This window comes from Streptomyces shenzhenensis (assembly GCF_003688995.1).
In the GTDB taxonomy this organism is placed as follows: Bacteria; Actinomycetota; Actinomycetes; order Streptomycetales; family Streptomycetaceae; genus Streptomyces; species Streptomyces shenzhenensis_A.
This window is the reverse complement of the sequence record NZ_PENI01000032.1, coordinates 1-54,364: the sequence shown is the minus strand read 5'-3', so window position 1 is coordinate 54,364 and position 54,364 is coordinate 1. Positions and strand designations below refer to the sequence as shown.

Annotated in this window: 65 protein-coding genes, 3 tRNA genes and 1 pseudogene (1 of these 69 cut by a window edge); 56 read left to right on the top strand and 13 right to left on the bottom strand. The window is 70.1% G+C overall.

Translation table 11 applies throughout. The features are described 5' to 3' along the window. Positions 1–221, top strand: the 3' end of a protein-coding gene (locus tag CTZ28_RS35705; protein ID WP_121893889.1) for a glycine-rich domain-containing protein. Its footprint begins 283 nt before the window's first position; the window shows 221 of its 504 coding nt (coding positions 284–504); its start codon lies beyond the left edge, outside the window; its stop codon occupies positions 219–221. A gap of 80 nt (positions 222–301) precedes the next feature. Further along, positions 302–955: a class I SAM-dependent methyltransferase gene (locus CTZ28_RS35700; protein ID WP_121893888.1), complete on the top strand. Its 654-nt coding sequence runs from the start codon at positions 302–304 to the stop codon at positions 953–955. Positions 956–1,412: 457 nt separating this feature from the next. On the opposite strand, the gene CTZ28_RS35695 is transcribed toward CTZ28_RS35700, so the two are convergent. Beyond that, positions 1,413–3,092 (bottom strand): site-specific integrase, encoded by a 1,680-nt coding sequence (locus tag CTZ28_RS35695; protein ID WP_121893887.1) that lies wholly within the window; start codon positions 3,090–3,092, stop codon positions 1,413–1,415. A gap of 1,112 nt (positions 3,093–4,204) precedes the next feature. On the opposite strand from CTZ28_RS35695, the gene CTZ28_RS35690 reads away from it, so the two are divergent. From CTZ28_RS35690 to CTZ28_RS35475, 46 genes are all read left to right on the top strand, one after another. After that, complete coding sequence (locus CTZ28_RS35690; protein ID WP_183154759.1) at positions 4,205–4,495, top strand: helix-turn-helix domain-containing protein; 291 nt, start codon at positions 4,205–4,207, stop codon at positions 4,493–4,495. Beyond that, a complete protein-coding gene (locus CTZ28_RS47420) occupies positions 4,492–4,818 on the top strand; it encodes a helix-turn-helix transcriptional regulator (RefSeq protein WP_183154758.1) in 327 nt (108 codons plus the stop codon). Before CTZ28_RS35690 ends, CTZ28_RS47420 begins: the two co-directional genes overlap by 4 nt. Positions 4,819–4,834: 16 nt before the next feature. After that, positions 4,835–5,332 (top strand): hypothetical protein, encoded by a 498-nt coding sequence (locus CTZ28_RS35680; protein ID WP_121893885.1) that lies wholly within the window; start codon positions 4,835–4,837, stop codon positions 5,330–5,332. Continuing rightward, on the top strand, positions 5,296–5,559 hold the full coding sequence (locus tag CTZ28_RS35675) for a hypothetical protein (protein WP_121893884.1): 264 nt from the start codon (positions 5,296–5,298) through the stop codon (positions 5,557–5,559). The genes CTZ28_RS35680 and CTZ28_RS35675 overlap by 37 nt, the downstream gene beginning before the upstream one ends. Then, on the top strand, positions 5,556–8,198 hold the full coding sequence (locus tag CTZ28_RS35670; protein WP_121893883.1) for a bifunctional DNA primase/polymerase: 2,643 nt from the start codon (positions 5,556–5,558) through the stop codon (positions 8,196–8,198). The genes CTZ28_RS35675 and CTZ28_RS35670 overlap by 4 nt, the downstream gene beginning before the upstream one ends. A 360-nt stretch (positions 8,199–8,558) precedes the next feature. After that, complete coding sequence (locus tag CTZ28_RS35665; protein ID WP_121893882.1) at positions 8,559–10,172, top strand: DEAD/DEAH box helicase; 1,614 nt, start codon at positions 8,559–8,561, stop codon at positions 10,170–10,172. A 59-nt stretch (positions 10,173–10,231) separates the two neighbouring features. After that, the gene (locus tag CTZ28_RS47415) at positions 10,232–10,408 is read left to right on the top strand and encodes a hypothetical protein (RefSeq protein ID WP_183154757.1); all 177 of its coding nucleotides are present in this window, start codon (positions 10,232–10,234) and stop codon (positions 10,406–10,408) included. After that, positions 10,405–10,815 (top strand): DUF4326 domain-containing protein, encoded by a 411-nt coding sequence (locus CTZ28_RS35660; RefSeq protein WP_259471967.1) that lies wholly within the window; start codon positions 10,405–10,407, stop codon positions 10,813–10,815. Before CTZ28_RS47415 ends, CTZ28_RS35660 begins: the two co-directional genes overlap by 4 nt. 22 nt (positions 10,816–10,837) lie before the next feature. Next, positions 10,838–11,080 (top strand): hypothetical protein, encoded by a 243-nt coding sequence (locus CTZ28_RS35655; protein ID WP_121893881.1) that lies wholly within the window; start codon positions 10,838–10,840, stop codon positions 11,078–11,080. Continuing rightward, on the top strand, positions 11,077–11,697 hold the full coding sequence (locus CTZ28_RS35650) for a hypothetical protein (protein ID WP_121893880.1): 621 nt from the start codon (positions 11,077–11,079) through the stop codon (positions 11,695–11,697). The genes CTZ28_RS35655 and CTZ28_RS35650 overlap by 4 nt, the downstream gene beginning before the upstream one ends. A gap of 41 nt (positions 11,698–11,738) precedes the next feature. Then, positions 11,739–11,975, top strand: a complete 237-nt coding sequence (locus tag CTZ28_RS35645) for a hypothetical protein (protein WP_121893944.1) — start codon at positions 11,739–11,741, stop codon at positions 11,973–11,975. 95 nt (positions 11,976–12,070) lie between these two features. Beyond that, a complete protein-coding gene (locus CTZ28_RS35640; protein WP_121893879.1) occupies positions 12,071–12,343 on the top strand; it encodes a hypothetical protein in 273 nt (90 codons plus the stop codon). Then, entirely contained in the window at positions 12,340–12,594 is a 255-nt protein-coding gene (locus CTZ28_RS35635) for a hypothetical protein (protein WP_121893878.1), read from the top strand. The genes CTZ28_RS35640 and CTZ28_RS35635 overlap by 4 nt, the downstream gene beginning before the upstream one ends. After that, positions 12,591–12,989 carry a hypothetical protein gene (locus CTZ28_RS35630; protein ID WP_121893877.1) on the top strand — a complete coding sequence of 133 codons (399 nt, stop codon included), beginning with the start codon at positions 12,591–12,593 and terminating at the stop codon, positions 12,987–12,989. Before CTZ28_RS35635 ends, CTZ28_RS35630 begins: the two co-directional genes overlap by 4 nt. After that, positions 12,986–13,132, top strand: coding sequence for a hypothetical protein (locus CTZ28_RS47410; protein WP_183154756.1), 147 nt, complete (start codon positions 12,986–12,988; stop codon positions 13,130–13,132). Before CTZ28_RS35630 ends, CTZ28_RS47410 begins: the two co-directional genes overlap by 4 nt. Before the next feature lie 9 nt (positions 13,133–13,141). Then, complete coding sequence (locus CTZ28_RS35625; protein ID WP_121893876.1) at positions 13,142–13,648, top strand: hypothetical protein; 507 nt, start codon at positions 13,142–13,144, stop codon at positions 13,646–13,648. Continuing rightward, positions 13,648–14,007 (top strand): hypothetical protein, encoded by a 360-nt coding sequence (locus CTZ28_RS35620; RefSeq protein ID WP_121893875.1) that lies wholly within the window; start codon positions 13,648–13,650, stop codon positions 14,005–14,007. The genes CTZ28_RS35625 and CTZ28_RS35620 overlap by 1 nt, the downstream gene beginning before the upstream one ends. 150 nt (positions 14,008–14,157) lie before the next feature. Continuing rightward, entirely contained in the window at positions 14,158–14,343 is a 186-nt protein-coding gene (locus CTZ28_RS35615; protein ID WP_121893874.1) for a hypothetical protein, read from the top strand. A gap of 35 nt (positions 14,344–14,378) precedes the next feature. Next, on the top strand, positions 14,379–14,579 hold the full coding sequence (locus tag CTZ28_RS35610) for a hypothetical protein (RefSeq protein WP_121893873.1): 201 nt from the start codon (positions 14,379–14,381) through the stop codon (positions 14,577–14,579). Between the two features lie 345 nt (positions 14,580–14,924). Beyond that, complete coding sequence (locus tag CTZ28_RS35605) at positions 14,925–15,365, top strand: hypothetical protein (protein WP_147481246.1); 441 nt, start codon at positions 14,925–14,927, stop codon at positions 15,363–15,365. 66 nt (positions 15,366–15,431) lie between these two features. Further along, complete coding sequence (locus tag CTZ28_RS35600; protein WP_121893871.1) at positions 15,432–15,644, top strand: hypothetical protein; 213 nt, start codon at positions 15,432–15,434, stop codon at positions 15,642–15,644. 9 nt (positions 15,645–15,653) lie between these two features. Continuing rightward, the gene (locus CTZ28_RS35595; RefSeq protein ID WP_121893870.1) at positions 15,654–16,196 is read left to right on the top strand and encodes a hypothetical protein; all 543 of its coding nucleotides are present in this window, start codon (positions 15,654–15,656) and stop codon (positions 16,194–16,196) included. Positions 16,197–16,714: 518 nt separating this feature from the next. Then, on the top strand, positions 16,715–17,197 hold the full coding sequence (locus tag CTZ28_RS35585) for a hypothetical protein (protein WP_259471966.1): 483 nt from the start codon (positions 16,715–16,717) through the stop codon (positions 17,195–17,197). Next, complete coding sequence (locus tag CTZ28_RS35580) at positions 17,181–18,815, top strand: hypothetical protein (protein ID WP_121893869.1); 1,635 nt, start codon at positions 17,181–17,183, stop codon at positions 18,813–18,815. The genes CTZ28_RS35585 and CTZ28_RS35580 overlap by 17 nt, the downstream gene beginning before the upstream one ends. Before the next feature lie 11 nt (positions 18,816–18,826). Next, positions 18,827–20,323 carry a phage portal protein gene (locus CTZ28_RS35575; protein ID WP_121893868.1) on the top strand — a complete coding sequence of 499 codons (1,497 nt, stop codon included), beginning with the start codon at positions 18,827–18,829 and terminating at the stop codon, positions 20,321–20,323. Further along, a complete protein-coding gene (locus CTZ28_RS35570; RefSeq protein ID WP_259471964.1) occupies positions 20,320–21,288 on the top strand; it encodes a VG15 protein in 969 nt (322 codons plus the stop codon). Before CTZ28_RS35575 ends, CTZ28_RS35570 begins: the two co-directional genes overlap by 4 nt. Positions 21,289–21,336: 48 nt before the next feature. Continuing rightward, on the top strand, positions 21,337–22,086 hold the full coding sequence (locus CTZ28_RS35565) for a hypothetical protein (protein ID WP_121893867.1): 750 nt from the start codon (positions 21,337–21,339) through the stop codon (positions 22,084–22,086). A gap of 21 nt (positions 22,087–22,107) precedes the next feature. Then, the gene (locus CTZ28_RS35560; RefSeq protein ID WP_121893866.1) at positions 22,108–22,971 is read left to right on the top strand and encodes a coat protein; all 864 of its coding nucleotides are present in this window, start codon (positions 22,108–22,110) and stop codon (positions 22,969–22,971) included. Continuing rightward, complete coding sequence (locus CTZ28_RS35555) at positions 22,971–23,174, top strand: hypothetical protein (RefSeq protein WP_121893865.1); 204 nt, start codon at positions 22,971–22,973, stop codon at positions 23,172–23,174. The genes CTZ28_RS35560 and CTZ28_RS35555 overlap by 1 nt, the downstream gene beginning before the upstream one ends. After that, positions 23,174–23,542 (top strand): hypothetical protein, encoded by a 369-nt coding sequence (locus tag CTZ28_RS35550; RefSeq protein ID WP_121893864.1) that lies wholly within the window; start codon positions 23,174–23,176, stop codon positions 23,540–23,542. Before CTZ28_RS35555 ends, CTZ28_RS35550 begins: the two co-directional genes overlap by 1 nt. Before the next feature lie 16 nt (positions 23,543–23,558). After that, positions 23,559–24,152, top strand: a complete 594-nt coding sequence (locus CTZ28_RS35545) for a hypothetical protein (RefSeq protein WP_121893863.1) — start codon at positions 23,559–23,561, stop codon at positions 24,150–24,152. Next, positions 24,149–24,499 carry a phage head completion protein gene (locus tag CTZ28_RS35540; protein WP_121893862.1) on the top strand — a complete coding sequence of 117 codons (351 nt, stop codon included), beginning with the start codon at positions 24,149–24,151 and terminating at the stop codon, positions 24,497–24,499. Before CTZ28_RS35545 ends, CTZ28_RS35540 begins: the two co-directional genes overlap by 4 nt. A gap of 2 nt (positions 24,500–24,501) precedes the next feature. Then, positions 24,502–24,654: a hypothetical protein gene (locus CTZ28_RS47405; protein WP_183154755.1), complete on the top strand. Its 153-nt coding sequence runs from the start codon at positions 24,502–24,504 to the stop codon at positions 24,652–24,654. 9 nt (positions 24,655–24,663) lie between these two features. Further along, complete coding sequence (locus CTZ28_RS35535; RefSeq protein WP_121893861.1) at positions 24,664–25,086, top strand: HK97-gp10 family putative phage morphogenesis protein; 423 nt, start codon at positions 24,664–24,666, stop codon at positions 25,084–25,086. After that, on the top strand, positions 25,083–25,496 hold the full coding sequence (locus tag CTZ28_RS35530; protein ID WP_259471963.1) for a DUF3168 domain-containing protein: 414 nt from the start codon (positions 25,083–25,085) through the stop codon (positions 25,494–25,496). The genes CTZ28_RS35535 and CTZ28_RS35530 overlap by 4 nt, the downstream gene beginning before the upstream one ends. A 70-nt stretch (positions 25,497–25,566) precedes the next feature. Beyond that, positions 25,567–25,989 carry a phage tail tube protein gene (locus tag CTZ28_RS35525; protein ID WP_121893860.1) on the top strand — a complete coding sequence of 141 codons (423 nt, stop codon included), beginning with the start codon at positions 25,567–25,569 and terminating at the stop codon, positions 25,987–25,989. A gap of 5 nt (positions 25,990–25,994) precedes the next feature. Continuing rightward, entirely contained in the window at positions 25,995–26,396 is a 402-nt protein-coding gene (locus tag CTZ28_RS35520; RefSeq protein ID WP_121893859.1) for a hypothetical protein, read from the top strand. A gap of 8 nt (positions 26,397–26,404) precedes the next feature. After that, entirely contained in the window at positions 26,405–26,722 is a 318-nt protein-coding gene (locus CTZ28_RS35515) for a phage tail assembly protein T (protein WP_472926677.1), read from the top strand. Next, a complete protein-coding gene (locus CTZ28_RS47400) occupies positions 26,709–28,592 on the top strand; it encodes a phage tail tape measure protein (RefSeq protein WP_183154754.1) in 1,884 nt (627 codons plus the stop codon). Before CTZ28_RS35515 ends, CTZ28_RS47400 begins: the two co-directional genes overlap by 14 nt. Before the next feature lie 11 nt (positions 28,593–28,603). Next, positions 28,604–32,479 carry a carbohydrate binding domain-containing protein gene (locus tag CTZ28_RS35505; protein WP_121893857.1) on the top strand — a complete coding sequence of 1,292 codons (3,876 nt, stop codon included), beginning with the start codon at positions 28,604–28,606 and terminating at the stop codon, positions 32,477–32,479. A 15-nt stretch (positions 32,480–32,494) separates the two neighbouring features. Beyond that, positions 32,495–33,007, top strand: a complete 513-nt coding sequence (locus CTZ28_RS35500; protein WP_121893856.1) for a hypothetical protein — start codon at positions 32,495–32,497, stop codon at positions 33,005–33,007. A gap of 120 nt (positions 33,008–33,127) precedes the next feature. Beyond that, complete coding sequence (locus tag CTZ28_RS35495; RefSeq protein ID WP_121893855.1) at positions 33,128–33,367, top strand: hypothetical protein; 240 nt, start codon at positions 33,128–33,130, stop codon at positions 33,365–33,367. Further along, positions 33,360–34,289 carry an N-acetylmuramoyl-L-alanine amidase gene (locus tag CTZ28_RS35490; protein WP_121893854.1) on the top strand — a complete coding sequence of 310 codons (930 nt, stop codon included), beginning with the start codon at positions 33,360–33,362 and terminating at the stop codon, positions 34,287–34,289. Before CTZ28_RS35495 ends, CTZ28_RS35490 begins: the two co-directional genes overlap by 8 nt. A 21-nt stretch (positions 34,290–34,310) precedes the next feature. Beyond that, complete coding sequence (locus tag CTZ28_RS35485; RefSeq protein WP_121893853.1) at positions 34,311–34,541, top strand: hypothetical protein; 231 nt, start codon at positions 34,311–34,313, stop codon at positions 34,539–34,541. Next, positions 34,538–34,795 carry a hemolysin XhlA family protein gene (locus CTZ28_RS35480; protein ID WP_259471961.1) on the top strand — a complete coding sequence of 86 codons (258 nt, stop codon included), beginning with the start codon at positions 34,538–34,540 and terminating at the stop codon, positions 34,793–34,795. The genes CTZ28_RS35485 and CTZ28_RS35480 overlap by 4 nt, the downstream gene beginning before the upstream one ends. A gap of 290 nt (positions 34,796–35,085) precedes the next feature. Next, positions 35,086–35,838, top strand: coding sequence for a phage antirepressor KilAC domain-containing protein (locus tag CTZ28_RS35475; RefSeq protein ID WP_121893852.1), 753 nt, complete (start codon positions 35,086–35,088; stop codon positions 35,836–35,838). Between the two features lie 61 nt (positions 35,839–35,899). On the opposite strand, the gene CTZ28_RS35470 is transcribed toward CTZ28_RS35475, so the two are convergent. The 3 genes from CTZ28_RS35470 to CTZ28_RS35460 are packed head-to-tail and all read right to left on the bottom strand — an operon-like array spanning position 35,900 to position 37,535. Beyond that, entirely contained in the window at positions 35,900–36,751 is an 852-nt protein-coding gene (locus CTZ28_RS35470; protein ID WP_121893851.1) for a helix-turn-helix domain-containing protein, read from the bottom strand. Positions 36,752–36,775: 24 nt separating this feature from the next. Next, positions 36,776–37,303, bottom strand: coding sequence for a DUF6879 family protein (locus tag CTZ28_RS35465; RefSeq protein ID WP_121893850.1), 528 nt, complete (start codon positions 37,301–37,303; stop codon positions 36,776–36,778). Further along, positions 37,275–37,535 (bottom strand): hypothetical protein, encoded by a 261-nt coding sequence (locus CTZ28_RS35460; RefSeq protein WP_121893849.1) that lies wholly within the window; start codon positions 37,533–37,535, stop codon positions 37,275–37,277. Before CTZ28_RS35460 ends, CTZ28_RS35465 begins: the two co-directional genes overlap by 29 nt. A 536-nt stretch (positions 37,536–38,071) precedes the next feature. On the opposite strand from CTZ28_RS35460, the gene CTZ28_RS35450 reads away from it, so the two are divergent. From CTZ28_RS35450 to CTZ28_RS47395, 3 genes are read left to right on the top strand one after another with little or no spacing between them, the layout of a single operon-like run. Then, complete coding sequence (locus CTZ28_RS35450) at positions 38,072–38,272, top strand: hypothetical protein (protein WP_121893848.1); 201 nt, start codon at positions 38,072–38,074, stop codon at positions 38,270–38,272. Beyond that, positions 38,269–38,487, top strand: coding sequence for a hypothetical protein (locus CTZ28_RS35445; protein WP_121893847.1), 219 nt, complete (start codon positions 38,269–38,271; stop codon positions 38,485–38,487). The genes CTZ28_RS35450 and CTZ28_RS35445 overlap by 4 nt, the downstream gene beginning before the upstream one ends. Further along, positions 38,484–38,642: a hypothetical protein gene (locus CTZ28_RS47395; protein ID WP_183154753.1), complete on the top strand. Its 159-nt coding sequence runs from the start codon at positions 38,484–38,486 to the stop codon at positions 38,640–38,642. Before CTZ28_RS35445 ends, CTZ28_RS47395 begins: the two co-directional genes overlap by 4 nt. 283 nt (positions 38,643–38,925) lie before the next feature. Here the strand turns inward: CTZ28_RS47395 and CTZ28_RS35440 are convergent. The 3 genes from CTZ28_RS35440 to CTZ28_RS35430 form a co-directional block, all read right to left on the bottom strand. Continuing rightward, positions 38,926–38,999: transfer RNA gene (locus CTZ28_RS35440), tRNA-Ile, on the bottom strand. Between the two features lie 177 nt (positions 39,000–39,176). Beyond that, positions 39,177–39,249: transfer RNA gene (locus CTZ28_RS35435), tRNA-Asn, on the bottom strand. Between the two features lie 5 nt (positions 39,250–39,254). Then, positions 39,255–39,327: transfer RNA gene (locus CTZ28_RS35430), tRNA-Asn, on the bottom strand. Between the two features lie 159 nt (positions 39,328–39,486). Here CTZ28_RS35430 and CTZ28_RS35425 point away from each other — a divergent pair. From CTZ28_RS35425 to CTZ28_RS35410, 4 genes are all read left to right on the top strand, one after another. Then, positions 39,487–39,792, top strand: a complete 306-nt coding sequence (locus CTZ28_RS35425) for a YtxH domain-containing protein (protein WP_121893846.1) — start codon at positions 39,487–39,489, stop codon at positions 39,790–39,792. 91 nt (positions 39,793–39,883) lie between these two features. After that, complete coding sequence (locus tag CTZ28_RS35420) at positions 39,884–41,335, top strand: FGGY family carbohydrate kinase (RefSeq protein WP_121893845.1); 1,452 nt, start codon at positions 39,884–39,886, stop codon at positions 41,333–41,335. 655 nt (positions 41,336–41,990) lie between these two features. Next, on the top strand, positions 41,991–43,724 hold the full coding sequence (locus tag CTZ28_RS35415; RefSeq protein WP_121893844.1) for an ABC transporter ATP-binding protein: 1,734 nt from the start codon (positions 41,991–41,993) through the stop codon (positions 43,722–43,724). Beyond that, entirely contained in the window at positions 43,724–45,652 is a 1,929-nt protein-coding gene (locus CTZ28_RS35410) for an ABC transporter ATP-binding protein (protein WP_121893843.1), read from the top strand. Before CTZ28_RS35415 ends, CTZ28_RS35410 begins: the two co-directional genes overlap by 1 nt. Before the next feature lie 49 nt (positions 45,653–45,701). Here CTZ28_RS35410 and CTZ28_RS35405 read toward each other — a convergent pair whose 3' ends face one another. From CTZ28_RS35405 to CTZ28_RS35385, 5 genes are all read right to left on the bottom strand, one after another. After that, positions 45,702–46,991 carry an RNA polymerase sigma factor gene (locus tag CTZ28_RS35405; RefSeq protein ID WP_121893842.1) on the bottom strand — a complete coding sequence of 430 codons (1,290 nt, stop codon included), beginning with the start codon at positions 46,989–46,991 and terminating at the stop codon, positions 45,702–45,704. Between the two features lie 91 nt (positions 46,992–47,082). Further along, positions 47,083–48,993: a DNA primase gene (gene dnaG, locus CTZ28_RS35400; protein ID WP_121893841.1), complete on the bottom strand. Its 1,911-nt coding sequence runs from the start codon at positions 48,991–48,993 to the stop codon at positions 47,083–47,085. 88 nt (positions 48,994–49,081) lie between these two features. Beyond that, complete coding sequence (locus tag CTZ28_RS35395; RefSeq protein WP_121893840.1) at positions 49,082–50,344, bottom strand: NAD(P)/FAD-dependent oxidoreductase; 1,263 nt, start codon at positions 50,342–50,344, stop codon at positions 49,082–49,084. Between the two features lie 135 nt (positions 50,345–50,479). After that, positions 50,480–51,751 carry a deoxyguanosinetriphosphate triphosphohydrolase gene (locus tag CTZ28_RS35390; RefSeq protein WP_121893839.1) on the bottom strand — a complete coding sequence of 424 codons (1,272 nt, stop codon included), beginning with the start codon at positions 51,749–51,751 and terminating at the stop codon, positions 50,480–50,482. A 472-nt stretch (positions 51,752–52,223) separates the two neighbouring features. Then, entirely contained in the window at positions 52,224–53,048 is an 825-nt protein-coding gene (locus CTZ28_RS35385; protein WP_121893838.1) for a sirohydrochlorin chelatase, read from the bottom strand. Between the two features lie 190 nt (positions 53,049–53,238). Here CTZ28_RS35385 and CTZ28_RS35380 point away from each other — a divergent pair, with 190 nt between their 5' ends. Next, positions 53,239–53,916 (top strand): SanA/YdcF family protein, encoded by a 678-nt coding sequence (locus tag CTZ28_RS35380; RefSeq protein WP_121893837.1) that lies wholly within the window; start codon positions 53,239–53,241, stop codon positions 53,914–53,916. 114 nt (positions 53,917–54,030) lie between these two features. Here the strand turns inward: CTZ28_RS35380 and CTZ28_RS47390 are convergent. After that, positions 54,031–54,364: pseudogene (locus CTZ28_RS47390) on the bottom strand (DUF11 domain-containing protein); the annotation flags it as partial.

Genomic DNA, 54,364 nt, shown 5'->3' with positions numbered 1-54,364 from the left:
AGCTCATCCTCGACACACCCGTCTGGTGGGGCATCTGCCGCCTCTACAACGGCGGCCGGTTCAAGCACCACGCCCCGTTCATCGAGCGCCGCCGCGACGGCCTGTGCCTGCGTACCGGCGACTTCCTGAAGAGCCAGGGCTGGCCGATCGACGAGGAACTGTGGGCCATCGACGGCGCGGACTGCTCCCCGTGCGACGACAAGGTCCCCGACAGCCACTGACCCCGCTACAGTCGCCCCCGCCCGCACAGCTCCCCGAGGGCGGGGGCTCCCGCATCCTGACGACCCGAAGGAAACGCGCTGTGCCCGTACCGCACGACATCGCCGCCGAGACCGAACTGTGGGACGCCTACGCCGAGTCGGCGTTCAAGGACGACGCCGAGCCGTCGTTCTGCTGGACCCAGTACGCCGGACACGGCCCCGGCCCGGAACTCCTGGGCGCCCCGGAGTCCGTGCTGGAGGTCGGCTGCGGCACCGGACGCGCGCTGGCCCACCTCGCGCAGCAGGGCGTGAAGGCGACCGGCGTGGACCTGTCGCCGCGCATGGTGCAGCGCGCGGGTGAGAAGTGGGCGCCGCTCGGCGTGCGGATCGAGCAGGGCGAAGTCCTCGACTGGCTCGCCGCCGACGAGGGGCGGTACGACGCCGTGTACTCCATCTTCGGCGCGGCCTGGTTCACCGACCCGTCCCGTCTCTTCCCGCTCGTGCGCGAGCGCCTGACCCCGGGCGGCGTCTTCGTCTTCTCCCAGCCGCCGGCCATCCCCGGCGCCTACGGCCCCCAGGGCATGTACAAGGGCGGCTTCGCCGGGAAGGCGATGTTCACCTACCGGTACAGCTACCGGCCCGCGGTGTGGGAGCGGCTTCTGCTCAGAGCCGGATTCGCCACCGCCGAGGCGACCGAGGTAGGCGCCCCGAAGGCCGGGCACATCGGCACCCTCATCGTCCAGGCCCGAGCCTGAACCGCTCGGCTGTTGAGGCGTTGCTCCGTCGACGTCTCGGCGTGTTGTTTGGTGAGCCCTCGGTGCCATGATCGCCTGGCTTTCGGGCGAGCAGCGGCCCAGCAAAAGATCTTCAGAGACGAGGAAAGCCCCTCCAGAAGGGAGGGGCTGGCGCTTCGGTGCAGGTAAGAACGTTCCTGCACGGAGGGCGCCTGGGTGGGGCGGGTGGGACTCGAACCCACGGCCGACGGATTATGAGTCTCCGGGTGTCAAGTACGGTCCCGTCCGGTCAAGTTGTACCCAATCGGATTCGTCTGCTGGAGTACAGGTCACCACCACTTTGCACGTCGCCAGCAACCCCTCTCAGTGGGTCTCGTCTGCTTTGATACGAGCCCGTTGGGTGGCGTTCGGTTGAGCACCGGCTGAGCAGAAAGGCCCCGCCACCTGCGGTGACGAGGCCCATTCGTTCCCCTCGACTCTACGCCGCGCCCTCCCGGATGGCCATGGGTACCGTGGAGCCGTCCATATCAGCATCGCTCGACTGCGACGCTCCAGGCCCCCGCTCCGGTACAGCGCCCGGCGCGGGGGCTTCGTCGCGCGGCTTCCGCGCCCGCGGCACCAGCGCCGCTGCGCGCTCCGCAATCTCCAGGTCGACTTCCTTCAGCAAGGAGGTGTAGGTGTCCGACGCCAGCTTGATCGTCGAGTGCCGCAGCGTCTCCTTGATCGCATGCAGGTCTCCCCCGCCCGCATGGATCAGGGTCGCCGCGCAGTGCCGCAGATCCCGGAGATTGATCGGGGGCAGGCCGGCCGCCTTGCAGATCCGGCGGAACTCGTCCGACACGCTCTCCGGATGCAGCCACGTCCCGTCGACGTCGGTGAAGACCTTCCCGGTGTCCACCCAGTCCGCGACATCCTTGCCCTTCTCCCGCTCAGAAGCAGCGTGCCGGTTCCACGCCTGGCGCTCCTCCAGCTGCCGCTCATGGTGGGCGCGCAGGACGGCCACGTTGACGCTGTCGAGGCCGATCGTGGCCGCCGACCCGTCCGTCTTCGGGTCGTCCTCGATCGGCGTCCAGCCGTCCACGACGATCTCCTTGGCGATGGTGATCGCCTGCCCGTCAAGGTCGACGTTCACCCAGTCCTGGCCGACGCCTTCGCCACGGCGCAGGCCCCGGAACGCGATCAGGTGGAAGAACGCGTACAGCCGAGACGACTCGGCCTCGTCGAGGAACTGGCCGATCTGCGGCGGCGTCCACACCATGACCGCGGACGGCTTCTCGCCCGTCTTCCGCCAGTGCTCGACGTGCTGCTCGGCCCACAGCACCGCCTTCGGGCGCTTGCCCGAGGCCAGCTCGACGTGCGCGGCCGGGTTGAACGTGATGAGCTGCCGCTTGATCGCCGCGTTCAGTGCGGCCCGCAAGGTCGCCCGGATCCGCTGCTTCGTCGCCGGGCCAGTGATCTCCCGGTAGGCCGGCATCGCGGCCAGCTTCTCCCGCTCGACTGCGAGGCGCGTGGACTCGACGACCGGCGGCCGGGAGTTCTTCCCCCACTTGCAGCGGGCCTCTTGCTCGCGCCGCGCCTGGTTCTCCGCGCGCACTACTTCGTTGCGTTCGTCGATCCCGTCGAAGAACTCCTGTGCGTGGCCGACGGTGAAGCGGTCGAGCCGGTAGTGACCGACGCCCGGCTTCAGGTGCACCCGGATGTGCGACTGGTAGCCGTTCGCTGTCGTCTTCTTCGTCTTCTTCGCCCGGGCCTCGGCGAAGACGTCGAGCCACTCCCCCACGGTCATTGCCCCGTCGAGGGGGACGCCGACGCCGAGCTTCCGGGACACCTCGGTCGGGTCGGGGATGGAGCCGCGGGTCTTCTGGAGGTCGGCAAGCAGGTCGCCAACGCGTCGCTCTGCGTCTTCGTCGTCGCCGGCCAGGTCGAGGATGGCGCGTATGCGGTCGAGGTCGGTCTGTGCGTCGGTGAGCTTGGTGTAGCCGGTGCGCTGGAAGCGACGGCGCTGGCCGTCGGCGTCCTCGGGGAGTTCCTGGCTGACGCGGTGCTTGCCGTGGTTGCGCTTGGCCAGCTGCGGGCACTTCGTGCCGAGCCGTTTGCCGTCCGGACCGCGGCACTCACACCGCTTGCTGATGCCGCCGGCGCGGCGGGATACGGCCATCGTCTCTCCTCCCGACTGAGCTACTCGTTCAAGGGTGACTTGCCAGGAAGAGATATGTGACCAAGGCCCACTTGAAGAACAAACTTTGCAGTTCTGTTCAGAGCGTCGAGCATCTCCGGTGTCATATGCCCAGGTCGGATGCCGAACGCCAGGCCATGGCGCGTCTTGAATGGAATGATCACCTCCCCGTCTGGCAGGTCGTCGCTGAAGAAGTACCAAGCCTGCGCTTGCGGTGACTCCACGCAGCCTCCCCCATCTCCCGCTCAAGTGTTCGATTTGCGGCTTAGACCAGCACCCTTGTGGTCAGTGGGTGTGCCGCAATGATCGCACCATGTGTACGAAATCTCTACAGGCTACCGGGATTGGTCACCCAGAGTGACGCTAAGGGGAGTGCGTGATTCAGCGATCTTCACCCGATTGGGGTGGAACCAGGGAATCGATCAGGTGAAGCAGGCGCTCACGCTGCTCCGGTGGCAGCCTGTCGAGCTTTCGAACATAAGCGACCGCTTCCCCCGTTCCGACACGAAGGGGCTCCACTCCATGGAACTGGGCACCAGCGGCATCCTGGAGTCGCTCAATGGGCAGCCTGTACCCCTCAGCGAGCGCGCGCAGTTCCCAGAAGTCAGGGGGAGTAATCCCCCCCCTTTCCCCACCCTCCAGTCGGTAGATGCGACCGCGCTTCACGCCCTTCCCAGTGACAGGGTCAACCGAACGGCCTTCAACTTTGGCCAAGCCCTCACCAAGCTCCGCGCGGCGACTCCTCAGCAGATCGGTGAACTGGGTCCGCGGTTCACTCTGTTCAGGGGTTGTCGACGAAATCTCATTGGGTGCCATAGGGCTCATCCTGCCATTCCTCCTGGCCAGGTAGCTGGGCGCACGTTCAGGCTCTACACGAATCCTTGAAACGCACGTGCAGGTCACCCCTGCCGTTCATCCATCTCACTGAACAGATTGTTCAGCACGCGGGCCAGCCTCGCCAGGTAGCACGGAGCCTTTGACCGGTTGCATCCGTGCGCCCCCTCGTCCATCTTGCTGGACAAACTGTTCATCCATATGGAAAGCTCACGGGCATCGCTTCCATCTAGATGGACACATCGTCCAGTGGAGAGAACGTGAGCAACGAGAACACCTCGCCCACCATGTACGCGGTCGCCAGCGGCGACCGGCTCAAGGTCCTCATGGAACGCACCGGCACCGGTCGCTCGATCAGCAGCCGCAGGCTCGCCGAGGCCACGGGCATTGCACACGGCACCATCGGCGCCCTGATGGCCGGCACCCAGCGCACCATCCCCGAGGACAAGGCCAAGGCCATCGCGAGCGTCTTGGGCGTCGACCTGCTGGTGCTGTTCGTACCGATGGAGCGCGCGGGACGCGCCTGCATCCCCCTGCAGGTCGCCGTATGAGCGCCTCGGCCACCGCTCTCACCTCGAAGCAGGTCCTGCAACTCCCGGCGATGCCCACTGCTCAGGACGCCTTTGCCGCCCTCGGCATCTCCCGCGACCTGGGATACCAGCTCATCAAAGACGGTGAGTTCCCCGTCGAGGTCATCAAGTTCGGTGCGCGGGCACTCCGTGTCCGCCGCAGCGACCTCCTGAACTTCCTCGGCCTCTCCGAAACCGCTGCTGCCGAGGTCCAGTCGGCAGCAGCCACCAGTGACGACGGCGCCCCCGGGGTCCAGCCGAAGGCGCCGTCCGAGCAGCCCGCCCCCACCAGCGCCAGCAAGTAGAGAACGGGGTCCGCTCGTGACTGAGCTTCCCACGACGGCCGAGCCGTCGACCACCGACAACCACCGCGTGCAGCGGGCCCTCGCCGAGATCGAGGCCGCCAAGCAGGACTGCACCCCCGACGTCGTCAAGTGCCTCGACGATGTCGCCGACCTCGTCCGGCAGACCGGCGACCCTGACGCCGTGTTCGCCAGCGTGCTGGACGGCTTCGCCCGCGAGGAAATCCGGGTCCTGGCCGCCACGCACCAGGTGCGGCTCATCCCGTCCACCCCGGACGCAGTCTCCTCCGGCGTCCTCACGGAGACGGTCGTGTTCTGGCAGTACGACGGCAGTTCGCTCGCAGCCGTCCCGCACGGCCAGCGTTCCGTCGACACCCTCGCGCAGCTGCGCGCCGCGATCGCCGAACGGGCCGAGGAACAGGAGCTGGCCGACGACTTTCAGGCCTCCGTCGCCGCCGGACACGTCGAGGACATCGAGTCGTGGCACGCCCGCACGTCCACCCGGGCGTCGCGTTGACCACCGCCCCGGCGCAGGCCCGGGACACCCCGGGCCGCGCCCCCGGCCGCCAGCACGTCGTCGGCGTGCTGGTCGTCGACGCCGAGAACGTCCGTGCTCGCTACGAGTGCTACCGCCCGGGGTGCCCCAAGCCCCGCGAAGAGCCGATCCGGCCCTCCGCCATCAAGGCGTTCATCGACGGGATCAAGGCCCGACACCTCAGCCAGTACCACGAGGAGCAGCGTTGACCGACCCACAGTCCATCGATCTCCGGGCAGCCGCCCGCGAGTTGCACGACGCTGGCCTGTGCGTCCTCCCCGTCAAGGCGGACGGCAGCAAAAAGCCGGCCGTGTCCTGGCTTCAGTACAAGGTGAACCGCACCACTCCCGCCGACCACGACAAGTGGTTCGGCGGGGGCCGCCCTGCCGGTATCGCCGTCGTCTACGGCGCGGTGTCCGGCAACGTTGAGATGATCGAGTTCGAGGGCCGCGCCATCGGCCTCTTGGACGAGGTCACCGAGGTCATGGAGGCGTACGGTCTCGGCGAGCCCTGGGCCGCGATCCTGAATGGCTGGGTCACCGAATCGCCCTCTGGCGGCCGGCACTTCCGGGTCCGCGTCGAGGGCGGCGACGTCCCGGGCAACCGCAAACTGGCCTCACGGCTGGCCGAAGAGCACGAGTACACCGACGAGGAACGACAGCGGCTCCGGGAGAAGCCGAACAGCCGCATCATCCGCGTCGAAATCGAGACCCGCGGCGAAGGCGGATATGGCCTGGTCGAACCGTCCGGCGGTTCCGTCCACGCCTCGGGCAGGCCGTACACCCGGATCGCCGGGTGCCCGGCCACCATCCCGACCGTGGGCGCGGACGTCATGGACGCGATCCGGACCGTCTGCCGGATGTTCGACACGCTGCCCGTGCCCGAGGCTCCGAAGACCGCGCCCAAGCCGCAGGCGCCTCTGCCCGGCGGCGGCCTGCGACCTGGCGAGGACTTCGAAGCCCGGGCGGACTGGTCCGACATCCTGCGTGGAACGTTCAGGCCGCTCGTCACGCGTGGGCACACCACCTACTGGGGCTGGGCCGACGGCGTCGGCAGCGTAAAGGCCACCACTGGCCGCGACCCCGAGCACGACAGGCTGTGGGTGTTCGCGACCGGCAGCGAGTTCACGGCAGATGTGCCCTACTCCAAGTTCGGCGCCTACACGCTGCTGGAGCACGGCGGCAACTTCAAGGCCTCGGCCGCCGGGCTGCGCCGCCAGGGGTATGGCACCGAGCCGCCCCGCCGGCGCCTGTCCTCCGTGCCCGCGCAGCACTTCGCCGACGGGTCCTCGGCGCTCGACCCCGATCACGCCCCGGACTCGCAGGAGGGGTTCGAGGGCGGCCCCCAGCTGCGCTCTGTGCCGTCCCGTCCCGAGCTGGACATCACCAACGAGGCCGACGGCATCGACGGGGTCCTGGCGCTCATGGCCGACGGTCGTCTGCCTGACCTCTACAAGCGGTCCGGCGGGCCGTGCTGGGTGTACCGGGACGACAACGACGACCCGGTGGTGCAGCAACTGGGCACGGACAACCTGCGCGCCTACCTCGCCGACCACGTCACCAGCTACACCGTGAAGCGGAACCCGGTCACCGAGCAGTTGGAGGAAGAACGCGAGCTGCTCATGCCCAAGAGCTGCTCCACGATCCTCGGCCGGAAGGACTGGCCCCTGCCCGTCCTCCGGGGCGTCGTCACCTCGCCGGTCATCCGCCCAGACGGCACGCTGCTCGACTCCCTCGGCTACGACCGGGCGACCGGCCTGTACCTGGAGCCCAGGGTGCCGCTGCGCCGCCTCGTCCCCCAGGTGACGCGGGACAGTCTCGACAGGGCCAAGAGCATCGTCCTCGACCAGGTGCTGAAGGACTTCCCCTGGGTCGCGGCCAGCGACCGCGCACACTTCCTGGGCGCACTGCTGACGCCGATCCTGCGGCCGTACTTCCACGGGCCAACGCCGATGTTCGTGCTCACCGCGACAGCCGCCGGGTCCGGCAAGAGCCTGCTGAAGGACATCTTCCGGCATTGCTACGGCATCGCGGACACAGCCTGGCCCGAGAACGACACCGAGCTGCGGAAGAGCATCACGACGCAGCTGTACGGCACCGGACAGCCCGTCGTCGTCCTCGACAACCTCCCGAACGGCTGCATCATCAAGTCGCCCGTCCTGTCCGCCCTGCTGACCTCCGAGGTCTGGGGTGACCGCGTCCTGGGCGCCACGTCCAAGGTGACCATGCCGAACGATCGCCTCTGGATCGTCACCGGCAACGCCCTCCGCACCGGCGGGGACAACGGCCGCCGCGTCCTCTGGGTCCGTTTGGACCCCGACTGCCCCGACCCCGACCAGCGCGACAACTTCACCGTGGGCGACCTCCGGCCCTGGCTGCGCAACAACGCGTCCACTCTGGTCGCCGCCCTCGTCACCCTCGTCCGCGCCTGGGTCGCCGCGGGGACGCCACAGGTCCACGTCCGCAAAGGCGACTACAGCGAGTGGGCCAGCCTCATGGCCGGCCTGCTCGACTTCCTCGGGGTCGAGGGCTGGATGGCCGACCGCAGCGAGGCGCGGGACCAGGACGACGAACTCCAAGAGTGGGCGCTCTTCCTGGAGATGTGGCGGGAGACCTACGGCGGCGAGCCCCTGACCACGGGGGCCGTCATCAAGGGCCTGCCCAACCACGTGCCGCGCAAGGGCGACGAGCCGCCGAGCGCGAACCAGCTGGGCATCTGGCTGAAGGCCCGCGCCGGCCGCTACTTCGGCACCCACAAGGTCGTGATGGTCGTCGACAGCCACAGAAAGCAGAACCTGTGGCGGGTCGAGGTCCACGCGGACCGCGGTACCGGCGGGCACGAGTCATGACCGGCTGTCCTGCGGGGAGTGCGGGGACTTCGCGGGGACCTCTGCGGGGACTCCACCGGGCCCCTGCATCTGGGGCGACCTGCACGGATGCGGGGATGCGGGGACTTGCAGGGGCCCGCCCCGCTCCCCCATATAGCGCGCACGTCCCGCATGCATCGCGCATCACATGTGCCGCACGTCGTCGCACGGCAGTTCTGAAGGCCTCCGGCATCAAGGGTTTTTTCAACTCCCCGCGAGTCCCCGCATCCCCGCAAAACCGCTGATCAATGCCACTGCGGCACTTGGCGGGAGTCCCCGCAGGACTCCCGCCAACTCCCCGCACTCCCCGCAAACCACCAGCACCCGAATCGAGGTGACCCCTTGTCCGCGACCTTCACCCCGCGCCCGTACCAGCGCGACGCCATCACGGCGCTGCGCGACGGATGGAAAGGGCAGCACAACCGACTCGCCGTCGTCCTGCCGACCGGCGCCGGAAAGACCGTCGTGTTCTCCAACCTCATCAGCGAGTGCCTGCCCCAACTGCGAGGACAGCGCGCGCTCGTGATCGCACACCGGGAAGAACTCATCGAGCAGGCCGCCGCCAAGGTCCGCGCCGTCCGCCCGGACCTCCGGGTCGGCATCGTCAAGGCCGAGCGCGACGAGCACCAGGACGTGGACGTGATCGTGGCCAGCGTCCAGACCCTGGCAGTGCCCAAGCGTCGAGAAGCCATCCGGGACATCGGCCTGCTCATCGTGGACGAGTGCCACCACGCCGCCGCCCGCACCTACATGGAGGTCCTGGAGCACTTCGGCGCCTGGCGCGGCGTCCCGACCGCCGGCTTCACCGCCACGATGACGCGCACCGATGGAGGCCTCGCCGAAATCTGGGAAGACGTCGTCTTCACCCTCGACATCCTCGACATGATCAGCGACGGCTACCTGTGCGACGTCCGCGGCAAGCGCATCACCGTCGACACCCTCGACCTGGACAAGGTCCGCACCCGAGGCGGCGACCTGGTCGACGGCCAGCTGGGCAAGGCACTGGAGGACTCCGGCGCCCTGGACGCCATCGCCAAGGCCTACGTCGACCACGCCGCCGACCGGCCCGGCGTCGTCTTCACGCCGACCGTGGCGACCGCCCAGGGCGCCGCCGACTCGCTGCGCGCGGCCGGCATCACCGCGGCCCCGGTGTGGGGCGAGATGAGCCGGGACGACCGGCGCGCAACGCTCGCCCGGTACGAGGCAGGCGACGTCCAGGTGCTCACCAACTGCATGGTGCTCACCGAGGGGTTCGACGCCCCGCACACCAGCTGCGCCGTCATCGCCCGCCCGACCAAGTCGGCCGGCTTGTACGTGCAGATGGCCGGCCGCGCCTTCCGCCCGGCCCCGGGCAAGACGGACGCCCTGCTGCTCGACGTCATGGGCGCGTCGACCCGGCACAAGCTGGCGTCGATGATCGACCTGACGGCCCGCGAGATCGGCCAGGCCGAGGAGAACAAGACGCTGCGGCAGATCGCCGAGGAGCACGCGGCGGCTGAGCAGCGGCGCGCACTGGCCGCGCGGATCGACGCCGAGGAGATCAACCTGTTCGGGTCGTCGGCCATCCGCTGGCTGCGCACGGATCGGGGCACGTGGTTCATCCGGCTGACCGGCGCCATGTTCCTGTTCCTGGTCCGGGACCCCGGGACCCGGCTGTACCGGATGCGCCGCTGGACGCAGGCAGACGGCGTCCACGCGCCGAAGGACGACGTGGCCCGGCCACTGCCAGAGGCCCTGGCGTGGCTGGAGCAGCAGGCCAAGGTGCTCGCCCCGGGGGCATTCGTCGCCCGCCAGGCCCGGTGGCGCAGGGAGCAGCCCAGCGCGAAGCAGCTCGGCCTGTGCCGGCGCCTGGGCCTCGCGGTGCCGCGCGGCAGCACCGCCGGGGACGTCGCCGACCTGATCGACCAGGACCGCGTCGGCCGTGTCCTCGGCCAGCTCATCCTTCCCGCCGCTTGACGGTCCGGGCCTGTCGCTATCAGGCCCGGACCTCCACCCATCACACCACGGAGGACCCCATGGCACTGCAACTGTCCGGCCTCAGCGCCGACGACCTCGCCGAAGTCGTCGACTGTCTGCTACTGGGAGCGGAGCAGACCGCGAACTCCGAGATCGCCGAGCGCCGCCGCAGCATCGCGCACGGGATCGGCGACGCCCTGGACGCGCTGCCGACCCCCGAGGGGAGCGCCCAGTGAGCGCCCGGCAGATCGCCTTCGGCGGGCCGCGGCGTATCCAGCGTCGCCGCACGAAGGGCTGGCGTGCACCGCACGGAGCCGTCTACGTGGGGCGCGGCAGCAAGTGGGGCAACCCTTTCGTGCTGGCCCCGGCCGCATCCCTACGAGGTGGCGTGCTGGACATGTGGGCCGTCGAGTACCAAGGCCGCAGGCTCGCCCGCTGGGACGACAGCGCCGCAGCACGCGCTGACGCCGCCGATCGCTACGCCCGATGGATCCGCGAAGCCAAGCAGGCCGGGCTCGCCAAGGCGGCGCGTGCCGAGTTGATCGACCGGGACCTCATGTGCTGGTGCTCGCTCCCCGAACCCGGCCAGCCCGACCACTGCCACGCCACCGTCCTGCTCGAACTCGCCAACCAGCCTGCTTGACCACCCACCAGAAAGGCCCGACATGACCACCGCGCGCTACACCGCCGACAGCATCACCGACGACTCCCTGGACGAGCTATACGAGAACGCCAACCGAGGCTGGCGCCGGGGGGACGAGTGGAAGGAGCGGGCCCTGAAGGCAGAAGCCGCCGTCAAGCGGGCCGAGCGGCTCGCTCGGAGGTGGGCCATCCTTCGCGCCCATGGTGGCGCCGCTGTCGAGCTTCGCGCCACCCTCGCCGAACCCAAGGAGAACGCCACCCCGTGACCTGCGAACTGTGCGGAAACGTGACCAGCGGCTACCTGTGCACCCGGCACAGGGAGCGGCTGGCCGCCGGGCTGCAAGAGCTGCCGGCCCTGTACGACGAGGTCGGCGAGTGCCTGGTGCCCCGCCGCTCCGGCTGGGGCGAGATCGTGGCGACGAAGAGCGCGGCCGGCCCCCGCTCGCCGATCAACGAGGACGTGCTGGACACAGTCACCTGGGGCCGCGCCGCCGAGGTCATGCGGCTGTGGCGGACCGACGTGCGGCACGTCCGCTGGCCCCACCGGGGAGCACCGCCCCCCGGTGGGCTGGCAGAGGACTGCCGCTGGCTGGCACAGCAGCTCGACTGGATCGTGGCCGCCTACCCGGCAGCCGGTGAGATCGCCCGCGAGGTGCAGGAGTTGGAGCTCCAGGCCCGGAGTGTCGTCGGCGACCCGCTGCCGCGGGCGCAGCGGCTCGGGACGTGCGTCGCGGTGACCGACGACCAGGGCACCGTGTGCGGAGCCGTGATCTCCCGCATGCCGGGGCAGACCCGACTGGCCTGCCGGTGGTGCGGCTACGTGTACGCGACCGCGCAGGACTGGGCGCGGCTGCAGCACTTCCAGCCCGCCGAGTCAGCATGAACTGCTTGCACCCAACACCCCTGTTGGATAAGATCGTTGTGATGGACCCGAAGCCCTGGCGAGACCGAGTTCGCGACGAGGAAGAGCTGTTGGCGCAGCTCAACCAAGCCGCATCCGATGCCGCCTCCCGACGAGCCCAAGCCCTTCGCGACGGCGTGAAGGAACTGGGCACCGTGGCTGACGTCGCCCGCGATCTCGGCCGCAGCTGGCAGGCGGTCGACCAGGCGCTCAAGCGAGACGACCGCAAGAAGGCGGCCAAGCCGCCCACAACCGAATAGACAGCGAGGGCCGGGCAGCAGCTCCCAGGTGTTGGCGCACCCGGGGCGATCGCACCGCCCGACCCTCCAGCCCACGAACGAGATCGGACCTCGTCATGGACCAGCAGCACCTTAACGCGCCCACATGCGCGAACACCTCCCCCGGCCGCCGCGTAGTCGCCGCCGGCTACGTGCGCCGCGCACCCCAGCCGCAGCCCGACCCCAGCGACCTCACCGTCGCCATCCGCGTCGGCCAGAAGATGCTCGCCACCTACGGCGACCCCACCGGGTTCGACGTCTTCGCCTACGCCCAGGCACACGGCGGACTCGCCGAAGCGTTGCGCATCCTCCTTCGCGCCCTCAACGCCGAGACGGGTGACGCGCGATGACGAAGACGCCCACCCCCTCCACCGAGGCCCGCGACCTCCGCGCACTCCTCGAAACCGTCGTCCAGGCCCTCACACTCCCCTACGACCTCGACGACTACGACGCCCGGATCCTCCGCCGCGCCGGCCTCGTCCGCGTCCTGGTCCGTGAAGCCCTCGCCGAGCAGCCCGGCAACCTCGGCTGGAACCTCGACTACCTCCGCAACCAGCTGAACGCCGAGCAGGCCAAGGCCGAGCGGGGTGAGCGCCTGTGAGCACGCCTCCCCCCATCGGCAAGGCCGCCTCCGTCAAGGTCGACGCGCAGCTGTATGACGACCTGGAGACCATGCTCCGCACCGGTATGACGGTGTCCGACGCCGTGCGTACCGCGGTCGCGATCGTGGCCGGCACCTACCGGGCCGCATGGGCGACCGGACGCTGCCCGGACGGGGTCCGTCCGACGATCACCCGCTACTGGGTTGACCGGTATGACGCAGGCCAGGAGCCCGCACCCGGCACCGTGCAGACGACCGTCCCCACGCCGTATACCGAGCGTCCGACGCCGCGTCCGACCGTCACACCACCGCGCCAGACGGTCCGACCGGCGCGTCCGACACGACACCCGACCGGTCCGTCATCGGTACGACAGCAGCCGCGAGACGGCTCGTGATCCTCGCCGCCGTGTTCGCGCTCGCCGCCCTCGCGGCCCTGCTCGGCCTCGCCCTGGTCGACCTCCGCACCGTCCCCCCGATCACCGGGACGTGCGCCTTTGTACTCACCTGCGCCGCGCTCGCGGTCGCTGTACTCCGCTGAGGACCCCCTGTGACCTTCGTGACCATCGGCGGTTGCACCGTCGGAATCTGCATCCTCATCTACCACCTGGTCGAGTGGTGGCCCGGCCACAAGAGCCTGCGCGGCAACCCCCTCCACTACGCCGCCGACCTCGGCCCGTTCCTGATCGCGTGGGCCTACGGCTGCCTGACGATCCTCGGCGTCGGCGGACTGATCGGCTGGGCAGCCCGCACAGCCCTGTGGATCAGCAACTGGCTCGGCGACGTCGCCCTCGTGTGGGGCATCGGCGGGCAGGCCGGCACCCGCGCGAGCGGGACCGGCTACCTGCCGCTCACCCAGCCCGGCGGCGCCATCGTCCTCATCCTCACGGCCGCGCTCGTGGCCGCGGTGAAGAAGTCCCGGTACGGCGCCGACATCAAGCGCGGCGCCTGGTGCGGTGTGTGCCTCGGCACCTCGGCGGGGATCGCCGGGTTCGCCGCGGCGCCGCTCGCGCTGGCCGTGAACTGGCTCGGCGACCGCGTGTTCGGGGTTCTGTGATGGCGGCCGTGGAAGAGCCCGAGGCGCGGTCGGGGGCGGCCGGGGCGTGCGTCCTGGTCGTCCTCGGCGGGGCCGTCGTCGGGGTCGCGTTCGCGGTCGACGAGGCCGCAGGCGTCCTCCTGGTCGTCGTCGCCGGGGGCGTGGCGCTGTGGCGGTCCGCCCGCCGCCGCATGTCCGATTCGTCCGCCACTCCCCCACCGGGGGAGGAGCGTCCCTCCTGCCGCGAATGCGCAGGTCACGAGCTTGTGAGCGTAACCCCTCTCGAAGGCCAGAAGGGGATGTTGATCTACGTCACGGCCGACCCCGATCGCCCTAACTACAGCCACACACACCTCAGTCCGGGGGTGAACGACCGATGATCCGACGCATCCTCGCCGTCCTCGGCTACGAGTACTGCGCCGAGTGCGGCTGGTGGACCCGGCCCCACTGCGGCCACTGACCAACCCCGGCCTAGGACAATCCGCTTGAGTCACTTCCGCTGACCGAAGGCCGCCAGGGATGATGTCGGTATGAGTGACCTCATCAGCGCCCTGATCTCGGCCTTCGGTGTCCTGGTCTGCACCGTGGTGCTCGCCATGTCCATCGGCTCCGGAATGTCGGCCCTCTGGATCGCATTCTGGAGTGTGACCTTCCTCGTTGCCCTGTACGCACTCGTGCGTGACGTCAGGCACCTTTGCGCAGGCCAGATGAACTGACAGAAGACCCGGCGCCACAGGCGCATCATGGGGGCATGGAGCAGCACATCCGCCCCGGCCACCTCACCGCCGCCCAGACCCGCCAAGTCCTCGGCGACATCAGCGCCGGCGCCCTCCGCAACCTCGTCTGGCGCGGCAAGCTCACACGGTCCGGCGGCACCGAACGGTACCCCTACTACGCCGTCGCCGACGTGACCACGCTCGCCGCCGAACGGCAACAGCGCGGCGCCGCTTGACCGCAGGTCAGACACTGTGTGACGATCGCTGTGCACAACTGTGCCCACACGAGGCACCACAGACGCACGACAGAGCCCCGGACCGGACCACCGGCCGGGGCTTCGTCGTGCCTGTCCGCCGCCCGGCGCAACGGGCTGGAGGCGGCCCTGCGGGAGGCGGCAGCGCCCAGCGGCGGACCCCAACGTCACAACACAGCCACACCACCCACACGAGGCCTCTACACGGCGCATGATGCCCCCGCAGACCAACCATCCCAGGGGGGAACCGTGAGCCAACCGAACTACCAGCCGCAGCAGCCCGGTTGGGGCGGCACGCCGCCGCCACAGGCACCGAAGAAGACCAACGTGGGCAAGGTCATCGGCCTCGGGTGCGGCGGCTTACTCGGCCTGTTCGTCGTCGTCCTCATCATCGGTGCCGTCGTAGGCGGAGGAGACGACGGGAAGCCGGAGAGCAAGCCGACGAGCGTCAGCGCCGAAGACAAAGCCAAGGCCCGCGAAGCCGCCGGCCTCCCGGCCGAGCCGAGCGCCGAAGCCCGCAAGGCTTTCCTCGACGCACTGAACGCCATCGATGCCCGCATCATCAAGCCCGGCAAGGACGACCAGGCTGTGAGCCGCGGCCTCAACCAGTGCAGCTCGGTCAAGTCGTCGCCGGACGACACGGAGGGCCTGGCGAAGTCGGCCCTCGGCAGGTTCACCATCGACACACGCTTCCCTGAGATCAACACCCAGGAGACCGGCAAGAAGATCGTGGACGCCGTGCGAAAGCACCTCTGCCCCGACTTCTGACACACCCAGCTCCGAGCCCGGTACGCGCACCAGCGCGGCCGGGCTCACGCACGCCAGGAGGACACCGTGATCGAGCTGCCCGACCTCCCCGAGAGCATCACGCACGAGCAGGCTCGCGCAGCCCTGGCTGTGCTCGGCCTGCTCGGCTCCGTGAGAAGCATCGAGCTGGACTGCATGGACGGTCTCACGGTGGGCCTGCTGGCCCAAGACGCTGAGGGACGCAAGGTCAAGGTCGGCAACGGACCGGCGCTCATCACCGTGCAGATCCCGTTCGCATAGGAGAGCACCATGCTGCACCGCCTGCTCATCGTCGCTGAACTCCAGGAGAAGGAGCCCGACGACGGTTGGGCCCAGTACCAGACCACCGGCCGCGCATGCGTCGTCTGCCCCTGCGGATTCAACACCGGCTTCATCCCCAAGGCCGAGGCAGCCTCGCAGTACCGCGCGCACGCCGACGTCGCCCAGGCCCTCGCACGCCAGGAGGGCACCGTGACCGAGGCTACGCGCAGCACCTTCCGGCTCCACGACGATCCCCTCATCCGGCAGGCTGCCGTGTACGGGCCCGAATTCGTCAACCAGGTGCTGGCCCTCAGGAACACCATGCAGCAGGTCAAGGAGACTCTCGCCGCCGAGGCCAGCACGACGGGCCACTCAGACCACCGTCTTCGAGCGCATGCTGCCGAAGAACTCAGGACCGCGCAGACCCTCGTGTACGCGCGGCAGGCCGACGTCGCCCAGGCCCGCGCCATCCTCGCCCAGGAGGAAGTAGCGCTGAGCGAGGCCATGACCAACCTGAACAAGGTGATCGACTACCTGATCAAGTCGAGCTGAGCATGCCTGCGCGTAAGGCCATGCAGGTCTGTCCAACCCCTGGATGCCCCACCCTCACCCCCGGGGGCAGATGTCCCCCCTGCCAGACCAAGGCCAGGGCAGCCAGACCACACCCCAACACGAGGGGCTACAACACACGCTGGCGCAACGCCAGCGCCGAGTACCTGCAGACGCACCCCTACTGCGAGTGCGACGAGTGCAGTACCAAGCCCCAGCTACAGCGCGACCTCGCAACCGAGGTCGACCACATCGACGGACTCGGCCCCCTCGGCCCCCGAGGCTTCGACCCAACCAACTGGCAAGCCATGAGCAAACGGCATCACTCGCGCAAGACAGCGCGCGAGACATGGGGAACGTGACGCACGGTCACCGGACCCAGGGGGGTGACCCCCAACCGGCCAGGGGGTGAACAGCGCGGGGGAGGGCGCTCGGAGGTGCGACGGGTTCAGAGGGTCCACCGCCATCACGCAAGGTGACGGCATTCGGGCTGCGCAACGCAGCGTGGAGGAGTGATCAACATGCCTCGTGGAGGAGCGCGCGCGGTCTCCGGACCGGCGCCGGACCCGCGGTCCCTGCGCAGCTCGAAGGCGGCCGACAAGGGAGGCTGGCGGACGCTGCCCGCCGAGGGCCGCGGCAGGCCGGCGCCTGAGTGGCCGCTGACGACAGCCTCGGAGCGTGAGCTGGATCTGTGGGATGGCCAGTGGGCGAAGCCTCAGGCCGTGGCGTGGGAGGACATGGGCCAGGAGCTGGAGGTGGCGCTGTTCGTCCGGACGCTGGCCGAGGCCGAGCGCGCTGACGGCCGCGTCGACGTGAAGAAGATGGTGCGGTCCTACCTGGACAGCCTGGGGCTGAGCGTGGCGGGCATGAACCGCAACCGCTGGAAGGTCGCCCCAGCCTCCGAGGCCGAGGAGGAGACGGTCACCGCAGGCACGGAGCCGGCGCCGCGCCGGCCGAGCGCCCGTGACCGGCTGAAGGTCGTGCCCAATGGCGAAGGGGCCTGACGCCGGGCCCGAGTTCGTCGTCGACTTCCCCACCATGTGGATCGTCCCCGACTGGATCGAACACCACTGCCCTATCCCGGACGGCTTCCGTGCGGGCGAGGACATGGAGCTGTACCCGTGGCAGCTGTGGTGCACGGCCAACCACTACCGCGTCCGGCCCGGGGCGGAAGCGGGCCAGCTGGCGCCGGCGTTCCACTACCGGCGCTCGCAGGTGGTGGCGCCGCAGAAGACGGGCAAGGGTCCGTGGTCGGCGACGATCGTGCTTGCCGAGGCGGCCGGCCCGGTCGTGTTCGACGGGTGGGCGCGCGGAGGTGAACGGTACCGGTGTTCGGACCACGGCTGCGGGTGCGGCTGGTGGTACGAGTACGAGCCGGGCGACCCCATGGGTACGCCGTGGCCCACCCCGTTGATCCAGCTGACCGCGACGTCCGAGGACCAGGTCGCCAACGTCTACCGGCCGTTGCAGTCGATGGTGAAGCGCGGCCCGCTGTCCGGGATCATGACGGTGGGCGAGGAGTTCACCCGGGTCGGGGACGACGGCCGTATCGACGTGGTCACGTCGTCGGCTCAGTCCCGGCTGGGTAACCCGATCATCTTCGCGATGCAGGACGAGACGGGCCTGTACACCACGGCGAACAAGCTGCGGCGGACGGCGGAGACACAGCGCCGGGGCGCGGCCGGCATGGGCGGCCGGTCGATGGAGACGACGAACGCGTGGGACCCGTCCGAGAACTCGGTCGCACAGACCACGCACGAGGCCAAGGCCCGGGACATCTTCAAGTACCACCCCGAGGCGCCCAAGTCGCTGTCGTACAGCAACAAGCGGGACCGTCGGAAGATCCATGCCGTCGTCTACGCGGGGTCGTCGCACGTGGACCTGGACGCGATCGAGGCCGAGACGGCGGAGATCATGGAGAAGGACCCGGCGCAGGCCGAGCGGTTCTTCGGGAACCGGTGCGTGGCGGGCACGGCGGCCTGGCTGGACCCGGCGAAGTGGGCGGGCAAGACCGACCCGCGCAGGGTGCGGCCGATGACGCGGATCGTCCTCGGTTTCGACGGCAGTGACGTCGACGACTGGACGGCGATCCGTGCCGAGACGATGGACGGCTACCAGTTCACCCCGGTCTACGGGGAGAACGACGAGCCGACGATCTGGAACCCGGCGGACTTCGGCGGGCAGGTCCCGCGCGCAGAAGTGCGGGCAGCCATGTCGCAGCTGATGCACCGGTACGACGTGGTCCGGCTGTACGCCGATCCGCCGTACTGGGAGACGGAGATCGACGAGTGGGTGGATCTGTACGGCGAGGAGCGCGTGATCCGCTGGCACACCCGCCGCATCATCCAGATGCACTCCGCATGCGAGCGGCTGAAGACGGATGTGGTCAAGCGCAACAGCGAGGGCGCTGCGTTCTCGCACGACGGCTGCCCGATCACCGCGGACCACATCGCCAATACGCGTGCGGCCGCGCGCCCGATGGACCGGTACGTGCTCCGCAAGGCGAGCCCCTCGCAGAAGATCGACGCCACTATCCCCAGCGTGCTGGCGCATGAGGCGCTCGGCGACGTCATCGCGGCCGGCCTGGCCGAGCGGCAGCAGTCCTTCTACTACGGCAGTTGAGAGGAGGGCGGATGGCTACCGAGGCGCAGGCCCTCCAGCTTGTGGCACTGCTGGAGGCCGAGTTGATGATGCGCAGTGGCGACATCACCCGGCACAACGACTACTACCGGGGCGATCACCCGCTGAAGTTCGCGTCGAAGGAGTTCGCGAAGTTCCACGGCGGGCGGTACACGGAGTTCTCGGACAACTGGACCCAGGTCGTTGCCGACTCCCCGGTGGAGCGGATGACGGTGACCGGGTTCCAGGCCGCCGGGGAGATGGAGGCCGACAAGGACCTGTGGAAGGTGTGGCAGGTCAACGGCCTGGACGCGGACAGCCAGCTCGGCTTCCTCGGCTCGGTGATCAACGCCCGCTGTTTCGTGCTGGTGTGGGGCGACCCCGACGAGCCGGACATGCCGGTCGTGACCTTCGAGGACGCCTCGCAGTGCATCATCGCCTACGAGCCGGGCTCGCGCAGGAAGCGGCGGGCCGCGCTGAAGCGGTGGCAGGACGGTGGCCAGGACTACGCCACTCTGTACCTGCCCGGCGAGGTGTGGAAGTTCTGTCGGCCGCACATGACCACCGGGGAGAACAAGTCCCCGCAGATGGTCGACGTGGACGAGGAGCTGAAGAGGTGGCGGCCGCGGGAGTTCGCCGACGAGCCGAACCCGCAGCCCAACCCCATGGGCGTCGTGCCGATGGTGGAGCTGCCGAACAAGCCGATGCTGGCGGCCGACCCGATCAGCGACATCCGCGGCGTGATCGCCATGCAGGACGCGATCAACCTGCTGTGGGCGCAGCTGTTCACGGCCTCCGACTACGCCTCGTTCCCGCAGCGGGTCATCATGGGCGCCGAGCGCCCGGTGATCCCAAAGCTGAACGAGAAGGGCGAGGTCGTCGGCACCATCCCGGTCGACATCGAGAAGTTCGCCGTCGACCGCGTGATGATGTTCAACGGCAAGGACGTCCGGATCGGCGAGTGGCAGGCCGCGAACCTGGCCATGTACACCGGCCTGATCGAAGTCGCCGTCGGACACGTCGCTGCGCAGACCCGCACCCCGCAGCACTACCTCGTCGGGAAGATGGCCAACCTTGCCGAGGGCGCTCTCCTCGCCGCCGAGACCGGCCTGGTCAAGCGCACTGAGGAGAAGGAGATCTGGTCCGGGCAGGGCCTGCGGGAGATGGCCCGGCTGATCGCTCTGGCCACGGGGCAGGACGCCAAGGCCGAGGCGATGCGGGCCGGCCGGGTGCTGTGGGCGGACACCGAGTCCCGCTCCCACGCGCAGATGGCCGACGCACTGCTGAAGCTGAAGCAACTCGGCTTCCCCTTCAAGTGGCTGGCCCTGCGGTACGGGCTCACCCCGACCGAGGTCGCCGACGTCATCGCCATGCGCGCCGAGGAACTGGACATGGACCCGGTCGCGGAGCTGACGCGGCAGATGGCCGGCGCCGTGCCGCAGGCCGGAAACGTACCGCCCGACGGCGGCGAGGAGCCCGAGCCGGACGAGGCCGAGGTGACGGCGGCGTGACCGCGTCTCCGGAGGCGGTCGCGCACATGGAGGCGCGGCGGCGCCTGGCCCTGGCCACGGCCCTCGCCACCCACCGCATGTGGAGGCAGGTGGACCGGGACAACCTGTACACGTCCTGGATGGGGCTGGTCGGCAACGTCCTCGCCCTGGTCGTGGCCAGCCAGATGAGAGCCGCGGAGATGACCAGTCCGTGGCTGAACAAGCTGCTGGGGCCGGCGAACGAGGACCGGCCGGACGCGAACCGGATCGTGCCCGCCGCGTTCACCGGCGTCGACGGGGCGGGTCGCCCGCTCGCCGACGTGCTCAGGGCGCCGATCTGGACGGCGCTGCGCCTGGTCACCGAAGGGCGCCCGATCGTCCAGGCGATGCTCGCGGGTCAGTCGCTGCTGGACGCCATCGTGCAGACCGCCGTCGCCGACGTCGGCCGGGCCGCGGACTCCGTCGGCATGACCGCCCGCCCCGCCGTCACCGGATACATCCGCGTGGTGGAGGCCGGCGCCTGCTCGCGGTGCATCATCCTCGCCGGGAACGAGTACCAGACCGACAAGGCGTTCCTGCGGCACCCGCGCTGCAAGTGCGGCATGGAGCCCGTCACCCGCGACCACACCCCCGACGTGCCCTCCCCCAAGCAGATCGTGGCGGACATGTCCGAGGAGCAGAAACGGAAGACGTTCGGCGAGGCCGGCGCGAAGGCCCTCGCTGAGGGCGCCGACCTCGGGCAGCTGGTCAACGCCCGCCGCGGCATGCAGTCCGCCACGGTCTACGGACGCAAGCTGCAGATCACCACCGAGGGCGTCACCCGCCGCGGTTTCGCCGGCATCCGCCTGCGTGACTTCCAGAAGGTCCAGGGCCAGCGCTACCGGGTGTCCCGCAAGCCGCGCCTGATGCCCGAGGAAATCTTCCGGATCGCCGACGACCGCGAGCATGCCGTCCGGCTGCTGCACCAGTACGGCTTCATCGCCTGATCCGCCTGGGGCGCAACGCCCGGGCACCGACCCGCAACGGGAGAGCACATGAACCGCCGCACCCTGCCCCGCCGCGCCCGCGCGCACGCACCCGGCTGGGCCCACCCCTACGGAACCGGCCCGTGGTCGCCGGTCTTCTACGCCGACGGCGACGACGGCGACGACGACCAGGACGGTGACGGCGCCGACGACGGCAGCGGAGACGGCCAGGACGACGACACCGGCAGCGCAGACGACAGCGCCGGGGACGACGACCAGGACGACTCCGAACCGGACGGCGCCGACGACCTCGGCGACAAGGGCAAGCGCGCCCTGGACTCCATGAAGGGCAAGTGGCGCGCCGAGCGGGACAAGCGCCGCGAGCTCGAGCAGCGCCTGGCCCAGCAGGGCGACGCCGACGACAGCGACAAGGTCCGCCGCCAGGCAGAAGCCCAGGCGCTGGCGAAGGCGAACACCCGCATCGTGCGGGCCGAGGTGAAGGCCGCGGCCGCCGGGAAGCTGGCCGATCCCGCCGACGCCTACAAGTTCCTCGACCTCGGCCAGTTCGAGGTCGACGACGACGGCAACGTCGACTCCGACGAGGTCGCCGAGGCGATCGACGACCTGATCAAGTCAAAGCCCTACCTCGCTGCCGCAACGGCCAAGCGGTTCCAGGGCACCGGCGACGGCGGGGCCGCGCGCAAGGCGCCCCGGCCCAAGCAGCTGTCCAGGGCTGACCTCAAGACGATGACCCCAGAGCAGATCGTGAAGGCCAAGGCCGACGGCCGCCTGAGCAACCTGCTCGGAGACGCCGGATAACCGGCGAGCGAGGAGAACACCATGGCCATCAGCGCCTTCATCCCCGAAGTGTGGGCCGCCGAGCTGCTCGTCGCGCTCGAAAAGTCCCACGTCTACGCCGCCCCTGGCGTCGTGAACCGCGACTACGAGGGCGACATCAGCTCCTTCGGCGACACCGTGCACATCGTGTCGCTGGCCGAGCCGACCGTCGGCACCTACACCAAGCACACCGACATCACGATCGAGGACGTCGACGACAGCGACCAGACGCTGCTCATCAACCAGTCGAAGTACTTCGCGTTCGAGGTCGACGACGTCGAGAAGCGGCAGGCCAAGTCCGGCGGAAAGATCCTGTCCGAGCAGGCCCGCAAGGCCGCGTACAAGCTGCGCGACGTCGCCGACCAGTACGTGGCCGGCCTCATGGCGGCCGGTGTCGACGCGGGCAACCTGATCGCGGAGGCAGACGCCACGCTCACCACCCCGGCCGCCGCCTACGACCTGCTCGTCGACCTCGGCGTCCTCCTGGACGACAGCGACGTGCCCGAGGAGAGCCGCTGGGTCGCGGTCACGCCCGCCTTCTACGGGATGCTGAAGAAGGACGACCGGTTCGTCGCCACCGGCGACGCCCAGGCGGCCATGACCCGCGTCAACGGCATCGTCGGCGAGGCGGCCGGCTTCTCCATCCGCAAGACCAACAACGCCCCCGACGGCCCCGGCGCGGGCGCGGGCAAGCTGATCATCGCCGGGTACAGCGGCGCGGTCACCTACGCCGAGCAGATCAACAAGACCGAGGCGACCCGCAAGGAGAAGGGCTTCGCGGACATCGTGAAGGGCCTGCACCTGTACGGGTCCAAGGTCGTCCGCCCGACCGGCCTTGCGGCCGCCGACGTGGTCATCAACCCCTGATGTGGGTTTCCGCCGTCGGAGACGGCCATCTGGTGAACATGCAGTTGGTTGCGCGACTCAGCGTCGCCCTCATCTCGGGAAACCTGTGGGTCGTTAAGGCCCACACGGCCGAGGGGGACATAACCCTCGACCTCGGCCCGTACCCGGTCAAGGACGACGCCATCGCCGCGCTCCAGGACCTCGTCATTCGAGGAGGCATCTGATGAAGACCGGCGACAAGATCCGCCTGCGGGGACCCAACGGTGCGCCCTTCGTGGTCACCGTGGGCCCCGCCTTCGAGGCGGACTACATCGAGACGATGCTGCGCACCGGCGAGTGGTCGCGCATCGAGGACGCCGACCGGCCCCCGGCCGAGACGACCCCGCCGGCCGGGCCGCAGGGCAACGCCGGCCAGGCGCCTGCGGAGACGACCGCGCCCGCCGCGCCGCCGGCGAAGGCGCCGGACCCGGACCGGCCCGCGGTCAACGATCCGAAGTCCGACTGGGTCGCCTACGTCGCCCGCACGCAGCACATGTCCCGTGAGGACGCGGCGAACTACACCAAGGCCGACCTGATCGACATGGTCAGCTGACTGACAGGGGGCCGCCGTGGCACTGGCACCGCTCGCAACGCTGGCCGACCTCACTGCCCGCGGCCTCACGGTGGACGCCTCCGAGACGGGCATCGTGGGCGTCTACCTGGACGTTGCCTCGGCGGCGGTGCGGGAGGCAGCCGGTACGCCGATCTCCCGTACCACCTCCACGCTCTCTCTGGAGGGCCCGACCGGTCAGTGGCTGACGCTGCCCGGCCCGCCGATCGCCTCCGTGGCCTCGGTCGCCATCGACGGCCGCCCGGTCACCGACTGGCGGCTTCGCTCGGAACGGCTGTGGCGGGCGGCCGGCTGGTCCGGCTGGGAACCGTCCGAGGTGGAAGTCACCCAGACTCACGGCCTGGTCGACGTCCCCGTGGACATCGTCGATCTGGTGTGCCGAATGACGGCGGCCGCGCTGGTGGCCTACCGGTCCGAGGACGGCGGCGAGGGCCTGGCCGCCGACAGGGAAGTCACCTCCGAGCGCCTCGGCGACTGGTCCGTCACCTACGGGTCCGACGGCCGGATCACCGAGATGGAGCTGACGCCGTTCTGGCGAGAGCGTCTTCTGGCCCGGTTCGGTGGCAGCGTTGTCGCGCTGAGGTCCCGATGAAGGGCGTCGGCCGGCACCTGAACCGGACGCTCACGGTGTGGCGGGAGACGACCATCGACGATGGCGCGGGCGGCCAGGAGACCACCCTTGCGCAGGCGGCCACCGTGCGCGGGAAGGTCGATCAGCCGTCCCCGACGGAGCGGCTGGTCGCCCAGCAGTCCGGGTCCCGGCACTCCCACAACATCTACCTGCTGCCGCGGGCGAACGTCCTCCGCGGCGACGAGCTGCGCGGCACGGACGCCCTGGGCAACGCTCAGAAGTTCCGTGTGCTGTCCGTCGTGCAGCCCTCCACCCCCGTCTACTCGAAGGCGCTGGTGGAGCTCACCCAGTCCCAGCCCGGAGGCTGACCGTGGACAAGCCGTACACCGCGGCCGAGGCGCACGAGTGCAAGCAGCGCGCCGAGGATCCGAAGCTGCCGGCCGACGTCCGGCTGGTGTGGGCGCAGCTGGCGACGGCCGCCGAACTGGCCGCCATCCGCAAGCTGCTGGCCAAGCGACGCTGAGGGGGTCCTGTGGCACGACGACGACGCAGCGGCGGGCGCAGGCACCCGCGCGGGGGCGCGCGCCAGAGCGGCATCACCGTCACCATCGAGGGCCTGCCCGAGCTGAGGCAGCGTCTCCGAGAGCTGCCGACCGAACTGAAGGCCGCCTGTTTCCGGGCGCTGAAGGAGTCCGCCGGCGCCGTCATCGACGGCACCAAGGGCCGCGTGAAGGTCGACACTCACAATCTCCAGAACGGCGTGAAGGCCCGCTACGAGAACAACCGGGTCCGCGCCGAGATCGGCTGGTGGGACCGGGACGACCGGTACGCCATCTGGCAGGAGTTCGGCACCCGCAAGATGCCCGCCAACCCCTCCCTGGGCCCCGCCCTGGAGGAGGAGAAGCGGCACCTGCCGGACCGGATCAAGCGCGAGATCCGCAGGGAGCTGCCATGACCGCTCCCGCCCCGATGCTCCCGGTGCAGTCCGCGATCTACGCCCGCCTGAAGGGCGACACCGCTCTCATGGGGATGATCAGCGGCGTCTACGACTACGTCCCCGAGGACGTCGCCTATCCCTTCGTCGTGATTGGTGAGGCGACGGAGGTGCCGGACAACCGGCATGGCGGCTTCGGCCGGGAGACGGTCGTCACCCTGCACGTCTGGTCCCGGTACCAGGGCTACGCGCAGGCCCTGCGGATCGGCGCCCGGGTCACGGCCCTGCTGGACCATCAGCCGCTCACGATCGAGGGCCTGGACCACATCGTGACCCGGTTCGAGTTCTCCCAGACGCTCACCGATCCGGAGCCGCCGGGAGACATCCGGCACTTGGTGCTGCGCTACCGGGTTGTCACCGAGCAGCACTGACCCCTCTCTTCCCCTTGCCCCGATGCCGCCGGCCTCGGGGCTTTCTCACGCACAAGAACAGGAGAAGCCCATGGCCGGTATGGACGGCTTCGGCGTCCAGCTCAAGCGGGGTGACGGCCAGTCGCCCGAGGTGTTCACGAAGATCGCCGACGTGACGTCGCTGAACCCTCCGGGCATCTCGCGGGAGACCCTCGACGTCACGTCGCACGACAGCGTCAACGCGTGGATGGAGTTCCTGGGCGGGCTCAAGGACCCGGGCGAGGTGTCCGCGGACGTCAACTACCAGCCCTCCAAGCACGACTTGCTGGTCGCCGACTTCGAGGACGATGCGCCGCGGAACTACCAGATCGTGTTCCCGGACGAGGACGCCACCACGTGGGCGTTCCCGGCGATCCTCACCGGCTTCGAGCCGGAGGCGCCCTACGACGACAAGGCCACCGCGTCCCTGACGTGGAAGGTCTCCGGCAAGCCGACCATCACCCCGGGAGCCTGATCCGCATGGCACTGCTGTCGAAAGACCAGATCACCGCGGCCGACGACCGCAAGTGGGAGGACGTGCCCGTGCCCGAGTGGGGCGGCACGGTCCGCCTGCTCGGCATGTCCGGCACCGAGCGCAATGCCTACCAGTCGAGCCTTGTGGTCCTTGGCCACGACGGGAAGCCGCAGCGCATGAACATGGCGGACCAGCTCGCGAAGCTGGTCGCCAAGTGCCTCGTCGGTGAGGACTACGAGCGGCTGTTCACCGACAAGGAAGTGAAGGCGCTCGGCGCGAAGAACGGCGCCGTCCTCGAACGCCTCGGGAAGATCGCACAGCGGCTGTCCGGCCTCCGCAAGGAGGACATGGAGGACGCCGAGGGAAAATCCGAGCCGACCCCGAGCGACGCTTCTACCACCGGCTAGCCCTCGAACTGCGCTGCACGGTCCCGGATCTGCTCGCGCGCGTCAGCTCAGCGGAGATCACCGAGTGGATGGCATACGAGGCGGTGACGGGGCCGCTCGGGCCCCGGCGGCTCGACGCGCTGTTCGCCATGCTGACGGCGACGGTGGCCAACACAGCGCGCGGCAAGGGCACCAAGGCGGCGGTCCCGAAGGACTTCATGCCTGAGTGGGACCGAGGCGCCAAGCAGGACTGGCGGGACATGCTCTCGGCCGTCAAGGCGTACAACAGCCAGATCGGCGGCACCGACCACACGACCAAGGGAGGTGCCGACGATGGCGACGCTTGAGGAACTGCTGGTCGCGGTCGGGATCAACACCGACGATCTGACGGCCGGCGCCGACGGCGCGGCCGACCGGGTGGAGTCGAGCCTCGGCGGCATCCAGACCGCGGCGGCCGGCGCCGCCGTGGGCGCCATGTTCGTGGCCGGGCTCGACGCCGCCATGGACCTGCAGGCCGTGCAGACCGACCTGAAAACCCAGTTCGGACTGACCGAGCAGGAGGCCGCGCGCGCGGGCGACGCGGCCGGCCGGGTGTACGCGGCAGGGTGGGGCGAGTCCATGGCCGAGGTCGGCGACGCCCTCGGCGTGGTGACCCAGGCCATGGGCGGCCTCGGCGAGATGTCTGACGCCACGCTGGACGACCTCACCAAGAAGGCCATGCTCCTCGGTGAGAAGTTCGAGCTGGACGTGGCCGAGTCCGCAAACGCCGCCGGAAAGATGATCAAGCTGGGGATGGCGAAGGACGGCGAGGAGGCGTTCGACATCCTCACCCAGGCAGCGGCGACGCTCCCGAAGATGATGCGCGACGACATCCCGAAGGTGATCGAGGAGTACGGCAAGCACTTCGAGCGCATGGGCATCGACGGCAAGACCGCGTTCGGGATGATGTCGCAGTACGTGCAGGCCGGCGGCCGCGACATCGACCAGGCCGCGGACGTCGTCCACGAGTTCGCCCGCATCACCTCGGAGGAGACCGACCGGGCCAAGGCCGCGTTCAAGGCGCTGGGCCTGGACTCCGGGCAGATGCTGACGGACATCAGCAAGGGCGGCGACGACGCCGAAGCCGCCCTCGGCAAAACCCTGGAGGCGCTGCGCGGGGTAAAGAACCCAGCGCAACAGGCCGCGCTCGGAGTGGAGCTGTTCGGCGACATGGCGGGCGAGGGCGCCGACGCACTGTGGGCGATGGACCCGGCGACCGCCGCCGCGGCCTCCGGCATGGACAAGGCGGCCGGGGCCGCCGACCGGGCGACCGCGTCGGCGCAAGCCTCGAAGTCGCTGGAGGCGATCTGGCGGACCATGGCGGTCACGCTCGGCGAGATGCTCCAGCCCGCGCTCGCCTTCCTGGCCGACTTCATGCAGGAGAACCCCGGGCTGGTGAAGATCCTCGCTATCGCGCTGCTGGCCCTGGGCACGGCGATCAGCCTCGCGGTGATCGCACAGTGGGCGTGGAACGCCGCGCTCTGGGCGTTCCCCGGCACCTGGATCATCGCCGCCATCATCGCGGTCATCGCTGCTGCTGTGCTGCTCTGGAAGAACTGGGACACAGTGGTTCAGAAGCTCAAGGTCGCGTGGGACTTCACCGTCGCTGTGTTCCGCGCCGGGTGGAACGCCCTCAAGAACAACGTGTTCGCACCGATCGGCCGGTTCTTCACCAGCACGATTCCGAACTGGGTCGGCACTGGCGTCATGTACGTCAAGAACAAGTGGAACGGCCTCATGAGCTTCTTCCGGGGCGTCCCGGGGGCGCTCGGCCGCGCGCTGCGCGGCACGTTCGACGGGCTGAAGGCCTCGTTCCGCAACGCCGTCAACTGGATCATCAGCCGCTGGAACGGGCTCAGCTTCACCATCGGCGGCGGCTCGTTCATGGGCGTCAGCATCCCGTCGATGACGATCAGCACGCCGAACATCCCGTACCTGGCCGACGGCGGTGTCGCCACGGGCCCGACCCTGGCGATGATCGGCGAGGGCGCTGAGGACGAGGCGGTCCTGCCGCTGTCCAAGCTCGACAGCATGCTCAACGCTACCCGCGTCTCCGGCGTGCGCAGCAACGCATCCGAGCAGGTCGTGCGCGTGGTCGTGACCGGCACCGACCAGGAAATGAAGCAGCTCGTTCGCAAGATGTTCCGCACGGACGGGCGTGGCTTCGCGCTCGACTAGGAGGGCCCAGCATGCCGTTCCCCGCTACCCCGTTGAAGATCGTCACAGAGCTTGAGATCGATGGCGTGTTTCAGGAGGACATCAGCGCCGACGTGTACAACCGCGACCCGGTTGTCATCACGCGCGGACGGGCAGACGAGGGCGCCGCGGTGGACCCCGGTCAGTGCAGGCTGACGCTGAACAACGGTCGCTCCAAGATCAACGGAGTGATCGGCCGGTACTCGCCGCGGAACCCACGCAGCGACCTGTACGGAAAGCTCGGGCGGAACACCCGACTGCGCGTCAGCGTGTACGAGGGAGACGGCTTCCTGGACAACCTGTCCGGCGAGCCCGACCTGACGTCCACGCCCGATGCTGCTCCGCTGAAGATCACCGGTGACCTGGACGTTCGTTGGGAAGGCGCGGCCGAGTGGTACTCGAACGGCGCGCAGATCCTGATCGGCAAATGGGGCACCCCGGGCAACCGGTCCTGGCACATGCGGCTGGAGAACGGGCGCCTCTTCATCCACACCACGCAGGACGGCGCGACCGGCCGGTTCTTCAGCGCGACTCTGCCTGCCAACCTTCCCAGGCGTGCTGCCCTGCGTGCCACGCTCGACGTGGACAACGGCGCCGGCGGGAACACGGCGCACCTCTACTGGTCCGAGTCCATGGCCGGTCCGTGGCAGGACATCGCCGGAGCGATCATCAACACGGGCGGCGTGATCGCCATCTACGACAGCACCGCCCCGCTGAGCATCGCCCCGCAGATGACGGATGCCGCGCTGGCCGTGCCCCGCTACCCGTTCACCGGGCGCTGCTTCCGCGCCGAGGTGCGCTCCGGCATCGATGGCACGGTAGTGGCTGCGCCGAACTTTGAGGCGCAGGCGCTCGGTACCACGTCGTTCACCGACAGCGCAGGACGGGCCTGGGCTGTGGCAGCTGGTGCCATCACGAACCGGCGCAGCCGCTTCGTCGGCGAGGTCAGCGAGTGGCCTACCCGCTGGGAGTACGCGGCGTCCGATGGCCGTGACGGCTACGTGCCGCTGGTCGCCTCGGGCGTGCTCCGCCGCATGACACAGGGCAAGAAGCCGCTCGACTCAGCGCTGGTCCGCCGCATCCCGACCTACAACCCCACCGCGTACTGGCCCCTGGAGGGCACCAGCGACGGCACCTCTGCGGCCTCGCCGATCGCCGGCGTAGACCCGCTGTCGTGGACCAACGTGAAGTGGGGCGCGGATACCTCGCTTGTGTCGTCCGGCCCGCTGCCCACGCTGTCGTCCAACAGCGGCGACCTGTCGTTCATGCGCGCGCCGATCCCTACTTCCAAGCTGCGCGTCACCGACCGGTGGGGCGTTCAGTTCCTGGTGAAGCTGACCAACCCGCAGGCCACCACGTACACGGTCATGCGGATCCTGGCCACGAACACCATCTACGAGTGGTTCATCCAGGTCAACAGCGGCGGGTTCCGGCTGTGGGCGCGCAACGGCGACGGCGACACGCTCGTGGATGCCAACGTCGTATGGGGCTTCCTGGGCAACGTCTACGACACATGGCTGAAGTGCGAGTTCAACGTCGTGCAGACGGCGACGAACACGATCACATGGCACATCGGCTGGGTGCCTCCCACCGGCAGCGCCGCCCAGCAGAACGGCACGCTCTCCGGCAGGATCGGCCGACCGGTCGGCCTGGCCTCACCCGCGGGCGGCTACTCCTCGAACCTGGACGGGACCGCCTTCGGGCACATCTCCGTGTGGCCCCTGGACGACAACTTCGGGTACGAGAACGCGATCAGCGCATGGTCGGGCGAGAGCGCGGGCACGCGCATGTTCCGCCTCGCCGCCGAGGAGCAGCTGCCGCTGGTCGTCCGGAACGGCACCGACACGCAGACGCCGGTCGGACCGCAGCGCACGGACCCGATCCTGACGATCCTGCAAGACGCCGCGGACGCCGATGGCGGGATTCTGTTCGAGAACCGGGAAGATATCGGCCTCGCCTTCCGCAGCCGCACCGGCTTCTACAACCAGCCGGTCGCGCTGGCGCTCGACTTCAACGCCAAGGGCCTGATCACCCCGCTCGAACCGATCGACGACGACCAGCTGCTGCGCAACGACCGCACGATCGAGCGCGAGGACGGCGGCTCCGGGCGCGCGGTGCTGGAGTCCGGCCCGCTGAGCGTCCAGGATCCGCCGCTGGGCGTGGGCGTATACGACGACAGCACGACGCTGAACCTGGCGACGGACGACCAGACGGAGCCGGTGGCGAACTGGTACCTGCGCGTCGGCACATACGATCAAGCGCGGTATCCGAGCATCGCCGTGGACCTGCGTCGGGCACCCTGGCTCATCTCTGCAGCGGCTGACGCCGAGGTGGGCGACCGGCTGACGGTGGCGGCCCCGCCCGAGTGGCTGCCGCCCGGCCTCATCGATCAGCGCGTCGAGGGCTACCGCGAGACGCTGTCGCTGGTGCAGTGGGTGATCGAGTACAACTGCACGCCTCAGGGCGTGTACAACACCGCCAGCGTGGACGGACGCGAGAGCGGGCTGACCCAGCACACGCCGGCGGTCAAGGTCGACACGGACGGCAGCGAACTGGCGCAGGCCATGAGCGACAGCACGCAGGTCGCCAACGTCCACGTCACGGACGGGCCGAACTGGATCCAGGCTCCACCGCCGGGCACACCCAACCCGCTGTTCCTCACTGACACGAGCGGCTGGAACGCCTCGGGCAGCACTCTCGACCGAGTGCCGGCACCGAACCCGCCGACGTCCAGCGGATACGCGCTGAGCATCACGCCGAACGGCTCCTCTGCCACGGCTCAGGCGTACACCACCACGGTCACCGGCGCTGTGCCGGGCGTCCGGTACGTCGTCTCTGGGTGGGCGCGCGCGAGCGTGGCCCGGCAGGTCGGCATCAACATCAACTGGTACAACAGCGGCGCCTACGTCAGCACCAGCAACAACGCCAAGACGATCCCGGCGAACACCTGGACATGGTTCGAGGCCACGTTCACAGCACCCTCGGGCGTCAACGGCATCAGCGCAGTAGCGGCCATGACCGGCACCCCGCCGGCCTCGCACGTCCTGCTGATCCAGGGCGTGACGATCCTGCCCGTGCTGGGCAGCGCTGCGCCGCGGGAGTTCCCGTTCAGTGTCACGGTGGGCGGCGAGGAGATGCGCGTGCTGGGCATCCTGGACTACGCGGACACCTTCCAGCGGGCGACCGCCTCGGGCTGGGGGTCAGCCGAGTACGGGCAGAGCTGGACGCTGTCCGGCGGTGCTTCCGCTGACTACAGCGTCGCCGTGGGCACGGGCAGCATCCTGCACACCAACGTGAACACGAACCGCATCGCCGTACTGCCAGCACCGAGCGCCGACGTGGATCTGATCGGCACCTTCAGCAGCAACAAGCGGGCCGCCGGGGGCTCGCAGTACACGGGTCTGGTGGCGCGCTACGTGGACGTGAACAACCACTACTACGCGCGGCTGGACTTCACGGCCACGCAGACGCTCCGGCTGGTCATCCAGCGGCGGCAGGACGGCGCGCAGGCCGACCTGGTCGCGCTCACGGTGCCCGGCACCCACGACGCCGGCTCCCAGTTCCGCGTGCGGTTCCAGCTCGAAGGCAGCGCGTTGCGCGCGAAGGCGTGGCCGGCCGGCAGCCCGGAGCCGTCCGACTGGCAGGCAACGGCGACCGACACCGCGCTGAGCGCCGCGGGCAGCGCGGGCGTGCGCACGGTCCTGGACAGCGCGAGCACGGTGGCCCTGCCGGTGAGCATGAACGTCCACGCGTTCAAGGTCGACCACTACCAGCGCTGGGGTGTGGACCGGGCCATCAACGGGGTGGTCAAGCCGCAGGCCGCCGGCGAGGCCGTGAACGTCACCTACCCCGCTGTCGTCGCACTTTGAGGAGGGCACAGTCCAGTGGCTGTCACCTACGTCCAGCCCGGCCAGTCGCTGACGGCTGGGGTGCTGAACAACGCGTTCATGGTCGGACAGGTGGTCTTCACGGCCACCCGGGACACGGCCCAGGCGATCACCAGCACGAGCGCAGCGAACACGACCACGGCCAACGCGATCCAGTGGGACGCGGTCAGCCTGGATGACCTCGGGGGCTGGGCCTCAGCGACTCCCACGAGGTACACGGCCCAGCGTGCTGGCTGGTACGAGCTGAACGGCACCGTGTCGTTCGGCAATGCGACCGGGAACAGGGTGGCGGGCTGGTACGTCAACGGCTCGCTGATCCCGGGCGGCCACTCGCAGAGGCTGTCGGCAGCGGGCACGACCCACTCGCAGGCCGCTGCGACCCTCGCCGTACTGCTGAACGCCGGCGACTACGTAGAGCTTGCGGCAGGGCAGGACAGCGGCAGCAGCATCAGCACGGCGACCGGCGGCCCGCGGCCATCCATCAGCCTCAAGTTCGTCCGCCCAGCCTGACGCGGCCCATACCAAAATTGGTATCGAGGCCATCGTGCAGAAGTTCGTCGACCTCATCGCCGCCTCGCCTTCCGCCCCGCGCCGCCCGGCCCGGGGTTTCTCTATGCCCTTGGAGGCCTCATGGATGCCACCACCGGACGCCACGTCAGTACCGTGCAGGCCTGCCGTGGCTTCTCCTACAAGCACCTGACCGACCCCAACCTGCAGCGCGTGAGCCGCATCTTCTACGACGCGGCCGCCGAACTCCTCGCCCTGCTGCCCGACGACCCCGAACTCACCGCCGCGCTGCGCAAGCTGCGGGAGGCGAAGGACTGCGCCGTCCTCCTGGCGGCCGTCGAGGGGGTGCGCACCGATGGCTGAGCCGATGACCGCGGCCGCGTTCCACGCCGCTCTGCGCGCCGAGGGCGTGACGGTCGTCGAGGTCGGCAACTGGCGCACCCACAACCGCAACCACAAGGGCGCCTGGGGGCCCGTGCACGGAGTGATGGTCCACCACACCGTCACCTCAGGCACCGCCCGCACCGTGGCGATCTGCCGTGATGGCTACGCCTCGCTGCCCGGGCCGCTGTGCCACGGCATGATCGCCAAGGACGGGCGAGTGCACCTGGTCGGCTACGGCCGCGCCAACCACGCCGGCCTCGGCGACGGCGACGTGCTCCAGGCCGTCATCGCCGAGACGCCGCTGCCCGCTGACAACGAGGCGGACACCGACGGCAACGCCCGCTTCTACGGGTTCGAGTGCGAGAACCTCGGCGACGGCAAGGACCCGTGGCCCGAGGCGCAGCTGGACGCGATCGAGCGGGTGGCGGCGGCAATCTGCCGCGTGCACGGCTGGAACGAGCGCAGCATCATCGGGCACCTGGAGTGGCAGCCCGGAAAGGTCGACCCGCGCGGCTTCACCATGGACTCGATGCGGGCACGGATCGCCGCCCGGCTCAAGGCCGGCACCCCGGCCAAGCCTGCGTCGCCGTCCGCCCCGGCCAAGCCGAAGGTGTCCCTCGCGCACGTCGTCTACGCGGCCCGGCACGACCCGCCAGCCGCGCAGGGCCACACCACGCACAAGGCCGAAGTCCTCACCGTGGAGAAGGCGCTGAAGGCCGAAGGGCTGCTCGGGTCGGCCTACGTGGACGGCAGCTTCGGCACCAAGACGATCGACGCCTACGCCCGCTGGCAGCGCTCCCCCGCGGGGGGCGGCTACACCGGCCGGGACGCCGACGGCATCCCCGGCAAGGCCAGCCTGAAGCGCCTCGCCGCCCGGCACGGCTTCACCGTCACCGACTGATCCCGAGAGGAACGATCCACCATGAAGGACACGTCCAAGCGCACGGCACGCACCGTCCTGCAGACCACGGTGGGCGTCGCCGTGGCACTGCCCGGGATCGTCGCCGCCTCCGGCATCCCGGCCTCCCTGCCCTGGGTGGCCGGGGCGCTCGCGGTGGCCGGCGGCCTCGCCCGCGTGATGGCGCTGCCCGCCGTGCAGCTGCTGCTGCCATCCTGGCTGCGCACCGACGACACGGCAGGAGCGCGAGAGTGACCACCGTCCCGGACCCGGGCGTCTACATCAGCTCGTCCCAGATGTACCAGGAGTTGAGATCCCTGAGCACTGGCGTCACCCGGGTAGAGACCAAGCTCGACACCATCGGCCAGGGCCTGACCGAGGTCGCGAAGGACGTCGCCGACCACGAATCTCGGATACGGACCCTGGAGCACACCGTGTGGCGGGCGATGGGCGGCGCTGCCGTCCTCGGCACGGCCGGCGGCGTCCTCGCGCAGTACCTGCTCCGCTGACACGATTGCGGCCCGCTCTCCCCCAGGAGGGCGGGCCACGCAAGGGGCGGCCGTGTCGCCAACTCCGCAGTCACAGAGGAGGCTTGTGGTCCCGGAGCTGACCCGAGTGTCGGTGACCCCACGTAGAATGGGAAGCGGCCCCGAAACATACGTTCCGAGGCGTCAAAGACCATGCCCCCGCGCGGATATGCGGTCCGCCGGGGGCAGTAGATTGGAGGTAGATCTCCTTGGTGTGGAACGATTCTATCCTGCCCGCGGTAGCAAATGGAACCAGCCCGTTCGATCAGATCATGCTGCGCGACGAGAAGGGCCAGGAACGCTGGTCTGCCCGCGACTTGCAGAAGCTCATGGGCTACGACGAGTGGCGTAAGTTCGACGACACCATCCAGCGTGCGATGGCTGCCGTCGAGGCTTCCGGCCTGGACCCCCTTGATCACTTTGTCGGTGCCGCCAAAGTGATGGAAACGGGCAGGTGGGGGCGCACGAAGGTCAAGGACTACCGCCTCACCCGCTTCGGTGCGTACCACGTCGCCCTCGCCGGAGATGGCCGCAAGCAGGAAGTGGCCGCAGCGAAGACTTACTTCACGGTGAAGACCCGCGAGGCCGAGCTCGCTGCAAAGCCCGACGTATCCAGCCCCGAGGGCGTTCTCGCCCTCGCTGAGAAGTACGTCGAGGCCGCCCGCGAGCTCGTCACGACGAAGAAGGAGCTCGCGATAGCCAAGCCGAAGGCTGGCAAGTGGGACGCCTTCTGCAACGCGGACGGGCTCATCGACATGGGTGCCGCAGCCAAGGCATTCCACAAGGTAACGGACGGTCTCGGTCGCACGAAGTTCATGGACCTCCTGCGTGAGGACGGCATCCGCTTCCTCCAGGTGCAGAACCCCCGGATCCCCTATGAGGTCCACGTCCAGAAGGGGCGCGCCGAGGTCAAGTTCGTCCCGGCGGGCTACAAGATGGTCGAGCAGACCTTCTTCACGCCGAAGGGGATGGACTGGCTCGCCGACAAGCTGGGCATGGGCGGGAGTGCACTGCCCGCCGCCTGAGAAACCACACCGCGGCCCCGCTCTCCTTCGGGAGGCGGGGCCGCTTTCGTGCGTTCAGGGGCTAGTGCAGCGCCTCGATGGCCCGCACAATCAGGGCGCGCGCGTCGGCCCCGTACACGGCCATGCCGCGTAGCTGCTCGAACGCCTTCAGGTACAGAGCGATCTCCGACGGCTGCGTCACCTGCACGCGGGCCGCGAGGAGTTCGACCGACACGAGCGTCTCGTCGTACACGTGGAACAACTCCTGCGGCCACATGGGGCGCTCCGCAGTCGCGCTCGGGATGATGCCCAGCGACACCTGCGGCAGCGCCCCCGCGGTCAGCAGGTAGCCGAGCTGGGCGGCCATCGCGTCCGGGTCGCCGAGCTGGTAGTGGAGGACCGGCTCTTCGATGACCATCGCGAACCGGTGCCCCGGCTCGTGGATGATCCGGGAGCGTTCAAGCCGGGCGTCGACCGCGTCGGCGACATCGTCGGGGATGTCTCGGAAGCGGGAGATCGACGTCATCAGGCCGCGCGCGTAGCCCTCGGTCTGCAGCAGCCCGGGCACCATCGTCGGCGAGTACACCCGGAACAGCTTCGTCGCCTTGAACAGCGGCACGTAGCTGTGCTGCAGCTGCTTCAGCCCGGTGCGGACCTTGCGCCGCCACTCCATATACATCGACTCGGCGGTGCGGGACTGGGCGATGATGTCGCCCACCTGGCCGGGGGCACCACACGCTTCGCACCAGCGGCGGATGTCGTCGGCCGACGGCGGGGTTCGGGCGCCCTCGATCCGATACGTCTTCGGGTGGGACCAGCCGCAGCGGGCGGCCAGCTCAGGCCCGGTAATCCCGGCGTCGGCACGGAGTTCCTTCAGCCGCTGCGCGACGGCTTCGCGTGCGGCCTGTGCCGACGAGGACGGGGAGATGGGCATGAGCTGACCGTGTCGCTTTCCGTGCTAGTGGATCGTGTACTGGTCGTGCGGGATCGCGCGCGCCCACACCGCTTCGAAGGCGTCGCCGCACAGCTTCGCCGCGGCCGGATCTTCGCTGATCTCCCCGCCTGCCGAGGCTCCCTCGCCGGTGAAGTGGTTCCACCGGATCAGGCGGCCGTCGATGAGCCAGAAGTCGTTGCCGGGCAGCGCGATGTCGGAGGCCTGCCGGCGGGGCAGCCACCGCACCTCCTCGCCCGCTGCGACGTTGGTGAAGGTGCCGTCGTACAGGAAGCGCGTGTACTCGCTGACCGGCTCCGACACGATGCGGGCCCGGCGCACGACAACGCCCCGTGCCACGGTCTCCTGGATGAGGTCGAGCCAGGCCCGCCACCACGATGCGCGGTCCGCCAGGTCGTGCCGGTGTCCGGAACGCCACTCGGCGAACGGCCCCTTCTCGTAGTCGACGGCGTAGGCGTCGCGCATCTCCAGATGGACGGCCGACCGTGTTGCCCCGGCGAGGAGTTCAGGAAACGTCGGCACGTTCGACGGCATTGCACGCCTCCCTGATCATCGGCACCATCCTGGCGGGGATACGGATCACGGCCTCGTGGTCCGGGATGCCCACCGCATGGCCGGGAACCTCGAACCGCGCGCACTCCGCTTCGAGTTCGGGGTCCGGCTTCCAGCCCTGCAGTACGAGTTCCTTCGCTTCCTGGTCGACCCACACGGTGGGGCTTTCGCCGTCGCCGGTGTTGGGGTCGATCCCGATGAACTGTAGGTCCACGGTCGTCTCCGCTGCTCGTCGTGTTCAGGGATGTACATCACCGTGATGCGACCGGGTATGCAGGTCAAGGGCGCAAATAAGACGCGTGTACATCGGTGCACATTCCTGGCTGACGGGCTGTGCATGCTCCTAGCGTCGGTGGACAGATGAAACCCCGGCGAGGCGGCGGGCCTCCCGGGGCGTGGCCGACTGCGAGGAGTCGACATGCCGCACGCTACAACTTCACTGCCTATGGGGGCAGTCCACCTTTTGCCGCTCCCCCCGATCCGCAGCCTGACGGAAGACCAGGTGTGCGGGCGTGCGTGCGTCTGGTGCAGAACGCGCCTGACCGCCGGCGCCGTTACGAGCCTCGGTCCGCGGCAACGGCCCGGCACTGAGAGCGGCGCCTGCTGGTACCCGCGGGGCTGCACGGCATGCGTGCGCGCCGAGGCTCGCCGGGTCGCCGCCCTCCACGCCCGCACCTGCTCTACCTGCCGCAGCCGCCGCGACTGCTCGGCGCGCAGGGAGCTGCTCAGCCTCACCGACGGAGGCCAGCGATGACCGTGCAGATGGACGGCACCCCTCCCGGAACGCAGGGCAGGTACGGCCTGTGCCACTGGTGCCGGCAGTTCGCCGACGACATCCGGCTGGTCCAGGTAGTGGAGGCGGGATCGGGGCCGTGCACGGCCGGGAATCTGTTCGCCTGCGGCCGGTGCCGGAAGGCACACGGCCTGGTCCCGTTCGCCGACCAGCCATGACCCCGCGGCCCGAGCCGCCGCCCGCCGCGTCCCTGTCCTATGCCCAGTACTCGGGGTGGGCGTGCTGCTGGTGCGCCAAGAGCCTGCTCGACGTGACCGGTGCCGTGTCGGCCGGCATCGCGCGCGGCCGGGAAGGCGTGCACGTCCTCGACGTCGAGGTCTACGCCTGCCCCGGCTGCGCACCGGAGCACGATCGCCAAGGAGGTACTCCGTGAAGATCTGCCGCCGCTGCGACAAGCCCATCGAGGGCCCGGCCGACGAGGTGTCCCCGCTGCGCCCGACCGGCGCCGTCTCGCCCGTGTACACCCACCCGGGCGGCCGGTGCCCGAAGATGCCTCAGCAGACCGCACCGCGGCAGCACACCCCGTAGACCCCCGCCCGGTCCTGTACCCCGTGATTCACGGGTGCGGGCGGGATCAGGCCCCGGCCGGACGCCGATCCGGCCGGGGCCGCTCCATGTCCGCTCGGCTGTTGAGGCGTTGCTCCGCCGACGCCTCGGCGTGTTGTTTGGTGAGCCCTCGGCGTCGTGATCATCTACTTTCGGTTGAGCTTCGGCTGAGCAAAAGATCTTCAGAGACGCCGAAAGCCCCTCCGGTGTGGAGGGGCTGGGGCTCCGGTGCAGGTAAGAACGTTCCTGCACTGATCCGCGAGGGTGGGGCGGGTGGGACTCGAACCCACGGCCGACGGATTATGAGTCCGCTGCTCTAACCGGCTGAGCTACCGCCCCATAGCGGCGTGTCGCGTACAAGTGTGCGCGCCGTCTGCCGCAGCATAGCCGCTCATACGATCTCCTGCCTCGGATGGTCGGCTTACATGACCTTGAGGACTCCACCCCGGTCCGGGTGGTTCCCGGGATACGGCGCGGACATGAAAAAGGACCCCTTCGGGGTCCTCGTTCAGCATGCTCCCCCGACTGGACTCGAACCAGTAACCTGCCGGTTAACAGCCGGCTGCTCTGCCAATTGAGCTACGGAGGACCGAGCTCCCCCGACTGGACTCGAACCAGTAACCTGCCGGTTAACAGCCGGCTGCTCTGCCAATTGAGCTACGGAGGAATGCCTCGTTGCATCGAACGTACCTCCTTGGGCATCTGCCAAGGGGCGCGCGCTCGCTGCGACACATACATTAGCGCAAGCAGGGGGGTGCTCCGCCAATCGGTACTCTCTCGCGTCGTTGCCACACAGCAGACCTATCGCAAGGGAAGGGTGGCCGCCATGCGCTACCGGCTCACGTTCGTCGCCGGACTCGCCCTGGGCTACGTACTGGGCACGAGGGCCGGACGCGAGCGTTACGAGCAGCTGAAGAAGTCCGCTCGGCAGTTCGCGCAGAACCCCGCTGTCCGCAACACCGCGGAAACTGCGGCCCAACAGGGGCGGCAGTTCGCGGGCCGGGCGCTGCACACCGTGAGCGAGAAGGTCGGCGACCGGATGCCCGACTCGGTGGCTCACCGGGTCCGCACCCTGCGGGAACACACCGCCGGCGGCTCCGGCGAGGACGACTGGGGCACCAGCAACACATAGCCGGCGCCGTCCCGCCGCCGGGCGTGTCACCCCGGCGGCGCTGAACCGCCCACGGCCAAAGCAAGCCCCGCGATACGGCAGAATTTCGGTCATGGGGATAGTCGCCGGGTTGGACAGCTCGCCCGATTTCACTCGCATCGTCGTCTGCGACACGGACACGGGGGCCGTGCTCCGGCAGGGCTATGCGCCGCACCCCGTGGAGAGTCCCGGCGGCGGGCGCCCCTCCGACATCGATCCGCAGGCCTGGCTGCTGTCCCTGGGGGAGGCGGCCGGCGGCGGACTGCTGGAGGGCGTCCAGGCCATCGGCGTCTCCGCGCAGCAGAACGCGCTGATCCCGCTCGACGCGCAGGGCAACACGGTGCGCCCGGCGCTGGTGGGCGGCGACAAGCGGGCGCAGGTCGCGGCGGCCGACCTGATCGACGCGCTCGGCGGGCGGGAGGCGTGGGCGCAGGCGGTGGGCAGTGTGCCGCAGGCCGCGCACCCGATCACCAAGCTGCGCTGGCTCGCCCGGACCGAACCCGAGAACGCGCAGCGCATCGCCCTCCTGTTCCAGGCCCACGACTGGCTGGTGTGGCAGCTGCTCGGCCGGCCGGTCCGGCGGACCACCGACCGGGGCGGCGCCTCGGGGACCGGGTACTGGTCGGCGGCCACCGGCGGCTACCGGTCCGACCTGGTCGAGCTGGCGCTCGGTCACCAGGCCGTGCTCCCCGAAGTGATCGGCCCGGCGGACGCGGCCGGTACGACGCCGGAGGGGCTGCTGATCTCCGCCGGGACCGGGGAGACGATGGCCGCCGCCTTCGGGCTCGGTATCGGCCTCGGGGACGCCGTGGTGTCGCTGGGGGCCTCGGGCTCCGTGATGGCGGTCCACCCGGAGGCGCTCACCGACCAGTCCGGGATGATCACCTCGCTCGCCGACGCGACCGGCCTGCACCTGCCGGTCGTCACCACTCTGAACGCCGTACGGGCCCTGCGCGGCGCCGCCGAACTGCTCGGCCTGCCCGACCTGGACGCCCTGTCCGAGCTGGCGATGAAGTCGACGCCTGGGGCGCACGGGTTGGTGCTGCTGCCCTATCTGGAGGGCGAGCGGACGCCGAACCTGCCGCACACCGCCGGGACCCTGGCGGGGCTGCGGCGCGAGTCGATGCGGCCGGAGCATCTGGCGCGGGCCGCCTTCGAGGGCATGCTGTGCGGTCTCGCGGACGCGCTGGACGTGCTGCGCGGGCGGGGCGTGGAGGTGCACCGGGTCTTCCTGCTCGGGCCTGCGGCCGAGTTGCCCGCCGTGCAGGCCGTGGCGCCCGCGCTGTTCGGCGCGCAGGTCGTCGTGCCGCAGCCCGCCGACTACGCCGCGATCGGCGCCGCCCGGCAGGCCGCCTGGGCGCTGGGTGTCTCCCAGGGGTCCCTCGACCCGCGTACCCCGCCCATCTGGCAGGGCGCGACGGCGCAGGTCCTGGACCCGGGAGACGACCTGGCCGTGGGGCAGGCGGTACGGCAGCAGTACATGTCGGTACGGGAGCAGGCTCATCCTGGGGCATTCCAGGCGTAGCGCTCCGCGGGTGGGGCAGGGGGGCGTCGGTTTTTTCGGCTGCGGCACGCGTCCACGCGGGGTTGTACAGCGTCGTCGGTCGGCTACGGCAGCGTCGTGGCTGGTCGCGCCCGCGCGAGGGTTGTGCAGCGTCGTCGGTCCGCTGCGACAGCGTCGTGGCTGGTCGCGCCCGCGCGGCGGAGCCGCATATCGATACAGCCCCGCGCCCCTTCAGGGCGCTGCCGGTACCGGTCCCGCCAAACGCTCCGCGGCAAGGGTCGCGCAGCGTCGTCGGCCGGCTGCGGCTCCATCGTGGCTAGTCGCGCAGTTCCCCGCGCCCCTTCGGGGCACTGCCAGGTCCCGCCAAGCGACTCCGCAGGCCGCGCAGCGCCGTCGTGGCTGGTCGCGCCCGCGCGGCGGAGCCGCATATCGATACAGCCCCGCGCCCCTTCGGGGCGCTGCCGGTACCGGTCTCGCCAAGTGCTCCGCAGCAAGGGCCGCGCAGCGTCGTCGGCCGACTGCGGCGCCATCGTGGCTAGTCGCGCAGTTCCCCGCGCCCCTTTGGGGCGCTGCTCTGCCCGTGGGTTAATCAGTTGAGGTAACGCGGGTGGAGTGTCCGACGATAGGGGCCAAGGGCGCACCGACACGCCCCACCGCCGACGCAAAGAGACCCAGCGTGCTCATACGACTTCTGCGGACCTATCTCAGGCCCTACAAGAAACCCATAGTTCTCCTGGTGCTGCTGCAACTCCTGCAGACCAGCGCCACTCTCTATCTGCCCACGCTCAACGCGCACATCATCGACAACGGCGTCGTGAAGGGTGACACGGGTTACATCCTGTCCTTCGGCGCGCTGATGATCGGCATCTCCCTCGCACAGGTCGTGTGCAACATCGGCGCCGTGTACTACGGCGCGAAGACCGCGTCCGCGCTCGGCCGGGACGTGCGGGCCGCCGTCTTCGGGCGGGTGCAGTCCTTCTCCGCACGCGAGGTGGGCCACTTCGGCGCGCCCTCGCTGATCACCCGTACCACCAATGACGTGCAGCAGGTCCAGATGCTGGTGCTGATGACGTTCACGCTGATGGTGTCCGCGCCCATCATGTGCGTGGGCGGCATCATCCTCGCCCTCGGCCTGGACGTCCCGCTGTCCGCGGTCCTGATCGCGGTCGTACCGGTGCTGGGCATCTCCGTGATGCTGATCGTGCGCCGGCTGCGTCCGCTGTTCCGGTCCATGCAGGAGCGGCTGGACACAGTGAACCGGGTGCTGCGCGAGCAGATCACCGGCAACCGGGTCATCCGCGCGTTCGTCCGGGACGAGTACGAGCAGTATCGGTTCGGCAGGGCCAACGGCGACCTGACCGAGATGCAGCTGGCCACCGGGCGGATGCTGGCGCTGATGTTCCCGATCGTCATGACCGTGGTGAACGTCTCCTCGATCGCGGTCGTCTGGTTCGGCGCCCACCGCATCGACAGCGGCGGCATGGCGATCGGCGACCTGACCGCGTTCCTCGCCTATCTGATGCAGATCGTGATGTCCGTGATGATGGCCACCTTCATGTTCATGATGGTGCCGCGCGCGGAGGTCTGCGCCGAGCGCATCGAGGAGGTCCTGGGGACCGAGTCCAGCGTGGCGCCGCCGACGGCACCCGTCACGGAGCTGCGCCGGCACGGCCACCTGGAGATCCGCGGGGCCGGTTTCCGTTACCCGGGGGCCGAGGAGCCGGTGCTGAGGTCCATCGACCTGGAGGCCCGGCCGGGCGAGACGACCGCCGTGATCGGCTCGACGGGCAGCGGCAAGTCGACGCTGCTCGGACTGGTCCCGCGGCTGTTCGACGCCACCGACGGCGAGGTGCTCGTGGACGGCGTGCCCGTGGCGAGCGTCGATCCGGCACTGCTCGCCAGAACGGTCGGTCTGGTGCCGCAGAAGCCGTATCTGTTCGCCGGCACGGTCGCCACCAATCTGCGGTACGGCAATCCGGACGCCACCGACGAGGAGCTGTGGCAGGCGCTGGAGGTGGCGCAGGCCAAGAGCTTCGTACAGCAGCTGGAGGGCGGCCTCGACGCGCCGATCGCGCAGGGCGGCACCAATGTCTCCGGCGGTCAGCGGCAGCGGCTGGCCATCGCCCGTACGCTCGTCCAGCGCCCGGAGATCTACCTCTTCGACGACTCCTTCTCCGCCCTCGACTACGCCACCGACGCCGCCCTGCGCGGCGCGCTCTCCCGGGAGACCGCCGAGGCCACCGTGGTGATCGTGGCCCAGCGGGTGGCGACCATCCGGGACGCCGACCGGATCGTGGTGCTCGACGAGGGCCGGGTCGTCGGCACCGGCCGCCACCATGAGCTGATGGCGGGCAACGAGACCTACCGGGAGATCGTGCTCTCCCAGCTCACGGAAGCGGAGGCTGCCTGATGGCCGGTCCCATGGGACGCATGATGGCCGGGGCAGGCCCGGACCAGCGGTCGATGGACTTCACGAAGTCGGGCAAGCGGCTCATCGGCCTGTTCCGGCCCGAACGCGTGACGATCTACGGCCTGCTGCTGTGCGTGGTCGTCAGCGTGGGCCTCAGCGTGATCGGCCCGAAGATCCTCGGCAGGGCCACCGACCTGGTCTTCGCGGGCATCATCGGCCGCCAGATGCCGGCCGGGGCCACCAAGGAGCAGGCGCTCCAGTCCATGCGCGAGCGGGGCGAGGGCGCCATCGCGGACATGCTGAGGAGCACCGACTTCACCCCGGGCCGGGGCATCGACTTCGGCGCCGTCGGCGATGTCCTGCTGTTCGCGCTGGCCACCTTTCTCGTGGCCGGTCTGCTGATGGCGGTGGCGACCCGGCTGGTGAACCGGGCCGTCAACCGCACGATGTACCGGATGCGCGAGGCGGTGCAGGCGAAGCTGTCGCGGCTGCCGCTGTCGTACTTCGACAAGCGCCAGCGCGGCGAGGTGCTCTCCCGGGCCACCAACGACATCGACAACATCGGGCAGACGCTCCAGCAGTCGATGGGGCAGCTCATCAACTCGCTGCTCACCATCATCGGCGTACTGGCGATGATGTTCTGGGTGTCATGGCTGCTGGCGCTGGTCGCGCTCATCACCGTGCCGCTGTCGTTCGTCGTCGCCACCCGGGTCGGCAAGCGCTCCCAGCCGCACTTCGTGCAGCAGTGGCGCTCGACCGGCAAGCTGAACGGGCACGTCGAGGAGATGTACACCGGGCACACCCTGGTGAAGGTGTTCGGGCGGCAGCAGGAGTCGGCGCAGCAGTTCGCCGAGCAGAACGAGGCGTTGTACGAGGCCGGGTTCAGGGCGCAGTTCAACAGCGGGATCATGCAGCCGCTGATGATGTTCGTCTCGAACCTCAACTATGTGCTGGTGGCGGTCGTCGGCGGACTGCGGGTCGCCTCGGGCTCGCTGTCGATCGGTGATGTGCAGGCCTTCATCCAGTACTCGCGGCAGTTCTCGATGCCGCTGACCCAGGTCGCCTCGATGGCGAACCTGGTGCAGTCGGGTGTCGCCTCCGCCGAGCGGATCTTCGAACTCCTGGACGCGGAGGAGCAGGAGGCGGATCCGGTGCCCGGCGAGCGGCCGGCGGAGCTGCGCGGCCGGGTGGCGCTGGAGGGCGTGTCCTTCCGCTACGACCCGGACAAGCCGCTGATCGAGGATCTGTCGCTGGCGGTCGAGCCCGGTCACACGGTCGCGATCGTCGGCCCGACCGGTGCGGGCAAGACCACGCTGGTCAATCTGCTCATGCGGTTCTACGACGTGTCCGGCGGACGCATCACCCTCGACGGCGTCGACATCGCGCGGATGTCCCGGGACGAACTGCGCTCCGGCATCGGCATGGTGCTCCAGGACACCTGGCTGTTCGGCGGCACGATCGCGGAGAACATCGCGTACGGCGCCGCGCGCGAGGTCACCCGGGGCGAGATCGAGGAGGCGGCGCGGGCGGCCCACGCCGACCGCTTCGTGCGTACGCTGCCGGACGGCTACGACACGGTGCTCGACGACGAGGGCACGGGGGTCAGCGCCGGTGAGAAGCAGCTCATCACCATCGCGCGGGCGTTCCTGTCCGACCCGGTGATCCTGGTGCTCGACGAGGCGACCAGCTCCGTGGACACCCGTACCGAGGTGCTGATCCAGAAGGCGATGGCGAAGCTCCAGCACGGCCGGACCTCGTTCGTCATCGCCCACCGGCTCTCCACCATCCGGGACGCGGACACGATCCTCGTCATGGAGAACGGTTCGATCGTCGAACAGGGCGCGCACGCCGAGCTGTTGGCGGCCGACGGTGCCTACGCGCGGCTGTACAAGGCGCAGTTCGCGCAGGCGGTCGCCGAGGTCGACTGACCGGAATCCGCCGTGCAGGGGCCGCTCGCCGTGTGGTGAGCGGCCCCGTTCAGTCGAGGTAGCCCCGCAGTTGGTCGGCGAAGGCGTGGTCGCGGAGCTTGCTGAGGGTCTTGGACTCGATCTGCCGGATCCGCTCCCGGGTGACGCCGAAGATGCGCCCTATCTCCTCCAGGGTGCGGGGCCGGCCGTCGGCCAGCCCGTAGCGGAGCTGGACGACCTTCCGTTCGCGCTCCCCCAGCGTCGACAGCACCGCCTCCAGGTGCTCCCTGAGCAGCAGGAAGGCGGCGGACTCCACGGGGCTCGCGGCGTCGCCGTCCTCGATGAGGTCGCCGAGGGCGACATCGTCCTCCTCGCCGACCGGCGCGTGCAGCGACACCGGCTCCTGGGCGAGCCGCAGCACCTCGCCGACCCGCTCGGGCGGCAGGTCGAGATGGGCGGCGACCTCGTCCGGGGTGGGCTCGTGGCCGCGTTCCTGGAGCAGGCGGCGCTGCACCCGGACGACCCGGTTGATGAGTTCGACGACATGCACAGGCACCCGGATGGTGCGGGCCTGGTCGGCGAGCGCACGGGACATGGCCTGCCGGATCCACCAGGTGGCGTACGTCGAGAACTTGTAGCCGCGGGCGTAATCGAACTTCTCCACGGCGCGGATCAGGCCGAGGTTGCCCTCCTGCACGAGGTCGAGCATGGTCAGTCCGCGGCCGACGTACCGCTTGGCGACGGAGACCACGAGGCGCAGATTGGCCTCGATGAGCCGGCGCTTGGCCATCCGGCCCATGACGACCAGCCGGTCCAGGTCGAGGGCGAGCTGGCTGTCCAGGTCGGGGGTGCTGCCGAGCTTCTCCTCGGCGAACAGGCCGGCCTCGACCCGGCGGGCGAGTTCGACCTCCTCGGCCGCGGTGAGCAGCGGGATGCGGCCGATCTCGCGCAGATACTGACGGAACAGGTCCGAGGTGGGGCCGCCGGTCTCGGCGCGGGCGGCGGGCGGTTCGGCGGACTCCGGCGCCTCGGCGAACGCCTCGGCCGGCGGCTCGGCGGGCCCGGCCGGGCCTTCCGGCTCCGACTCGGGGTGCAGCGCGGCGCGGCTCTGCGCGGGCACGGTCACCAGGACGCCGGTCTCGGCGTCCGGCGCGTCCGTCGTGCTGGTGTCGGTCTGGGCGAGGGTCTGGGTCTGCACGGGGGCGACCTCCAGGATGATCGCTGCCCGGGCGTGCGGCAGCGGTACTTCGGGGGCGGAGTCGACGGCCTCGCCGCTGTCCGTCCCGTACGTCATGAGCGGAACCGCGGGGATGTGGGACCCGTGGGGGACGGATCGGCCGCGCTCCAAGGACTCAGGCACCGCACCCCAGTGTGGGGTAAGACACATCACCGCCACGAGAGTCGTGCGACGACTTTTTGCGACCGTTCCGTGACCAGCCGGGGGCTGAGGGTCACAGCGCGGCTGCGCCGTGCACCTTCAGGGCCTGGTCGTACTGCTGGAGGACCCACAACTCGTTGCGGGCCGCGGCCAGTCGGGCGGGGTCGCCGCCCGCCTCCAGACGGCGGACGGTGCCCTGGATGTCCCGGATCCGCCGCTCCACGGCCCGGCGGCGGACGGTCACGAGCTGTTCGCCCGCGTAGGTCTCGTCGACCGTGCGGCGCATGATGGCCTCGACGGCCAGTTCCGTGACCATCGCCCGCACCATGTCGTCCGGGGCCTCCTCGCGCACCCGGATCAGGAACTCCTGCGGATCCTGTACGCCGTACTCGGCGCCGCCCGCCTCCATGACGGCCTGGCGGACCGCCGCGTACGGGACGGCGGTGAACTCGTCGACGCCGTACGCGTCGAACGCCGGGGAGACCAACTCGGGGCGCTGGAGGGCGAGTTTCAGCAGTTCGCGTTCCGTGGCGTAGACCGGGTTGCGCAGGTTGAGCGCGGGGCCTGAGCCGTTCCGGCGCGGGCCCGCCGCCTCGAACTGCTGCTGCGGGCCGGGGGCCGACGCCGGGTTCCGGCCGCCACCGCCGCGCTCACGCGCCCAACGCGCCAGCTGGGCCACCCGCTTGACCACGAACTGGGTGTCCAGGATGCCGAGCAGGCCGGCGAGTTCGACCGCGACCTCGTGCTGCGCGCCGCTGTTCTTGATGCGGGCGACGACGGGCGCGGCCTCGTCCAGGGCGGCCGCGCGGCCCGCCGGGGTGTCCAGGTCGTAGCGGGCGACGATCTGGCGGAGGGCGAACTCGAAGAGGGGGGTGCGGGGTTCGGTCAGGTCGACCACCGCCTCGTCGCCCTTCGCCAGCCGCAGCTCGCAGGGGTCCATGCCGTCCGGTGCGATGGCGATGTACGTCTCGGCGGCGAACTTCTGGTCGTCCTCGAAGGCCCGCAGCGCGGCCTTCTGACCCGCCGCGTCCCCGTCGAACGTGAAGATCACCCGCGCCGAGCCGTTGTCCATGAGCAGCCGGCGCAGGATCTTGATGTGCTCGCCGCCGAAGGCCGTGCCGCAGGTGGCGATGGCCGTGGTGACCCCGGCCAGATGACAGGCCATCACATCGGTGTAGCCCTCGACGACCACCGCGCGGCTGCTCTTGGCGATCTCCTTCTTCGCCAGGTCGATGCCGTAGAGGACCTGGCTCTTCTTGTAGATCGCCGTCTCGGGGGTGTTGAGGTACTTGGGGCCGTTGTCCGTCTCGTACAGCTTGCGCGCGCCGAAGCCGACGACCTCGCCGCCGATGTCCCGGATCGGCCACATCAGACGGCCCCGGAACCGGTCGATGGGGCCGCGGCGGCCCTCCTGGGAGAGGCCGGAGAGGGTCAGTTCCTTGTCGGTGAAGCCCTTGCCGCGCAGATAGCGGGTGAGGTGGTCCCAGCCCTGGGGGCTGTAGCCGACGCCGAAGTGCACGGCCGCCGCCTGGTCGAAGCCGCGCTCGGCGAGGAAGACCCGGCCGGTCTCGGCCTCGGGGCTGGTGGCGAGCTGTTCCGCGTACCACTGCGCGGCGATCTTGTGGGCCTCGACCAGGCGGATCCGCTCGCCGCGCTGGTGGGCCGGGTTGTATCCGCCCTCCTCGTAGCGCAGGGTGATGCCCGCCTGGGCGGCCAGGCGTTCGACCGCCTCCGAGAAGGAGAGATGGTCGACCTTCATCACAAAGGTGATGGTGTCGCCGCCCTCCTGGCAGCCGAAGCAGTGGAAGAGCCCCTTGCTCGGACTGACCTGGAAGGACGGCGACTTCTCGTCGTGGAAGGGGCACAGGCCCTTGAGGTTGCCACCGCCGGCGTTGCGCAGCTGGAGGTACTCGGACACCACGGCGTCGATCGGGACCGCGTCCCGTACCGCCTTCACGTCCTCATCGTTGATCCGCCCTGCCACACGTGAATACTACGGGGACCACAGCGCCCCAAAGAGGCACGGGGAACCCGCAGCCGACGGACGACGGACAAGGGACGAGGGCAGACGCTCAGGCGAGCGCGGACAACGGCACGTGCGGATCCGCCAGGCGCTCCGTGTCCACCCGGGCCCTGGAGCGGATCAGCTGCTGGATGGGGTCTGTGACGTCCCACACATTCACATTCATCCCGGCGAGCACCCTGCCCTCCTTCACCCAGAACGCGATGAACTCCCGCTTGCCGGCGTCCCCGCGGATCACGACCTGGTCGTACGAGCCGGGCGGTGCCCAGCCGCTGTACTCCATCCCCAGGTCGTACTGGTCGGAGAAGAAGTAGGGCACCCGGTCGTAGGTCACGTCCCCGCCGAGCATCGCGCGGGCCGCCGCGGGGCCGCCGTTGAGGGCGTTGGCCCAGTGCTCCACCCGCAGCCGGCTGCCGAACAGGGCGAGCGGGAAGGACGCCACGTCGCCGGCCGCGTAGATGTCGGGGTCGGCGGTGCGCAGCCGCTCGTCCACCACGATGCCGCCGCCGTGCGCCCGGTCGGCGATCTCCAGGCCGGCCCCCTCCGCGAGCGCGGTGCGGGGGGCCGCGCCGATCGCGGCGAGGACGTCGTGCGCCGGGTGCTCCTCGCCGTCGTCGGTGCGGGCGGCGAGGACCATGCCGTCCTGGCCGACGATCTCGGTGAGCCGGACGCCGAAGTGGAAGCGGACCCCGTGCTCCCGGTGCAGGTCGGCGAAGAGGGCGCCCAGCTCGGGGCCGAGGACGTGGTGCAGCGGGGTCGGCGCGGGGTCGACCACGGTGACCTCGGCGCCGTACTGGCGGGCCGCCGCCGCGACCTCCAGGCCGATCCAGCCGGCGCCCGCGATCACCAGATGGCCGTTGTCCCGGCCGAGCGCGCCGAGTACGCCCTTGAGCCGCTCGGCGTGCGCGATACGGCGCAGATGGTGGACGCCCGCGAGGTCGGTGCCGGGGATGTCGAGGCGGCGGGGCTCGGCGCCGGTGGCGAGCAGCAGCTTGTCGTAGTGGACGAGGGTGCCGTCGTCGCCGAAGCGGACGGTCTTCGCGGCGCGGTCGAGCGCGTCGACCGTCTGGCCGAGGTGCAGCTCGACGTCGTGCTGCGCGTACCAGGCGGGCTCGTGCACGAAGACGCTGTCGCGCTCCTCCTTGCCGAGCAGATAGCCCTTGGACAGCGGCGGGCGCTCATAGGGGCGGTCTCGTTCGTCGCTGATCAGTATCACCCGACCGGTGAAGCCCTCCGACCGGAGCGTCTCGGCCGCCTTGGCCCCGGCCAGGCCCCCTCCGACGATGACGAATGTCTGATCCGCGTCGACCACGTGATGCCTCCTCGTAAGCGTGCCGCCACATGCGAGCGTCCCGCACGGAGCGTGAAGCGGGAAGGGGGAGTGACCCGATCAGGCCACGGAGGGTCACGTACGTGTCACATGCATCACATCAGTCTCACGTGTCGGTCACGCCTGTCCCGTCAGACGCGCGTGCAACGAGCGTGCCGAGGCGTCGGTGAGCGAGGCGATCTGGTCGACGATCACCCGCTTGCGGGCGCTGTCGTCCGGCGCCGTACCGAACAGGGCCCGGAACTGCGGGTCGAGGCCGTCGGGGGCCCGCGCGGTGAGCGCCTCGGCCAGTTCGGCGACGACCACGCGCTGGTCGGCGCGGAGCCGCTCCTGTTCGGCGCGCTGCATCACATACCGGTCGGCGACCGCCTTGAGGACCGCGCACTCCATCCGGGTCTGCCGGGGTACGACGAGTTCGGCGCCGTACCGGGTGAGCCGGCCGTTGCCGTAGGCCGCCCGGGTGGCGCCCTCGGCGGCCAGGCAGAACCGGCCGATGAGCTGGCTGGTGGCGTCCTTGAGGCGGGCCTGGGCGACCGCGGTGCCGTCGTAGCCGTGCGGCCACCACTCCTGGTCCTGGAGCCGGTCGAGGGCGGCGGCGAGCTCGGCGGGGTCGGTGTCCGCGGGCACGTACCGGCCGACGGCGACCTCGAACACCGACCGGCGTTCCGGGCCGGCGCGCAGGCTGCCGGGGTCGATATGGCCGGCGTGCAGGCCGTCCTCGACGTCGTGCACCGAGTACGCCACGTCGTCGGACCAGTCCATGACCTGGGCCTCGAAGCAGGTGCGGGTGCCGGGGGCCTCCTTGCGGACCCAGTCGAAGACCGGCCGGTCGTCCTCGTACACCCCGAACTTGTGCGAGGCGGGGTCGGTGGGGTGGGCGCCGCGCGGCCAGGGGTACTTGGTCGCCGCGTCGAGGACCGCGCGGGTGAGGTTGAGGCCGACGGAGCCCTCGGGGGTGAAGCGTTTGGGTTCGATGCGGGTGAGCAGTCTGAGGGACTGGGCGTTGCCCTCGAAGCCGCCGCAGTCCCGCGCGAACGCGTTGAGCGCCTGCTCCCCGTTGTGCCCGAAGGGCGGGTGGCCCAGGTCGTGGGAGAGGCAGGCCGCCTCGACCAGGTCGGGGTCGCAGCCGAGGGCGGCGCCCAGTTCGCGGCCGACCTGGGCGCACTCCAGGGAGTGGGTGAGCCGGGTGCGCGGGCTGGCGTCCCAGGCCGGGCCCATGGTGCCCGGCGTCACCACCTGGGTCTTGCCGGCCAGGCGGCGCAGCGCCGCGGAGTGCAGCACGCGCGCGCGGTCGCGCTGGAAGGCGGTACGGCCCGGGCGCTTGTCGGGTTCGGGTGCCCAGCGGTCGGCTGACGCCGGGTCGTAGCCGGCGGGGGATGCGGGTGCCATGCCTCGACAGTAAGCGGCGGCCATGACATTCCGATGGCGCGGGAGCGCCCGCGCGTCTGCGGGGGCATGTCGGGGTGCGGCGTGTCAGAGGTTCACGACACCGGGTCGGCGGGCACCGGTGGACCGCTCATCAAGGGCACGAGCGCGCAGGCATGGGCCAGGCAGGCTGAGCAGGTCCGGTGAAATCCGCTGCGGTTCGGCAGCGCCCTGAAGGGGCGCGGGGCTGTATCGATATGTGGCTCCGCCGCGCGGGCCCGACCAGCCACGATGGCGCCGCGGACGACCGACGGCACATCGCGGCATGTCCAGCGGAGCGCTCAGCCCCGGTTGGCACACTCGCGCCTGCCCCGCGACGCCCACCGTCGGACGACCCCTGCGGCCCTGCGCCTGAGAGGCCGCGCCCACCTCGGTCACACGCCGACGCCGTTCACGGACACCGTCGGACGACCCCTGCGGCCCCGCACTCAGAAGCTCACGCCGACGCCAGTTCCGGTTCCGGCCTCGCCCGTGTCAGTGCCTGGTCGTAGCGGTGCAGGATCAGGCGGGCCATCGCGGGGTGGGCGCCCAGGGGGGCGGAGGCGATCCACGGGGTCTGTTCGGCGCACTGGGTGGCGAACCGGCCCGGGGCCGTGAAGCAGGAGGCCACCGCGATCCGGTGCCGGCCGTCGGCGGCCAGCGTACGCAGGGCCGCGGGCACGGTCGGGGTCGCGGCCGAGGCGTAGGCGGGGACGACCGGCACGCCCAGGCGGTCGGCGAGCAGACGGGCCGTGCGACGGGTGTCGACCGCCGAGCCGGGGTCCCGGGAACCGGCGGCGGCGAGCACGACCCCGCTGCCCCGGCGGGTGGCCTCGCTCGTCCGAGTGCGCCAGCCGGCCGCCACGAGCCGGGCGTACAAGGTGTCCACGAGCAGCGGGTGCGGGCCCAGCGGAGCGGCCACGCGCATGTGCGGAGCCGTGGCGGCGACCGCCTCCGGGATGTCGCGCTTCACGTGGTGGCCATGGGTGAGCAGCAGCGGGACGAGCACCGCCGGGGCGGTCCCGAGGGCGGCGAGGGCGTCGGGGAGCAGCGGCTCGTTCAGCTCGATGTGGCCGAGCCGGACCGGCACGGCGGGACGCAGCCGCCGTACCCGCTCCATGAGCGCGCGGACGGTGTGCAGCGCGCGCGGGTCGCGGCTGCCGTGCGCCACGAGCACCAGGGCGGGCGGGCCCGGGCGTTGACTGCTGATGCTGTCCATGAGGTGCGCCGTACTGTCGAGGCGGATACGGGACTCGTCGCGAGGGCGGGGCGACGCCGTCATGAAGAGATCCTGACGGCGCCAGATTGCCTGCCCGTTGCACGATGGTCACGGACGTTTACCGACGGATCACACCCCCGAACCGTACGACGTGAGGCGAGCCCCCGGGGCGAACCGGATCAGTGTGTGGAGCGTCCTCCAGGGCGGGAGCCGACCCGGGGGAAGCCACCCGGGGAGAGTACGAGGGGACCGCATGAGGATTCGTCGGCCGCGGCTGCCGCGCACCCGGGCCGGGCAGCGGCGGCTGGTGCAGGGCGTGGTGATCGGGTGCCTGCTGGCGCTGACCCCCGCGACCTGGCTGCACCTGTCCACGGCCGACCGGCTCCGCACCACCGCGGACGCGCCACGCACCGAGGTCGCGGTCGTCTTCGGCGCGGGCCTGTGGAACGGCGAGCCGTCGCCGTATCTCGCGCACCGGCTGGACGCGGCGACGCGGCTGTACCGGGCGGGCCGGATCGAGGTGGTCCTGGTCACCGGCGACAACAGCCGGGAGGAGTACGACGAGCCGGACGCGATGCGCGCGTATCTGACGCGGCACGGCGTGCCCGACCGGCGGATCGTCAGCGACTACGCCGGCTTCGACACCTGGGACTCCTGTGTCCGGGCGAAGAAGATCTTCGGCGTCGACCGGGCCGTGCTGATCAGCCAGGACTTCCACATCCGGCGCGCGGTGGCGCTGTGCGAGACGGCGGGCATCGACTCCTACGGCGTCGGCGTGGCCGCCGAGCACGATGTCACCTGGTACTACGGCGGCGTCCGCGAGGTCTTCGCGGCGGGCAAGGCGGCCCTGGAGGCGGTGTTCCGGCCGGACCCCCACTTCCTCGGCCCGAAGGAGCCCGGGGTACGCGAGGCACTGACGACCGGGCGGTGACGCGAGCGCCGCGGCCGGTACGGCAAGGCAGCACGGCGCCGGAAACAACCGGTCCCTCCCCGTGGTGTCGGGGAGGGACCGGTCAGCCTGTTCAGAGAGGTTGTGCGGGGTCGGTCAGAGGGCGGCTCCGGTGTTGAGGCGGCGGCGGCGGATCAGGAGGAAGCCGCCGAGGGCGGCCGCGGCGGCCGCGCCACCGATGGCCGGGTCGATGACCGGGATCCCGGGGACCTCGGTCTGGACGCAGGAGTTGTTGTTGTCGGGGTTGGGGTCGGGCTCCGCACCCGTGACCTTGACGCAGTTGTCGAGCACGACGGTCTGCTGGGGGATCGGCGCGTTGGCGCGGACGGTGATGGTGTGGCTCTCACCGACGGCCAGCGGACCACCGGAGCAGGTCAGGGTGCCGGCGGCGATACCGCAGTCGGCGTTGGAGGTACGGGCGTTGGTGACC

What these genes read in the sequence shown, in the direction of transcription:
- CTZ28_RS35695 (WP_121893887.1), bottom strand. Translation starts at nt 3,092, where the DNA reads ATGGCCGTATCCCGCCGCGCCGGCGGCATCAGCAAGCGGTGTGAGTGC.
- CTZ28_RS47420 (WP_183154758.1), top strand. Translation starts at nt 4,492, where the DNA reads ATGAGCGCCTCGGCCACCGCTCTCACCTCGAAGCAGGTCCTGCAACTC.
- CTZ28_RS47415 (WP_183154757.1), top strand. Translation starts at nt 10,232, where the DNA reads ATGGCACTGCAACTGTCCGGCCTCAGCGCCGACGACCTCGCCGAAGTC.
- CTZ28_RS35655 (WP_121893881.1), top strand. Translation starts at nt 10,838, where the DNA reads ATGACCACCGCGCGCTACACCGCCGACAGCATCACCGACGACTCCCTG.
- CTZ28_RS35645 (WP_121893944.1), top strand. Translation starts at nt 11,739, where the DNA reads ATGGACCCGAAGCCCTGGCGAGACCGAGTTCGCGACGAGGAAGAGCTG.
- CTZ28_RS35640 (WP_121893879.1), top strand. Translation starts at nt 12,071, where the DNA reads ATGGACCAGCAGCACCTTAACGCGCCCACATGCGCGAACACCTCCCCC.
- CTZ28_RS35635 (WP_121893878.1), top strand. Translation starts at nt 12,340, where the DNA reads ATGACGAAGACGCCCACCCCCTCCACCGAGGCCCGCGACCTCCGCGCA.
- CTZ28_RS35620 (WP_121893875.1), top strand. Translation starts at nt 13,648, where the DNA reads ATGGCGGCCGTGGAAGAGCCCGAGGCGCGGTCGGGGGCGGCCGGGGCG.
- CTZ28_RS35615 (WP_121893874.1), top strand. Translation starts at nt 14,158, where the DNA reads ATGAGTGACCTCATCAGCGCCCTGATCTCGGCCTTCGGTGTCCTGGTC.
- CTZ28_RS35610 (WP_121893873.1), top strand. Translation starts at nt 14,379, where the DNA reads ATGGAGCAGCACATCCGCCCCGGCCACCTCACCGCCGCCCAGACCCGC.
- CTZ28_RS35595 (WP_121893870.1), top strand. Translation starts at nt 15,654, where the DNA reads ATGCTGCACCGCCTGCTCATCGTCGCTGAACTCCAGGAGAAGGAGCCC.
- CTZ28_RS35585 (WP_259471966.1), top strand. Translation starts at nt 16,715, where the DNA reads ATGCCTCGTGGAGGAGCGCGCGCGGTCTCCGGACCGGCGCCGGACCCG.
- CTZ28_RS35580 (WP_121893869.1), top strand. Translation starts at nt 17,181, where the DNA reads ATGGCGAAGGGGCCTGACGCCGGGCCCGAGTTCGTCGTCGACTTCCCC.
- CTZ28_RS35575 (WP_121893868.1), top strand. Translation starts at nt 18,827, where the DNA reads ATGGCTACCGAGGCGCAGGCCCTCCAGCTTGTGGCACTGCTGGAGGCC.
- CTZ28_RS35565 (WP_121893867.1), top strand. Translation starts at nt 21,337, where the DNA reads ATGAACCGCCGCACCCTGCCCCGCCGCGCCCGCGCGCACGCACCCGGC.
- CTZ28_RS35560 (WP_121893866.1), top strand. Translation starts at nt 22,108, where the DNA reads ATGGCCATCAGCGCCTTCATCCCCGAAGTGTGGGCCGCCGAGCTGCTC.
- CTZ28_RS35555 (WP_121893865.1), top strand. Translation starts at nt 22,971, where the DNA reads ATGTGGGTTTCCGCCGTCGGAGACGGCCATCTGGTGAACATGCAGTTG.
- CTZ28_RS35550 (WP_121893864.1), top strand. Translation starts at nt 23,174, where the DNA reads ATGAAGACCGGCGACAAGATCCGCCTGCGGGGACCCAACGGTGCGCCC.
- CTZ28_RS35540 (WP_121893862.1), top strand. Translation starts at nt 24,149, where the DNA reads ATGAAGGGCGTCGGCCGGCACCTGAACCGGACGCTCACGGTGTGGCGG.
- CTZ28_RS35530 (WP_259471963.1), top strand. Translation starts at nt 25,083, where the DNA reads ATGACCGCTCCCGCCCCGATGCTCCCGGTGCAGTCCGCGATCTACGCC.
- CTZ28_RS35525 (WP_121893860.1), top strand. Translation starts at nt 25,567, where the DNA reads ATGGCCGGTATGGACGGCTTCGGCGTCCAGCTCAAGCGGGGTGACGGC.
- CTZ28_RS35520 (WP_121893859.1), top strand. Translation starts at nt 25,995, where the DNA reads ATGGCACTGCTGTCGAAAGACCAGATCACCGCGGCCGACGACCGCAAG.
- CTZ28_RS47400 (WP_183154754.1), top strand. Translation starts at nt 26,709, where the DNA reads ATGGCGACGCTTGAGGAACTGCTGGTCGCGGTCGGGATCAACACCGAC.
- CTZ28_RS35505 (WP_121893857.1), top strand. Translation starts at nt 28,604, where the DNA reads ATGCCGTTCCCCGCTACCCCGTTGAAGATCGTCACAGAGCTTGAGATC.
- CTZ28_RS35495 (WP_121893855.1), top strand. Translation starts at nt 33,128, where the DNA reads ATGGATGCCACCACCGGACGCCACGTCAGTACCGTGCAGGCCTGCCGT.
- CTZ28_RS35490 (WP_121893854.1), top strand. Translation starts at nt 33,360, where the DNA reads ATGGCTGAGCCGATGACCGCGGCCGCGTTCCACGCCGCTCTGCGCGCC.
- CTZ28_RS35485 (WP_121893853.1), top strand. Translation starts at nt 34,311, where the DNA reads ATGAAGGACACGTCCAAGCGCACGGCACGCACCGTCCTGCAGACCACG.
- CTZ28_RS35475 (WP_121893852.1), top strand. Translation starts at nt 35,086, where the DNA reads ATGCTGCGCGACGAGAAGGGCCAGGAACGCTGGTCTGCCCGCGACTTG.
- CTZ28_RS35470 (WP_121893851.1), bottom strand. Translation starts at nt 36,751, where the DNA reads ATGCCCATCTCCCCGTCCTCGTCGGCACAGGCCGCACGCGAAGCCGTC.
- CTZ28_RS35465 (WP_121893850.1), bottom strand. Translation starts at nt 37,303, where the DNA reads ATGCCGTCGAACGTGCCGACGTTTCCTGAACTCCTCGCCGGGGCAACA.
- CTZ28_RS35450 (WP_121893848.1), top strand. Translation starts at nt 38,072, where the DNA reads ATGACCGTGCAGATGGACGGCACCCCTCCCGGAACGCAGGGCAGGTAC.
- CTZ28_RS35445 (WP_121893847.1), top strand. Translation starts at nt 38,269, where the DNA reads ATGACCCCGCGGCCCGAGCCGCCGCCCGCCGCGTCCCTGTCCTATGCC.
- CTZ28_RS35425 (WP_121893846.1), top strand. Translation starts at nt 39,487, where the DNA reads ATGCGCTACCGGCTCACGTTCGTCGCCGGACTCGCCCTGGGCTACGTA.
- CTZ28_RS35420 (WP_121893845.1), top strand. Translation starts at nt 39,884, where the DNA reads ATGGGGATAGTCGCCGGGTTGGACAGCTCGCCCGATTTCACTCGCATC.
- CTZ28_RS35410 (WP_121893843.1), top strand. Translation starts at nt 43,724, where the DNA reads ATGGCCGGTCCCATGGGACGCATGATGGCCGGGGCAGGCCCGGACCAG.
- CTZ28_RS35390 (WP_121893839.1), bottom strand. Translation starts at nt 51,751, where the DNA reads ATGGCACCCGCATCCCCCGCCGGCTACGACCCGGCGTCAGCCGACCGC.
- CTZ28_RS35385 (WP_121893838.1), bottom strand. Translation starts at nt 53,048, where the DNA reads ATGACGGCGTCGCCCCGCCCTCGCGACGAGTCCCGTATCCGCCTCGAC.
- CTZ28_RS35380 (WP_121893837.1), top strand. Translation starts at nt 53,239, where the DNA reads ATGAGGATTCGTCGGCCGCGGCTGCCGCGCACCCGGGCCGGGCAGCGG.